This is a genomic window from Pseudomonas sp. B6002 (assembly GCF_013385985.1).
Taxonomy (GTDB): domain Bacteria; phylum Pseudomonadota; class Gammaproteobacteria; order Pseudomonadales; family Pseudomonadaceae; genus Aquipseudomonas.
Genome location: NZ_JACAOY010000010.1, coordinates 172,583 through 228,137 on the forward strand (window position 1 = coordinate 172,583; position 55,555 = coordinate 228,137).

The window sequence follows — 55,555 nt, forward strand, 5'->3', positions numbered from 1 at the left end:
AATGATGGCAAATTGACGCCATTCACAAAAATGCCAGATTTAGACAGCGCCGCTCGCCACGCTTACTATCGGCACAGACACTTGATAAGAGAGCACACCATGACAGTCGAATGGGTCTGCAAACACCACGATGACCTGGGCAAGGACCAGCTGTACGCCATCCTGCGCCTGCGTAACGAGGTTTTCGTCGTGGAGCAGAAATGCGTTTACCAGGACCTCGACGGGCAAGACCTCTCGGGCGACACCCACCACTTGATGGTGTGGCAGAACGACGAGCTGGTGGCCTACCTGCGCCTGCTGGACCCGGAGTCCCAAGGCGGTGACGTGGTGATAGGCCGGGTCATCGTGGCACCCGTGGCACGCGGTACGGGGCTGGGGCATCGGATGATGGAAGAGAGCCTCAAGCGCATTGAGGATATCTGGCCCGAAACGCCGATTTTTCTGTCAGCCCAGGCGCATTTGCAGGGGTATTACGGGCGGTACGGGTTTGTGGTGGCGGGTGAGGAATACCTTGAGGATGATATTCCACATATTGGTATGCGGCGCGACTGAGGGCCTCATCGCAGGCAAGCCAGCTCCCACACTTTGACCGTGCAAACCCGATCCAATGTAGGAGCTGGCTTGCCAGCGATGGCGCCAGTACGGTCAACACCGAGCCTCAGGGATACCCCAACACCTGCTTCACCGAAGCCAGATTCCCCTCAATCCACCCCCGATCAATCGCCCCCCAGCTGCGAATCCGATAGTGCCCCGCATGGTTGCGGGCGCCGTCTTCCTGCTCGAACTCACACACAATATCCAGGTCGGCCAACGCCGCAATGGTGTCCTGCGCCGTGCGCCGGGGCATGCGGGTCACGTCGGTCAGCGCGGGCACGCTGCTGGCCAGCCCGCTGTCAATCAGGTAGGCCACGTACAGGCGGCGGTAGAAGCTGCTCTTGGTCTTGCTCACATCCATGGTGGTCGCCTTGTGCGGTCAGGGTTTGCCCTGTAGGTCGCGATACGTGAGGTACACCCGCAGGTCGAATTCCACCTGATGGTAGCCCGGCATCATGTAGTCGCAGAGTTTGTAGAACGCCTTGTTGTGGTCCGATTCCTTGAAGTGCGCCAGTTCGTGCACCACGATCATGCGCAGGAATTCCGGTGCCGCCTCCTTGAACAGCGAGGCGATGCGAATCTCTTTCTTGGCTTTGAGATTGCCGCCCTGCACCCGTGAAATCGTGGTGTGCAGGCCGAGGGCGCGGTGGGTCAGGTCCAGGCGGTTGTCGAACAGCACTTTGTCGATGGCCGGCGCGTTGCGCAGGTGTTCCTGCTTCAAGGCCAGCGCATAGGCGTACAGGGCCTTGTCACTCTGCACGGCGTGGCGCTCGGGGTAGCGCTTTTCCAGGTAGTCGCCCAACTGGTCCTTGGCGATCAGCTGGCGAACCTGCTCCTGGAGCGCGGCGGGATAGGCCTGGAGGTATTTCAGGACGGTCATGGGGTCTGCAACAGGGTTGGAATGGCGCCAGTGTAGCGAATTCAGCGCAAGCGCGGGGACGACCAGCCCGCCACTTCCTCTGCCATCAGCGGCTGCGCCGCCAGCGGCCCCTGGATAAATGGGCAACCGTTGGCCTTGAGCCACTGGGATTGCTCCAGCGTCTCGACGCCCTCGGCCACCACCAGCACATCAAAATGCCCACACAACTCAATAATGCTGCGCGCCAACGCCGCATCCCGCGCCGAGGCCGGCAAGCGCGCCACCAGTCGCGGGTCCAGCTTGAGGGTATCGAACTCCAGGTCGCGCAAATGGGCCAGGGAGCAGTGGCCGCAACCGAAGTCATCCAAAGCGATCCGCACGCCGATCTGGCGCAGCAGCCGCAGCTGTTTGGTCGACTCTTCGAGGTTGCTCATCAGGCTGTCTTCACTGATTTCCACCTCCAGCTGCCGCCCCTGCAGCCCATGTCGTTCGAGCACCTGCTGCAGTTGGTTGGCCAGGTTGGGCATGTTGAACTGGCTGCTGCTCAGGCTCACGCTCAGCACCAGCTCGCTGTCAAAGCTGGCTTGCCAGGCCTGGCGCTGGGCCGCGACCTGCTGGTAGATCCACGCACTGAGCTGGCTGATCAGGCGTGCCTCTTCCAGCAGCGGTAGAAACAGCCCGGGCGGTACATCGCCGACGCTGGGGTGCTGCCAGCGCAACAGCGCTTCGACGCCGCGCAAACGCCCATCCTCCAGGGACACTTGGGGCTGATAAACCAGGGTGAAGTCCTTGTTCTGGATGGCCGTGCGCACACTGTCTTCAAGCATCAGGCGCGAACGGGCGCGGCCGTTCATTTCCTGATCGTAATAGCGATATTGCTGGCGCCCCGCCCGCTTGGCTTCGTACATGGCAATGTCAGCGGCCCGCAGCAGGCCGTTCAAGTCCGAGCCGCAATCCGGGAACGTGGCGATGCCAATACTGACCCCAAGCATCACGTCCAGCCCCTCAACCTGCTGGCACACCGACACCCGTTCGATCAGTTTTTCCGCAATCTTGGCCGCCTGCTCAGGGAACTCAAGCTCCAGCAACGCGGTGAATTCGTCGCCGCCCATGCGCCCCAGCACATCATAAGAGCGCAGGCAGCTTTGCAACTGCTCCGACACCCAGCGCAGCACCCGGTCACCGGCGTCATGGCCCAGCGAATCATTGACCCGCTTGAAACCATCGAGGTCCAGGTACAGCAAGACCAGGGACTGTTCGCTCCGCTCGCTGCGTAACAAGGTGTTTTCCACCGCCTGGTAGAACCCTCGACGGTTCAACAGCCCGGTCAGCGGGTCGGTGACCGCCTGGAACTCCAGTTGCTGGTGCAGGTGACGCACCTCAGACATGTCCAGCACCGTCACCACCATCGCCTTGCGCTCGACGGGCAGCGACGCACAGGACATGGCCACCGGCACCTGCTGGCCGCGATCGGTACGCAAGATGGCGTCGTGCAAACGCCAGGTCTCGCCCTTGCGGTACCCGGCCATCATCTGCGACTCCAGCCATACGGGCACATGGGGTTTTTGCAGGAAGCCCAGGAACTCCCGACCTTGCAGCTCCTGGAGCGTCGCGTTGAGCAGGCGCGAGATCGCCGGGTTGGCGTACTCGATCACGCCCTCTTCACTCACCACCAGGATGCCTTCGGCGGCGTTGTCCAACACCGAGGCATTAAAGGCGCGGGCGGATTCCAGGTCATGGCTCAGGCGTTGCAGCGCGCGGCGGTTGCGCTGGTGCTCCAGCAAAGCCTGGACCTTGGGCTTGAGAATATTGGGATCGAAGGGTTTGAGCAGGTAGTCGATGGCGCCACTGGCATAGCCTTCCAGTACCGCAGACGGTGATTGCGCATGGGCACTGAGGAAAATGATTGGCGTCATGCGCGTGCGCTGGCTGCCGCGCATCAACCGTGCGACTTCAAAGCCGTCCATGCCGGGCATCATCACATCCAGCAGTACCAAGTCGACTTCGTGCGCCAGTAGCAACTCCAACGCCTCCACCCCGGAGCTGGCGGTGACGACCTGCCAGTCTTCCCGGTGCAAAAGCGCGCGCATGCTGATCAGGTTTTCCGGGTAGTCATCGACCACCAGAAGAACCGAACCGCCATCGCCGTGGTGTGGGGCGCCATCCATGCTACGTCTCTTCCTTGGGGAGCTTCCGGTCATTTCTGAGAGAAAAACCGGACAAACGCTGAGGCCTCACTCTAGCCCCGGTTCCAAAAAATCAGAAGTGACACGGGAGCCCTCATTGACCCAAAGCTCAGGAAGCCGACTAACGGTCAGCCCCTACACGCCCCGAATCATGGGAAACATGGCTTTTTGACATTCCTCTGACGCCAATAATTTGCCAATCGCCGTTTAACAAGTGAGTGAGCAGCGCCTATAAAGAACCTGTGAGCCCCCTGGGACAACGCTTTCACCCTCTGTAAAAGGCCAACGCCATGATCGACCTCTCTACCTGGAACCTGAGCATTCCGGTCGGCTCGCCACCGGCGACCATCGACACCCCGAAACTGCTCAGCGGCTTCAAAGACCAGTATTTCCAGGCCGAAGGCAGCAACGTGCAATTCTGGACCCCGGTGACCGGCAGCCGCACCGAGAACGCCATCTACCCCCGCAGTGAACTGCGCGAGACCTACGCCGATGGGCGCCTGCGCAACTGGACCTACCCGGATGCCGACAACTTCCTGCGCGCCACCTTGGCGGTCAATCAAGTGCCCTCCACCGGCAAGGTCGTCATTGGCCAGATCCATGCCTATGACAGCCAGAAGCCGCTGATCAAATTGGAGTACCAGTTCAAGGAAAAGACCCAGACCGGCAACATCGTCGCCAAAGTGCGCATGCGCCCGGATGAGGACGAAGGGCGGGTGATCATCGTGGCGTCGAATGTGCCGCTGGAGAAAAGCTTCACTTACGTGATCAACCTGAACAAAGCCGGACTGCTCAGTGTGTATGCCGCCGACGGGGAGTGGAATGAGCGTATTGGTGCAGCCTGGGGCGCCAAGCAGTTGTATTTCAAGGCAGGGGTGTATGTGCAGGACAACAGCGGGAACAGCAAGGAGGGGGCAAGGGTGACGTTTGCTAAGTTGGATATTGATCACGAGTGAGCACGGGCTTATTTCATTTAGGGCGCGTCCAATGGCGCAGATGGATCATTCGCTTTTTTGAAACACCCCCGATACCCGTTGGAGCCCGGCTTGCCGGCGATGACTGTATGTCAGTCGCCGAAAATTTTGACTGGGCCATCGCCATCGCTATCGCCGTGCGGGAAGGCCTACACAAACGTTGCGGAGAGCCAGGTGGCGGGGGAACCCACTTCCACCCCACCGCACACCCCGGCATTGAAACGCCATCGGCGCGCCTGTCGTGTTGATCGACAGCGACACCCCACTACTGGAGATCCACACCTCCCTGCGCGAAAACCATCAACCTGATGGCCTCCTCCAGCCTGCTGGAGTTTGCCGGGTGCGATCTGAACAATATGGCCAACACGGCGCGCATTCTGGTTTAGGAGGTAATTGATGTATTCCACGTCGTTGAGCGGCACAGCTTCAATACCCTCAGCGCAAGCAGAATAAAAGCCTGCCTCGCTGCAGACTTCTTTAGACACAGGTACGTGGGGCCAAACCGAATAGACGCTATCGAAAAAAACGCTAAAAAACTGTGAATGTTGACAGTTACACAACGGGCAATTAGTCGTGACCATGAGGACGCCAACTCGTGAAAAAGGCGAAGGGCGATTTAGCGCAATCGACTTGATTGACCCATTGACTACAGACTCTACGGAAATCACCATGCCTATTCCCTTTATTGCACCCCGCCCTTCTGTGAGTGGTGCCTCACCTACCGCGCCCCCATACCTATACGTGACCCCAAAGGCAGCTGCTTCGCGGTGCTGATTACGGTCCCTACAGGAAGCGTGAGCAGCTTCCAGGCGGGCGACATTATGGAGGGGGTCGTTGCAACAAACTGGAAATGGCCCAAACGGTCTGTATCCACGGCAAAATATTCGACGTCAAGGTTTCAGTCAAAACTTTGTCAATTCACTCATTAACGGTCAGGCCTTAATAGGTCATGAATTTTGTGGCACCGTCATAAAAAACACAAACTTTGTGATGAAAATTACAATCACTGACCCCAGCGGAATAGTGCTTAAATTACTAACCACTAATTTAACAGTTAGATTTTTCTGAGCACATTAATTATTAAGGCATTCACCCTCCAAACGTAGTTGAACTGCCAATGAACTTTGACGCCGGGAAACTTATCACTCGCTACCCATTATAAAATTTAACTATCCCCGCAGAACCTTTCTCAAGAAATCGCGCGTGCCTCCCTCCTCACGGGGTTTGCGGAACATACGCCGCTGGCCGAGGCGACATCAAAGTTAAAACGGCAGTGAGCGTTAAGTAAACCAACGATTTCAGGAACCGCTCGGGTGTAGCTGCCAGGAAAGAAACATCCAAACGACACAGATATTTTATCTCGAGTTGGATAAACCTTGACCGAAACAAACGTTAGAGTGTTTTAGCCTATCTCGAATAATGTCTATAGCGAAAAACCATAAAAAACTGTCAACTTTGACAGTGCCAAGCGTAAAAAAAAGACGGACCATTAAGACTCTTACATTCCTTGAGGCGTTCAAAATGGCTACCTTCAACAATATATTCTGGAACCCACCTACAGTAGTGACAGTTCCCGATTGCTGCTCAGTAACAACACCACCTCCTCCACCTGCCCCAAACCTGACCATTGGCACTCGCCCGGCCATTAACATGAATGTATTCCCGCGGGTTGGAGACTACGTAGTTGCCCAAGCGTTGGGCACTGGAGGCGTAGCAACAGAAATTTCGGGGTTTGTGGATAACTATTCAGCCGATGGGCAAACGACAGTTATCGCTGATGGTGAAACAGGCACTAAAACCAATGTAAGCACTCGATTCGTGACCTTTTGGGGACCCGTGCAGACCGTTAATCAATACCCCGGTCAGAACATCGGCTTCCAAAACAACTTCAACGGTCCAGTCTACGGCGTCAACCAGTACTCACAAGGGGGATATTACAGACGCCAATTTATGGCATCAACACGCGCCTTAAAAGGCTCAGTACTGACTGAATGACATAAATGCGCCGCCGTGCCGCGAGAAGCTTTAACACACTATGAAAGGAGCAACACCATGTCCATCATCGTTGAATACGTGGTACAGATATTAGAAGTAGACGTCGGAAAAGACTTTGATTTCTTGAGTGCGGGGACCATTTACAAAAATGCCACTCTCGTCGCATCAAATTATGATGCTTCCATGGAGGACATTATAATGACTATTAGCTCAGTTAATGGCATTGAAGCGATTGCTTATAAAGACACCGTACCACTCATCCCGATGGTTGCCGCTCAGGCAATTTCGGTTCCGTCGCCAACACAGCAAATAAGCACCGAAAAAATTTCTTATATGATCGGCTCCAGAAAAGCAGTCCAATAACATCTAAATCATCGTTAGTTCTTGCCGTCAGGCGTGGTCATAATACATGACCACCCTGACTTTAAAAACTCGCGAATAAATAGAGCGCATTCGACATGAATATAATTAACCTATTTCAACAATATATCGTGATTTCGCCCGAGGATATATTTTCGTTTGATGCCGACGACCAATTTTACCAACATGCGCAGCTTGTGTCAGTGCATCAAGGGGCAGCCTTAATAAAAACGCAGCATGGCGATCAAGAAGCAATATCCGTGAATAGCATGAGGTTGGTAATACGGCTTATCCCAGAATCATCTTCCCTGCTACGCAACTCACCGCCTGTAAAAAAAAAGCCTCACACAGCAACGTCTTTAGGCTTCCCCCTTGACGGTTTAGGTATTCGCTCTTACTCCTCTCAAGGAGCTAGTTATGCAGAGCCACTATTTCAGGGTGTGGTACCGGTCTCGAATTATACGGAACCACAATATCAAGGCGTCGTGCCTAATGTTCAATACCCAGCGTCAGCCCCCCCTGGGACTAGCTCGCCGGTGAGCTCGGTCATCGTAGCAACTATCAATGTCCCAGTTTATGTGGAAATAGTAACTCATCAGGATGGCAGTCAAAATATTAACATATACGATCAAGCCAGCTACCCATCCATTGGCTCAGTGCCCTCATCCCCGACTCAAGGGGTAGACATGGCCTTTTTTCTTGCCGAAGAAGAAAGGCGTGAAAAGGAAAGATTGGCTTTCATCATGGATTACTCCTGACTTATAAGACTTATACTAAGGTGGCTATTATGCCGTTACCCATTATCATGTCTGGCCCTGATTTTCCCGGTGTGACTAAACCGAAAAGTGGCCCTTACAAAATCCCGCTCACCCCATCCAATCAGATAATGAATATTGTAGTAACACCCGCTGTCTATAGTGCCTTCGCACCAGCCGATCAATGGCGAGTATCCGCTCAGCGTAATGGCAGTAACCCTGCAGGCGCTTACCCGATCAATATCATTTCACTGGAAAGTATTGCACAGCAAAAAATGGATACTGCAATAAATACCCCACCCCATTATTTTATCTTAAATGTCAGTATGTTAAAAACGCTCACAAAAAACCTAACCTATACCTTAAGAATCACACTCACAGACAACAACGGCGTGATAAAGGCATTGGCGCCAAACACATCAATCATGATTATTTGAAATACTACGGTGTTTATCTAAATCAGATACATATAGGAAACTCAGGAAGCTTTTACCATGCCAACCATACCGCTGATAATGTCAAGACCCACATTCTTGAATAAGCCTAGCCCCATCTCTGGACCGCTTCGCGTGCAGCCAAATACCGCATGCGAAGTGGTAAAAGCGCCGGCAAATCCAGCGTTACTTGCGGGTCTAACCGTTGGGGATAGGATAACCATCACTCTACAAAGAAATGGCATCAGCTCAAGCGGGCCGAACCCTGTGAACACCCTCTTTACTGAGGTGTTATCGGCGCAACGAATCCAACTCGCAACTACACAGAAATTTATAGGAATGGAAATCTGCTCATTCAGATCTCTTCTGGCCAATACCGTCTACACACTCAGAATAAATATCACTGACGCGGGAGGTCTCATCAAAGCGATATCAGCCAACCTGACGCTCACCTTGTGATGCGCATGGGCTCAAACATCGGCTGAATCTCACATCAAAGCTTATAAGCATTGAGTTTAAATATTCATCAGGGAGACTGTGATGCCACTGCCACTGATTGGACCAAAGCCTTACTTTTACAATGTCAACAATCCAGCCCCTGCACCTTATGCAGTATCGATCCCCCAAAACAGCATCATTCTTGTTTGGCCCTTGACCACGGCAATTATCCAAATATTGCTGGCAGGTAATGTGGCCACGGTCACACTACAAAAATCGGGCAATGGCCCGGCAGGGCCTTATCCACGACAGCAGGCGCACCGACGGGTATTAGATCAGGTCAGTATTAATCATCTACAAAGTACAAAAGCGTTAATGCTTGAAATGCGTGACCTAGGCCCCTTCAGATTAGGAACCAATCACGTACTACGGATCGAAATAACTGATTCAGCTAACCAAGTTTTTGCTCTATCAACCAATCTCACGGTCGTATTTAACTAAACTGCTGCAGCTTACGCTGCAGCGACCTACCGGCCTCTCACCGAGAACAATCCAATGCCAGCCCCCTACCTTACCTCTCAGGCAACATTTACACCTACGCCACCTGCTTCGACAGGGCCTAAATTGATACAGTTGAACACTCCCGGCAGTTGTTTCATGGGGCAAGTCCCCGTTCCGGCAGGCAGTACAAGCAGCCTAACTGCAGGCAACATTAAAGTTGCACAACTCCGGCAAGCGGGGACCACTAATTGGATCGACCTCGCGACATTGCCCATTTACGTTAATGGGGAAACCTCACACACCGCTACGTCTCCAAATATAATTCAAGTAGAAATGTGCTCCTCCGAAGTAGACATTAATTTCAAAAAAAACATCACTTACACTTTCAGAATTCTCGTCAGAGACCCGACGGGACAATCGATCATTGTCTTGGGCACTAACACTAATATTCGTCGCGTCTAATATGATCTCACACAGAAGTGAGGCTCTACCGGCAGAATAGGGGGGGGGGGGGCGCGCCCCCCCCAACACATTACGTTGCAAACTCCGACGCTGTTGTCGTCCATTATTTATCGCGGTGAGCGACGAGTATTTTTCTCTTGAACCAAGGATTTGCGCGATTAAATCACAACTACTCCTATTCACGTACTCAACTGGCTTCTACCTAGATCAAAAACGCATAATCCTTATTATAAATAAATAGAAAACTGTAATTTCTGACAGTTACACAGCATCCGGGCAAGTCTATATTGTCACTTAGACACCTCACTTAATAGAAATCCAATTAAAGGGAAGGAGTTCAAAATGTACAAAACTCACATCACACACAACTCGCCGGCCTGATAACGATTTCGCTCATATTAATCACGCCTCAAGTATTTGCCACGTGCAATGCAAACTCTGTAAGTTATGCCGTTGCAAACAATCTGTCGCCGACAAACTCGCCTGCGTTTCAGTCAACACTTAATAACTACATGAGTCAGGCAGGCGCCGGTCAAGTGCGCGCCATTTCAGAGTCTGGCATGACAACTCAAGAGTATTTGCAAGATGCCTTGTGGGTAAACTATAACAGCACTACGAGCAAAATTACTGGATTTGGTTGCGGGCATTAAGTTAAACATCACGACAGAGCTGAAGCTGTTTTAGTTTTTAATCCAGTTGTTTAATGCCCACAAAAAAGCCCGCATCTCTGCGGGCTTCTTTTTAAACGCAGAGGCTTAATTCACCTTAGCGTTCAACTCACCTTTGAGGTAACGCTGATACATCGCTTCCAACGAGATCGGCTTGATCTTCGACGCATTGCCCGCAGTTCCAAACGCTTCATAACGTGCGATACACACGTCACGCATCGCCGTCACAGTCGCACCAAAGAACTTACGCGGATCGAACTCGCTCGGGTTGGTGGCCATCAGGCGACGCATGGCGCCGGTGGACGCCAGGCGCAGGTCGGTGTCGATGTTGACCTTGCGCACGCCGTACTTGATGCCTTCGACGATTTCTTCAACCGGTACGCCGTAGGTTTCTTTGATGTCGCCGCCGTACTGGTTGATGATCGCCAGCCACTCTTGCGGGACCGAGGAAGAACCGTGCATCACCAAGTGGGTGTTGGGGATGCGTTTGTGGATTTCCTTGATGCGGTCGATGGCCAGCACGTCGCCGGTAGGCGGCTTGGTGAACTTGTAGGCGCCGTGGCTGGTGCCGATGGCGATGGCCAGGGCGTCGACTTGGGTCTTTTTCACGAAGTCAGCGGCTTCTTCCGGGTCGGTCAGCATTTGGCTGTGATCCAGCACGCCTTCGGCGCCGATGCCGTCTTCTTCACCGGCCATGCCGGTTTCCAGGGAACCCAGGCAGCCCAGCTCGCCTTCAACCGACACGCCGCAGGCGTGGGCCATGGCGACAGTTTGTTGGGTCACGCGTACGTTGTACTCGTAGTCGGTTGGGGTCTTGCCGTCTTCGCCGAGGGAGCCGTCCATCATGACCGAGCTGAAGCCCAGTTGGATGGAGCGCTGGCACACGTCAGGGCTGGTGCCGTGGTCCTGGTGCATGCACACCGGGATGTGCGGGAATTCTTCGATGGCCGCGAGGATCAGGTGACGCAGGAACGGCGCGCCGGCGTATTTGCGGGCACCGGCCGAAGCCTGGACGATCACAGGGGAGTCGGTCTTGTCAGCGGCTTCCATGATGGCGCGCATCTGCTCAAGGTTGTTGACGTTAAAGGCTGGGACGCCGTAGCCGAACTCGGCTGCGTGGTCCAGCATTTGACGCATGCTGATAAGTGCCATTGTGTTGTCTCTCCCGGTCGAGGGTCGTTAATCGTGCAAGCCTGCCGTAGCGGTGGCTGCTATTCAAGTTATTGCAGGCCCGGCATTCAATACCGGGCCTACTGAATCGTTAAACCTTTCTGTAGGAGCCGGCTTGCCGGCGATGGTGGTCTTGAAAACGCCGGCGACCTCAAGGGCCTCATCGCCGGCAAGCCGGCTCCTACAGGGGTAAAGCGTTATTGGGCTTTGCAACCACGGCCGATCAAATCGTCGGTGGCTACCCAGTAAACCAGGCCTTCCTCACCTTTTGTGTGAAACGCCAGTTGGTCGTTGGCGTACAGCACGCCCGAAGCGGCGACGTCCTGTTTAAGGCGATAAACCTGGTCGGAACCGCCGAGGCGTACGTCCACCTCGGATTTAGCCTGATTAGCAAAGCGCCAGTTGACCTCAGCCTTGCTGTCGCAGGTCCAGGTGGTCCACTTGTCGGCAGGCTCGGCCTTGCTGTTGAACATGTTCATGCTGCTGCAGCCAGCCAACAGGGCCAGGGCTGCCAGGGCGAAAACGCCTTTCATTGCCAATCCTCGTAGGGCGGCCCACAGCCGCCAGTTGATCAGACCCGTCAAGGGCAACCCTGTTCCTGACCGTTGGGCGCGGCGTCGTATTTCTCCAAGCGCTCGTTGCCGATGCGCTTGTTGATCACCGGCATGGTCTCCGCCTGCCAGTCCGCCTGGTAGCAGCTCTTTTTCGGCTGCCCCGGCGCAGGGTTACCCGCCTCCGGGGCCGCGCTTGGCGTGCTGCCGCAGCCGGCCAACAGGCCCGCTGCGATCACCAGTGCCAACGACTTGATCATGGGAATACTCCTTTTCCGGATCACGAGCCTTAGCCTTTGGCTCGAGTTTCCAGTACTTCAACGGCCGGCAGTACTTTGCCTTCGACGAACTCGAGGAATGCGCCGCCACCGGTAGAAATGTAGGAGATCTGGTCAGCAACGCCATATTTATCGATGGCCGCCAGGGTGTCGCCACCGCCCGCGATGGAGAATGCCGAGCTTTCAGCGATGGCCTTGGCCAGCACTTTGGTGCCGTTGCCGAACTGGTCGAATTCGAACACGCCCACTGGGCCGTTCCACAGGATGGTCTGGGAGGCTTTCAGCAGTTCGGCGAAATTGGCAGCGGTTTGCGGGCCGATGTCCAGGATCATGTCGTCGGCGGCCACGTCAGCGATCAGCTTGACGGTGGCTTCAGCGCTTTCGGCGAATTCCTTGGCGACGACCACGTCCACCGGCAACGGCACGCTGACTTTAGCGGCAATGGCGCGGGCAGTGTCCAGCAGGTCCGGCTCGTACAGGGATTTGCCCACCGGGTGGCCGGCTGCGGCCAGGAAGGTGTTGGCGATGCCGCCGCCGACGATCAACTGGTTGCAGATCTGGCTCAGGCTGTTGAGCACGTCCAGCTTGGTGGACACCTTGGAGCCAGCCACGATGGCGGCCATCGGCTGGGCCGGAGCGCCCAGGGCTTTGCCCAGTGCATCCAGTTCAGCGGCCAGCAATGGGCCGGCAGCTGCAACCTTGGCGAACTTGGCTACGCCGTGGGTCGAACCTTCAGCGCGGTGGGCAGTACCAAAGGCGTCCATCACGAACACGTCGCACAGCGCAGCGTATTGCTGGGCCAGTTCGTCGCTGTTCTTTTTCTCGCCCTTGTTGAAGCGCACGTTCTCGAACAGCACGATGTCGCCGGCTTTGACGTCGACGCCACCCAGGTAGTCAGCCACCAGCGGCACGTCGCGGCCCAGGGCTTTGCTGAGGTAATCGGCTACGGGCTTAAGGCTGTTTTCAGCGGAGAACTCACCTTCGGTCGGACGACCCAGGTGGGAGCAGACCATGACGGCCGCACCTTTTTCCAGGGCCAGCTTGATGGTCGGCAGCGAGGCCAGGATTCGCGCATCGCTGGCGACAACACCGTCCTTGACGGGGACGTTGAGGTCTTCGCGAATCAGTACGCGCTTACCTTGCAGATCGAGGTCGGTCATCTTCAACACGGTCATGGGTCGCAGTTCCTGAATTACTGTTGAGGTTGTTTAGAGGCGATGTGCAGATAATGTTCCGCAACATCCAGCATGCGGTTGGCAAAACCCCATTCGTTGTCGAACCAGGCCAGGATGTTCACCAGCCTCGGGCCGGAAACGCGGGTCTGGCTGGCATCGACAATCGCCGAATGCGGGTCATGGTTGAAATCACAACTGGCGTGGGGCAACTCGGTATAGGCCAATAAGCCTTTGAGCGGGCCGCTGGTGGCGGCGTCGCGCAGGATCCGGTTGACCTCCGTCGCATCAGTATCGCTGACGGTTTGCATGGTGATGTCCAGGCAGGACACATTCACCGTCGGCACCCGTACGGCTTTGGCCTGGATTCGCCCGGCAAGTTCCGGTAACAATCTTTCGATACCGCGAGCCAGGCCGGTGGACACCGGAATCACGGACTGGAACGCCGAACGCGTACGGCGCAGGTCTTCATGGTGATAGGCATCGATCACCGGCTGGTCGTTCATCGCCGAGTGAATCGTGGTGATCGACACGTAATCCAGGCCGATCGCCTGATCCAGCAGACGCAACAGCGGCACGCTGCAGTTGGTGGTGCAGGAGGCGTTGGACACCAGCAGCTCATCACCGGTCATGCAATCCTGGTTGATGCCATAGACGATGGTGGCGTCGACATCCGCCTCGCTGGCCATCGGCTGGGAAAACAGCACACGCGGCGCGCCGGCGTCGAGAAAACGCTGGCCATCGGCACGGGTGTGATAGACACCGGAACATTCCAGCACCAGGTCGACGCCCAGTGCTTTCCAGTCGATGCCTTCGGGGGTGGCACTGCGCAACACCTGCACGCAGTTGCCATTAATATGCAGACAATCGTCCTCGACCCGCACTTCGCCTGGGAACCGGCCATGGGTGGAGTCAAAGCGTGTCAGGTATTCGATGCTGGCCATGTCGGCCAGATCGTTGATCGCCACAATTTCAAACCCGGCCGCCGCCCCTCGCTCGAACAGAGCACGCAAGACGCAACGACCAATGCGGCCGTAGCCGTTGAGTGCAACTTTGTAGGGACGCGGTTGAGGCATGGGGTTCTCGATCAAGGTTAGTTCGGTGTTGAATGTTCGGACGCCATCGCGGGCAAGCCCGCTCCCACATTAGACCGCGATCCAAATGTGGGAGCGGGCTTGCCCGCGATAGCGCCAGTACAGACAACGCAGACTGACTTAGTCTTCCAGCAGCTCTTCAGCCTGACCCAGGATGTTTTCCAGGGTGAAGCCGAACTCTTCGAACAATGCTGGCGCCGGCGCCGACTCACCGTAGGTGGTCATGCCGATCACGCGGCCTTCCAGGCCCACGTACTTGTACCAGTAGTCGGCGTGAGCCGCTTCGATGGCGATACGCGCGCCGACTTGCAGTGGCAGTACCGATTGCTTGTAGCCGGCGTCCTGGGCTTCGAACACGCTGGTGCACGGCATCGAAACAACACGCACCTTGCGGCCTTGCTCGGTCAGCTTGTCGTAGGCCTGAACGGTCAGGCCCACTTCGGAACCGGTGGAGATCAGGATCAGCTCCGGCTCGCCCGCGCAGTCCTTGAGCACATAACCACCACGGCTGATATCGGCGATCTGCGCGTCGGTACGCACTTGGTGTTGCAGGTTCTGACGCGAGAAGATCAGCGCCGAAGGGCCGTCCTTGCGCTCGATGGCGTGCTTCCAGGCCACCGCGGATTCCACCGCGTCGGCTGGGCGCCAGGTGTCCAGGTTCGGCGTGGTGCGCAGGCTGGTCAGTTGCTCGACCGGCTGGTGCGTCGGGCCGTCTTCGCCCAGGCCGATGGAGTCGTGGGTGTACACATGGATTACACGCTTCTTCATCAGCGCCGCCATACGTACCGCGTTACGGGCGTATTCCATGAACATCAGGAAGGTCGCGCCGTAAGGCACCAGGCCACCGTGCAGGGAAACGCCGTTCATGATGGCGCTCATGCCGAACTCACGTACGCCGTAGTACATGTAGTTGCCGCTGGCGTCTTCAGCCGACACACCTTTGCAGCCTTTCCACAGGGTCAGGTTGGAACCGGCCAGGTCAGCCGAACCACCGAGGATCTCAGGCAGCAACGGGCCAAAGGCGTTCAGGGTGTTCTGGCTGGCTTTACGGCTGGCGATGGTCTCGCCCTTGGCTGCGACTTCGGCGATGTAGGCCGAGGCTTTTTCCGAGAAGTCGGCAGGCAGGTCACCGGCAAGACGGCGAACCAGCTCGTTGGCAAGTTCTGGGAATTCAGCGGAGTAGGCAGCGAAACGCTGGTCCCACTCGGCTTCGGTCGCCAGGCCTTTTTCCTTGGCGCTCCACTCGGCGTAGATATCAGCCGGGATTTCGAACGGGCCATGGTTCCACTTCAGGGCTTCACGGGTCAGGGCGATTTCCGCGTCACCCAATGGGGCGCCGTGGCAGTCTTCTTTACCTTGCTTGTTCGGCGAACCGAAACCGATGGTGGTCTTGCAGCAGATCAGGGTCGGCTGCTCGCTCTTGCGGGCGGTGTCGATGGCGGTCTTGATCTCTTCCGGATCGTGGCCGTCGACGTTGCGGATCACTTGCCAGTTGTAGGCTTCGAAACGCTTGGGGGTGTCATCGGTGAACCAGCCTTCGACTTCGCCGTCGATGGAGATGCCGTTGTCATCGTAGAAGGCAATCAGCTTGCCCAGGCCCAGGGTGCCGGCCAGGGACGCGACTTCGTGGGAAATACCTTCCATCATGCAGCCATCACCCAGGAATACGTAGGTGTGGTGGTCGACGATGTCGTGGCCAGGGCGGTTGAACTGCGCGCCCAGGACTTTTTCAGCCAGCGCGAAACCAACGGCGTTGGCCAGGCCTTGGCCCAGGGGACCGGTGGTGGTCTCGACGCCTGGGGTGTAGCCGAATTCCGGGTGGCCCGGGGTGCGGCTGTGCAGCTGACGGAAGCTCTTGAGGTCGTCGATGGTGACGTCGTAGCCGGTCAGGTGCAGCAGCGAGTAGATCAGCATCGAGCCGTGGCCGTTGGACAGCACGAAGCGGTCACGGTCGGCAAACGATGGGTTGCTCGGGTTGTGTTTCAGGTAGTCACGCCAAAGTACTTCGGCGATATCCGCCATGCCCATTGGGGCACCTGGATGGCCGCTGTTGGCTTTTTGCACGGCATCCATGCTGAGGGCACGAATAGCGTTGGCACGCTCACGACGGCTGGGCATCGCTGATCTCCTGGGGTTTGCTGAAAAGAAACGGAAAAAAGGACCGGCATTTTCCCTCAGCCACCGCCTGCGGGCAATGACAGATAGTCACTTGAGGGCGTTTTTCCTGTGCTTTGGGCGCCATTCGCTTGCAGAAAAGGGTCCCCGGTTCGTCTAAAGGCTATAGCGGCTGCTTATAACCGCCACTTATCGATCAATATCAAAACTTTTTGATATTGGCCTTGCAGGGATTTCCACCCGTCACTAGACTGCTGGCCTTATGAACCTACCTGTGCCCTCCCTGCGTCCCGACGATTGCGAAGAGCTGGCAGCCTTATGCAAGGCCGCTGGTGATCCGTTGCGCCTGAACGTATTGCGCGCACTGGCCAACGACTCGTTCGGCGTACTGGAACTGGCGCAGATCTTCGCCATCGGCCAGTCCGGCATGAGCCACCATTTGAAGGTACTGGCCCAGGCCGACCTGGTGGCCACCCGCCGCGAAGGCAATGCGATTTTCTACCGTCGTGCCCTGCCCCACACCGAACTGCTGGGCGGCAAGCTGCATGCCGCACTGCTCGAAGAAGTGGATAACTTGAGCCTGCCCACCGACGTACAGTCGCGCATCGGCCAGGTCCACGGGCAACGGGCTGCCGCCAGCCAGGACTTTTTCTCACGGGTCGCCGAGAAGTTTCGCGCCCAGCAGGACCTGATTGCCGGCCTGCCCCAGTACCGCGAAAGCGTACTGGCGCTGCTGGACAAGCTGAGCTTCAGTGATAAGGCGACGGCGCTGGAAGTCGGCCCCGGCGACGGCGGTTTCCTGCCCGAACTGGCGCGGCGCTTCCAACAGGTCACGGCACTCGACAACAGCCCGGCGATGCTCGAACTGGCGCGCCAGCTGTGCGAGCGCGAAGCACTGGGCAACGTCAGCCTGCAGTTGGCCGACGCGCTCAATGACACCAGCCTGCGGGCCGACTGCGTGGTGCTGAACATGGTCTTGCACCATTTCGCCGCCCCGGCCGACGCCCTCAAGCAAATGGCCGGGTTGCTGCACCCTGGCGGTAGCCTGCTGGTTACGGATTTATGCAGCCACAACCAGAATTGGGCCAAGGAGGCCTGCGGTGATCTCTGGTTGGGTTTTGAACAGGACGATCTGGCCCGTTGGGCCACCGCTGCGGGACTCGTTCCCGGGGAAAGCCTCTATGTAGGTTTACGTAATGGTTTCCAGATCCAGGTCCGCCACTTTCAGCGACCGGCTGGCGACACTCACCATCGGTAAATATCAGGAAAACATCGAGATGAGCGAATACTCCCTTTTCACCTCCGAGTCCGTGTCTGAAGGGCATCCGGACAAAATCGCCGACCAGATTTCTGACGCGGTGCTGGACGCCATCATTGCTGAAGACAAGTTCGCCCGTGTGGCGTGCGAGACTCTGGTGAAAACCGGTGTAGCGATCATCGCGGGTGAAGTCACCACGTCGGCCTGGGTTGACCTGGAGCAGATCGTTCGTGACGTGATCACCGACATCGGCTACACCAGCTCCGACGTCGGCTTCGACGGCGCGACCTGCGGCGTGATGAACATCATCGGCAAGCAGTCCCCCGACATCAACCAAGGTGTGGACCGTGCCAAGCCTGAAGATCAGGGCGCCGGCGACCAAGGCCTGATGTTCGGCTATGCCAGCAACGAAACCGACGTGCTGATGCCAGCACCGATCACCTTCTCGCACCAGCTTGTGCAACGGCAAGCCGAAGCCCGCAAAGCCGGCCTGCTGCCATGGTTGCGCCCGGACGCCAAGTCCCAGGTGACCTGCCGTTACGAAGGTGGCAAGGTTGTCGGTATCGACGCCGTCGTACTGTCGACCCAGCACAACCCGGACGTTTCCTACGCCGACCTGCGTGAAGGCGTGATGGAGCTGATCGTCAAGCACGTACTGCCTGCCGAGCTGCTGACCAAGGACACTCAGTTCCACATCAACCCGACCGGCCAGTTCATCATCGGTGGCCCGGTGGGCGACTGCGGCCTGACCGGTCGCAAGATCATCGTCGACAGCTACGGCGGCATGGCCCGTCACGGCGGTGGCGCATTCTCGGGTAAAGATCCATCCAAGGTTGACCGTTCCGCTGCCTACGCCGGTCGTTATGTGGCCAAGAACATCGTGGCGGCCGGCCTGGCCGAGCGTTGCGAGATCCAGGTTTCCTACGCCATCGGTGTGGCCCAGCCTACGTCGATCTCACTGAACACCTTCGGCACCGGCAAGATCAGCGACGACAAGATCGTGAAGCTAGTGCGTGAGATCTTCGACCTGCGCCCTTACGCCATCACCACCATGCTCGACCTGCTGCACCCGATGTATCAGGAAACCGCAGCCTACGGCCACTTCGGTCGTACCCCTGCGCAGAAGACTGTCGGCGACGACACCTTCACCACCTTCACGTGGGAAAAAACTGACCGCGCCAACGACCTGCGCACTGCTGCCGGTCTGTAATCGCTCGCGGTACACAGAGCCCTGCCGGGTTGACTCGGCGGGGCTTTTTTATGGCTGGCGTTTACGGGACGACCTTCACGTTTTTTGGATCCAATACTTGCAGGCCAAATAATGGCCCTCTAGAATCCGCGCCCTCTCGGGCCCTTCACCTTATTTGGATATTGCCCTGCGCCAGCCCGGGATAGACGCGCGCGCAGGCAATCGAACATTGAGGTTTTCATGCGTATTTCCACACTCGCCCCTGCCGCCCTTCTGCTCAGCCTGTTCGCCCTGCCGGCCCATGCTGCCGACCTGAGCGCCCTGGGTGGTGCCCTGACGTCCAAACTGGGCGTGAGCAATTCCGGCGATTGCCAGCAACAAGCCAACGACCTGCAAGCCAAGATCGATGCTGCCAAGGCCGCCAAGGACGATCTCAAAGAGAAAGCCTTCAAAGCCGCTCAAGACCAGATCAACAAAGGTTGCAACAAACTCGCTGAGACCCAGGCCAAAGCCGACGCCAAGCCGCAAACACAGGAAGCCAAGGCCGATAAAGCCGACCCGGTGAAAGCCTTGGGCGGTCTGTTCAAGTAAGTAGAAACACCCGGTAAAAAGCCCCGCGCTGTCGGGGCTTTTTTGTGGCCGTGAGGATCACTTAGGCTGTGCGTCCTTTTCGGGCAAGGATGCTCATGATGCGTTTTCTGATTGCTCTTTTATTGAGTGCGGTGCCGTTTCTGGCGTGGGCCGAAGCGTGCCCGGATGACGCCCGATCTCAACTCGACAGTCTGGCCAGACAGGTCAGTCAATGGGATGACAGCTACCACCGGCTTGGCCAGTCGCCTGTCAGCGATGAGTTGTACGATCAGGCCCGGGGTCGCCTGGCCCAATGGCGCCAGTGTTTTCCTCAAACCCAGCCTGACAACCCGCTGGCGAGTTCGCGAGGCACAGTGCGTCACCCAGTCGCTCACACGGGCCTGGAAAAACTGCTGGATGAGGCGGCGGTCGGCGACTGGCTCGGTACACGGCAAAACGTCTGGATCCAGCCCAAGATCGACGGTGTGGCGGTGACACTGGTGTATCGCCAGGGTCGCTTGAGCCAGCTCATCAGTCGCGGCGACGGGCTGCTCGGCCAGGACTGGTCAGCCGCCGCACGCAAGATCCCAGGCATCGTCCAGCAACTCCCGGAACCTGTTGACCTGGTGCTGCAAGGCGAACTCTATTGGCGCCTCACTGATCATGTGCAGTCGGCAAACGGAGGCCTCAGCGCCCGCAGCAAGGTTGCCGGGCTGATGAACCGGCGCCAACTGAACGATGCCGAAGCTGGTGGTATCGGCTTGTTCGTCTGGGCCTGGCCGGATGGCCCGCCCGATTTTACCGAACGCCTGGCGACCCTCGCACGCTGGGGTTTCCCAGACAGCCAGCGCTACAGCCAGCCCCTCCAGAACATCACCGACGCCGCACACTGGCGCAGCTATTGGTTCAACCACCCGTTGCCGTTCGCCAGCGATGGGGTGGTGCTGCATCAAGCCGTGCACGCACCCGCCGAACGTTGGCAGGCCAGCACGCCGTACTGGGCCGTTGCCTGGAAGTACCCGGTGGCCAAGGCCCTGGCACTGGTACGCAAGGTGCAATTCAAGATCGGGCGAACCGGGCGCATCACCCCCATCCTGGAGCTGGAACCCGTGCGGCTGGACGATCGACAGATCAGCCGAGTCAGCGTCGGCTCCCTCAAGCGCTGGCAGGCGCTGGATATACGCCCCGGCGACCATGTGTCCATCAGTCTGGCCGGCCAGGTGATTCCTCGGCTGGACCAGGTGATCCTGCGCAACGAGACCCGAGCGCCCATCGCTGTCCCCGACGCCCGCGACTTTCACCCCTTGAGCTGCTGGCAACTGGACCCGGGCTGCGAGGAGCAGTTGCTGGCACGCCTGACCTGGATGAGCAGCGACCAGGGCCTGGCTTTGCCCCATATGGGCCGTGAAACCTGGAACGTATTGCTCCAGGCCGGTCTAATCGCAGGCTTTCTCGATTGGTTAACCCTGGATGAGGCAGAGCTTGCTAACATTGATGGCTTCGGTGATCGCAGCCGTGCGCGCGTGCTCAACAGCATTCACAGCGCCCGGCAACGGCCCTTTGCACAATGGCTAAAAGCCCTGGGCGTACCGCCCTCGGCACGCAACAACCTGGACGGCGGCTGGCAAAACCTGGTCGCTCGAGACACCAAAGCCTGGCAGGCCGCAGATGGCATCGGCCCAGGGCGTGCAGCGCAACTCAGCGCTTTTTTTCACGACCCGCAGGTACAGGCCTTGGCCGAAACATTACACGTGGCTGGGATCGACGGGTTTTGAACCCGGCCCACCGCTCTTTAACCCAACGGCAGAATTCACCCTGCCACCCGTTTGCGACCTTGGAGCCCTACATGAAATTTCTCGCCCCGTTTGCCCTGTTGACCGTCGCAAGTTTCATGGCCACGCCGTTGCTGGCCGCAGAAGAAGCCCCTCAACTCACCGGCTGTGCCGCCAAGCGCCAAGCCATCAGCACCCAGATCGATCAAGCCAAGGCCCACGGCAACAGCGAACAGCAAGCCGGCCTGGAAAAAGCCCTGAGCGAAGTGACCGCCAATTGCACTGATGCTTCCTTGAAGAAGGAGCGTGAGAACAAGGTGCTCGACGCCAAGCACGAAGTCAGCCGCCGTCAGGCCGACCTCGACAAGGCGATGAAAAAGGGCGACGCCGACAAGATCAACAAGCGCAAGGACAAGCTCGCCCAGTCCCGCAAAGAACTGCAGGACGCAGTCGAAGAGCTCGACAAGTAAAACCGGTCAGTGGTCGCGGAACTGCTTGTGGCAGGCCGTGCAGGCGTCTTCGACTTTCTGCACGGCCGGCCCCAGGTTGCTGGCTTTGTAAGGCTGCACTTGGCTTGCGATTACCAACTCGCCGGTGGCCGCTTCAAGGTTGCGCGCCAGTTCCTGGAAGCGTGCCTGTTGCTGCCAGACGTTGTCTTTAGCACTGGTATGATCTTCCTCACGCACGCTCGGGAAATGCTTCCACGGCTCGTGGGACAACGCATCGAGCTTGACCGCGCCTTCAGCGAACTTCGCACCGTCGAACGGGATACGCCCACGCAACATGCCGCCCAGGTCTTCGCCGGTCTTGAGCATCTGCTTGAAGATCGCCTTGCGCTGGCCCAACGGCGAATTCGGGTCGACACCGCCACAGGCGGACAGCGTCAGGCAGGCCAGCAATACAACGGTCAGTCTTTTAAAAGTCATGATGGCTTCGAGGTCACGGGAAACGGCGGCCAGTATCCTCGCCCCGCCCGTAAACACCAATAGCCCTATTAATAATAAGGGTTGCCCGGATGCGCCAATGCACGGGCAATCGCTTCAGGAAGTGCTTGTATGAATGTCACCCGAAAAGCCTGGAGCCGCCGCCTGGCGTGGGCTCTGCCAATGATCGCGCTGCTGGCCGGCTGCGATGGCGGCAAGGATGCGGGCAAAGATGAAATCGTAAAACCCCATGCTGTCGCGACCTACGTGAGCGCGCCTTGGGAAGCCTTGCCCACGGTGTCCGACACAGACTTGCTGGCCGGCTTTGAATCCTGGCGCAGTGCCTGCCAACGCCTCAAGGCCGACCCGGTCTGGGGCGCGACCTGTGCCGCTGCAGCCAGCGTGCCGGGCAACGCCGCAGCGGTTCGCGGCTTTCTCAAGGAGCGCCTGGATGTCTTCGGCCTACGCTCGGCAGACAACACCCCGAACGGCTTGATCACCGGCTATTACGAACCGGTCTACCCCGGCAGCCTGACCAAGACCGCCACCGCCAACGTGCCGGTGTATGGCGTGCCGGATGACCTGATCATCGTCAACCTCGAAAGCATTTACCCGGAACTCAAGGGCAAGCGCCTGCGCGGCCGCCTGGAAGGTCGTGTGCTCAAGCCTTATGACGACGCCAGCACCATCAATGGCCAAGGCTCCAGTGCCAAGCCAATCGCCTGGCTGACAGACCCGATGGACCTGCAATTCCTGCAGATCCAGGGCTCAGGCCGCATCCAGCTGGCAGGCGGGCGGCAACTGCGCATCGGTTACGGCGACCAGAACGGCTACCCGTACCGACCTATCGGCCGCTGGCTGGTGGAACAAGGCGAGTTGAAAAGGGATGACGTGACCATGGGCGCCATCAGCGCATGGGCCAAGGCACATCCGCAACGTATTCCGGAACTGCTGGCGAGCAACCCCAGCTATGTGTTCTTCAGTGCCCGCCCCGACAGCAACGAAGGCCCGCGGGGTTCGCTGAACGTGCCGTTGACTGCCGGCTACAGCGTGGCGGTGGACCGCAAGGTGATTCCGCTGGGTAGCTTGTTGTGGCTGTCGACGACTAAACCGGATGGTTCGCCTATCGCAAGGCCCGTCGCGGCGCAGGACACGGGCGGCGCGATTACGGGTGAAGTGCGCGCGGATCTGTTCTGGGGGACTGGCGCTGCGGCGGGGGAGCTGGCCGGCAACATGAAGCAGCAGGGGCAGATCTGGATGCTATGGCCCAAAGGTGCTGCATTGCCGCAAGTACTCGATGCCCCTGCCGGGACCTGAAGAACATCACCGAACCCGTGTGGGAGCCGGGCTTGCCCGCGATGGCGGCCTGTCAGATACATCTTTGCTGGCTGACACTGCGCGATCGCAGGCAAGCCAGCTCCCACATCGGGCTGCGTCAATCTTTAGATCGAGACAAAGAAGAAACTCGCAATCAACGCCATGCCCACGAACCACACCAGCGAACGCAACATCGCCCAGTCCGCCAGGTAGCAAATGATGTACAGCAGCCGACTGGTGATAAACAGCACCGCCAGCACGTTGATCGTCACCAGCGACGCCGTGCCGGCCAGGTGCGCGATGATCACCGCCGCCGCAAACGCCGGGGTGACTTCAAAGCTGTTGAGCTGGGCGTTATGGGCGCGCTTGGCAAACCCGTCAAGGGTTTCCAGGAAGGCGCGAGGGTCGTGGTTCTGCCGAGGCCCGAACTTGCCGCCGCTGAACTTGGCCACGCCCGTGCACAGATAAGGCAGGAAAATTGCGATCAACACACACCAGAAAGCGACCGTCATCACTGATTCCTTTTGTCGTTTTAGTCAGGAGTTAGAGTTTTAGCACTAATAAAGCCACGCCGCACCCACCCGCTATGAGCGACGGCGTGCGCAAAGGTTCTATCCGGCTTTTGCCGCAGAGCCTGCAACCACCCACCGCAATTGCGGTCCATGCACCATTAACGATCGTCTACCCCCCACTTCCAAGGACCCCGGATGCTTGAACTTGTCGCCGCCTTTATCTGCCTCACCACCCTGCTCACCTATGTGAACTTCCGTTTTATCGGTCTGCCGCCCACCATTGGTGTGATGGTCACGGCCCTGCTGTTCTCCTTGATCCTGCAAGGTTTGAGCTTCCTCGGCTACCCCGGCCTGGAAGAGCGTATCCAGCAATTGATCGGCCAGATTGACTTCGGCGACCTGCTGATGAACTGGATGCTGTCCTTCCTGCTGTTTGCCGGTGCCCTGCACGTCAACCTGAATGACCTGCGCAGCTACCGCTGGCCCATCGGCCTGCTGGCAACCTTTGGCGTGTTGATCGCCACTGTGGTCATCGGCAGCCTGGCGTACTACATCTTTGCCCTGTTCGGCTGGCACGTGAGTTTCCTGTACTGCCTGTTGTTCGGCGCACTGATCTCCCCGACCGATCCGATTGCAGTACTCGGCGTGCTACGAACCGCCAATGCGTCCAAGCCGCTGAAAACCACCATCGTCGGCGAGTCACTGTTCAACGACGGCACGGCGGTGGTGGTGTTTACCGTACTGCTCGGCATCGCACAGCTGGGTGAGACGCCCACCGTGGGCGCCACCGCCATGCTGTTTGCCCACGAGGCGATTGGCGGCGTGGTGTTTGGCGGCCTGATCGGCTACCTGGTGTACCTGATGATCAAGAGCATCGAGCAGCACCAGATCGAAGTGATGCTGACCCTGGCGTTGGTGATCGGCGGCTCGGCGATGGCCACTGAACTGCACGTTTCGGCACCGATCGCGATGGTGGTGGCCGGCCTGATCATCGGCAATCTGGGCCGCAAGCTGGCGATGAACGACATGACCCGCCGCTACCTGGACGGTTTCTGGGAGCTGCTCGATGACATGCTCAACGCCTTGCTGTTCGCCCTGATCGGCATGGAGTTGTTGCTGTTGCCGTTCAACTGGCTGCATGTGTTCGCCGCCAGCCTGCTGGCAGTGGCGATCCTGCTCTCGCGCCTGTTGACCGTCGCCCCCGCCATCCTGTTGCTGCGCCGCTGGCGCACGGTGCCACGGGGCACCATCCGCATTCTCACCTGGGGCGGTTTGCGTGGCGGCGTCTCGGTCGCACTGGCGCTGGCCCTGCCGCTGGGCCCGGAGCGCGACCTGCTGCTGAGCATCACCTATATCGTGGTGCTGTCGTCGATCCTGTTGCAGGGTTTGAGCATTGGCAAGCTGGTTAAGCGCGTGACCCGGGACGAACCCCAGGCCACGCCTGACGCTCACTGATCCTTGCTGATCGGCTGCGGATGCCTCGGGTCCGCAGCCTTCTTGCCCGGCAGGCTGTTTTCACTGCGGATCTGCGCATGGCTGATCAGCGCAAAGATAAAGCTGCCGCCAATGATGTTGCCCGCCAGCGTCGGCCCGGCGAACACCAGCCAGAAGTCCTTCCACGGCAATTCGCCGGCAAATACCAGGTAGGACACCTCCGCCGAGCCCACGACGATATGGGTGAAGTCCCCCAGCGCCATCAAGTAGGTGATCAAGATGATGATCCACAGCTTGGCGCTTTCCATCGACGGGATCATCCACACCATGGTGGCAATCATCCAACCAGAGACAATGCCCTTGGCGAACATCTGCCCGGGGTCGTTCTCCATGACCTTGCGCCCGATGTCGAGGAAGGCCATGTCGGTCTTGGTGTCGAAGATCGGCAGATGCAGCATCACGTACGCCACCAGCAAGGTGCCGCACAGGTTACCCACCAGCACCACCGTCCACAGGCGCAGCAACCGGCCAGCATTGGCCAATGTCGGCTTGCTCATCACAGGAAGAACGGCGGTCAGGGTGTTTTCGGTGAACAGTTGCTGGCGCGCCAGGATCACCGCGAGGAACCCCGCGCAGTAACCGAAGCTGGCGATGACTTTGAATTCCTCACCGTCCGGCAACCGTGAGTTGAGCAGTCCCATGCCCATCAGGGACAAGCCCATGGTCAGGCCGGCCGCCAGCGCCGACCACCACAGCGCCGCGACATTGCGCTCCAGTTCCTGGTCGCCCTGGGTGCGGATGATTTCATGCAGGACCGCCGCGCGGGGTGGCTGGTTCTTGTCCACGTCCTGCTGCTCTTCCTGCGACAGGTTGGGGGTCTTGCCGTCTTCTTCAGTAGCCATGATCGTTCAGCGCTCGAGGGGTGCCTGTAGCTACGACACGCCGCGACGACAGCTGTTCAGTGGCCCGGTATACGCCAGGCCTTGGCCATTTCCACAGTGGTCGAGCTGAACGGCTTGCCCCAGGGTTTATTGCGCGCTTTGTAATGCTCAATGATGACATCCAGCACGCGGTTGAACTCGGCGGGGGTGGTGGCTTCGCCCAGGTCCCGCGCGGCGCGTTGCAGCAATTCAACGTTGGACGCCGGCTGGCCCGGGCGGTACAGCGACGGGTAGATGACCTCTCGCGTGAAGTTTTCAGCTTTCACCGCGATATCGCGCCGCTTCATTTCGGCGACAGCACTGGTCATCACCCTCGAGAGGGGCTCTCCGGTGGCTGACGCCGGTTTTTGAGCCACCTGCATCAGTTGCTGGAAGTTGTGCTGACCCGGCGCATTCAGACGCTTCCCCAGCCACTCAACATGCTCAGGCCGACGGGCAAGCGCATCCAGGTTACGTAATGCCGCCGCCAGTTTCGGCGTAATTTTCAGGGTATCGCTGGCCTGATTCGCTTCGGTAATCGCGACATCCAGTACCCGCAACGCCTGCAGCGCCCCCTTGTGAAACAGCAACACATCCGCACCCGCCGGGTCCTTCGCCAACTGATCGCTCACGCTGGCCAGCATTTCATCGTCCATCGCCAGCACTGCGCTCTCCAATGAAGCAAACGGATACTGCTCGCGGACCACCTCACGTTTATCCAAATGCGCGGCCACCGCCTGGTGAGCCTTCGCCTGCAGGTGCTGTTTCTGTTCGGGGGTCATGGTGAAGTTGACGGTGCCGTTGAGCAGGCCGCGAAAATCGCCTTTGTCCGTGTGCAGCGGCAATGTCACCGTCTGGTCGCTATAGGCCTTGAGCCGTTCTGTTTGATAAGCCCCGGCAGCGGCATGTGGGGTGCCGGTCACTTTATCGACGATGTGGCTGATAAACCCGCCGCTTTTTTTCGGCGCTGCCTCTTCGGACTCAAACTTGACGACCAGCGACTCAGGCTTGCTCAACGGGCCCAGCGACAGCGACGAGCCGACCACGCCGGGCGCGGGCGTATTGGCCAGCAAGCCACCGTCTTGGAACGCAGTAACTTCAGCCGTTTCCTGAAACCCATGGCCTTGTTCTTGAGGGCTCTTGAACACCACCGGCAGCGAGCCTGAAATGCGTGCGGCGCGGGCGATATCCATGTCCGGTGTGAGGTTGGCATTGAACACCACCAATTGCGGACGACCGTCGAACATGCCGGTGCCGGTGATATTGAGTTGCTTGATCGCCGGAATATGACGGCTTAACTCTTCAAGGTCGCGAATGGTCGGCGTGCCACCGGCGCTCAGCCTGTCGGCGATCTTCATGACTTCAGCGGGCCGAGCAGCCCTTGGCATTTCGGCAATATGCACCAGGATCGATTTGCGAGACTCGCTGCGCATCATCTCTTCCAGGGGGGAGGCCTCGGTTTGCAGGCGCGGCAGCAACGTCAGCAGCAATTGGGAGATGTTGCCGGCAGGCCCAGGCAAGCGACCGGCGAGCTTGCCGAGGTGGGTGCTGACGCCTTGCAACCAAGCGGTCACCGGATCGTTGCTATTGAGCAGGCTTGGCAGGTCGATGCTGTTCGACAGCTCGCCGAACGCCTTGGCGCCCATGCCGCTGGCCAGCAAGGTCGCGGAAATCGCGCCGGCGGATGAGCCGGAAATCACCTTCATGCCTTGCAGTTTCTTGCCATCCTCCAGCGCCTGCACCATCCCCGGAAACGCAATGCCCTTGGCGCCACCACCGCTGAGCACCAAGTGGCTGGGCGGCGACGGAGACACGCTCACCTGCACTCGCCCATCGCTATAACGATAGAGGCTCAACTTGCGCGGCCCTACATCTTTGACCAGAGGCGTCCTGACGTCCTGGTCGACGGTTTGAGGCAACGGCGGACGGATTTGGACAGGGGAGTTGGACACTTTCATACGCAGGCTCTCGCTACAGGTTGTGGTCCTGTGTGATGAGAGAGCCTGAGAAAGATCCAGGCGGAATGATTTGGTAAAGCAAATCAAACCGTCGTTGGGGTTATTCGTCCTGGAACTGGTCCTTCACGTACTTGATCTCGGTACGGCCATGCGGTGCTGGCAGGCCGTCTTCACCGAGGTTGACGAAAACCATTTTTTCCACGGTCAGGATGCTTTTGCGGGTGATCTTGTTGCGTACTTCGCAGGTCAGGGTGATGGACGTGCGGCCGAACTCGGTGGCCGTAATACCCAACTCGATGATGTCGCCCTGGCGCGAAGCGCTGACAAAGTTGATTTCGGAGATGTACTTGGTCACCACACGCTGGTTGCCCAACTGGACAATCGCGTAAATGGCCGCTTCTTCGTCGATCCAGCGCAGCAGGCTGCCACCGAACAGGGTGCCGTTGGGGTTGAGGTCTTCGGGTTTTACCCATTTGCGGGTGTGGAAGTTCATGGTCACTCCAAAGCGTCTTGCCAAATGATGGGCATCATCATGGCAGAGCCCGGGCCCAAGCTCTATGAGCCATTGCCTATCAACCCCATCAGCGATCTTCATATGCCCGACGGAAAGGCTTTTAGAACGCGTAACCAGACGGCTATAATCGCCCCCGCTTCAAAACGGTCATCTTCAGTTGATACCGTTCTCCCGCCACCTGTCCGAGGGGCGCTGCAGCAGGTTCAACCTGTCAGGCTCGGATGGGGCGTTGTCCGGCCTGGTTAGCCAGCTGGATACTAAACGCACAACGGCGCCCATTCGCACACTACGAATGGAGGCTCTTCATGAGCGCAGTAAACACGCCTGCAGATTTCAACGACTACAAGGTCGCCGACATGTCCCTCGCTGCCTGGGGCCGTCGCGAAACCTTCATCGCCGAATCCGAAATGCCAGCCCTGATGGGCCTGCGTCGCAAGTACGCCGCTGAGCAGCCGCTCAAAGGCGCCAAGATCCTCGGCTGCATCCACATGACCATCCAGACTGCCGTGCTGATCGAAACCCTGGTTGCCCTGGGTGCCGAAGTGCGTTGGTCGTCCTGCAACATCTTCTCGACTCAAGACCAGGCCGCTGCCGCCATTGCTGCTGCCGGTATCGCGGTATTCGCCTGGAAAGGCGAGACCGAAGAAGAGTACGAGTGGTGCCTGGAGCAAACCATCCTCAAAGATGGCAAGCCATGGGACGCCAACATGATCCTCGACGACGGCGGCGACCTGACCGAGCTGCTGCACAAGAAGTACCCACAGATTCTGGACCGCGTCCACGGTGTGACCGAAGAGACCACCACTGGCGTTCACCGCCTGCTGGACATGCTGGCCAAGGGCGAGCTGAAAATCCCGGCCATCAACGTCAACGACTCGGTGACCAAGAGCAAGAATGACAACAAGTACGGCTGCCGTCACAGCCTGAACGATGCCATCAAGCGTGGTACCGACCACCTGCTGTCGGGCAAGCAAGCCCTGGTGATCGGCTACGGTGACGTGGGCAAGGGTTCGTCCCAATCCCTGCGTCAGGAAGGCATGATCGTTAAAGTCTCCGAAGTTGACCCGATCTGCGCCATGCAAGCCTGCATGGACGGTTTCGAAGTGGTTTCGCCGTTCATCAACGGCCAGAACGACGGCACCGAAGCGAGCATCGACAAGGCCCTGCTGGGCAAGATCGACCTGATCGTGACCACTACCGGTAACGTGAATGTTTGCGACGCAAACATGCTCAAAGCCCTGAAGAAGCGCGCTGTTGTCTGCAACATCGGCCACTTCGACAACGAAATCGACACCGCTTTCATGCGCAAGAACTGGGCATGGGAAGAAGTGAAGCCACAGGTACACAAGGTTCACCGTACCGGTGCTGGCGATTTCGACCCACAGAACGACGACTACCTGATCCTGCTGGCTGAAGGCCGTCTGGTTAACCTGGGCAACGCTACTGGCCACCCAAGCCGCATCATGGACGGCTCGTTTGCCAACCAGGTGCTGGCGCAGATCTTCCTGTTCGGCCAGAAGTACGCCGACCTGTCGCCCGCCCAGAAAGCCGAGCGCCTGACCGTGGAAGTACTGCCGAAGAAACTCGACGAAGAAGTGGCCCTGGAAATGGTCCGTGGCTTCGGCGGCGTGGTAACCCAACTGACCAAGACCCAGGCCGACTACATCGGCGTGACCGTTGAAGGTCCGTTCAAGCCTCACGCTTACCGCTACTGATTTGCCTGCTGCCCGCCTCCTTCTGGGGGCGGGCTCTTGTAGGAGCTGGCTTGCCGGCGATGGCTTCAACTCGGTTTTGCTGCGCCACCGAGGTGCCTGCATCGCCGGCAAGCCAGCTCCTACAGGGATTGCGCACGTCTAACAGGCCTTTGAGTTTCCAAGGATACGACCATGTCCCAAGACCGTCGCTACAGCTTCGAGTTCTTCCCGACCAAGACCGATGCTGGGCATGAAAAACTGATGGCGACTGCCACTCAGTTGGCCAGCTACAACCCCGACTTCTTTTCCTGCACCTACGGCGCCGGCGGCTCGACCCGTGACCGTACGATCAACACCGTGCTGCAGCTGGAAAGCCAAGTCAAAGTTCCCGCCGCTCCGCACTTGTCGTGCGTGGGCGACAGCAAAGCTGACCTGCGCGGCCTGCTGACCCAATACAAGCAAGCCGGCATCAAGCGCATCGTCGCCTTGCGTGGCGACCTGCCGTCCGGCATGGGCATGGCCAGCGGCGAGCTGCGCTACGCCAATGACCTGGTGAGCTTCATCCGCGAAGAAAGCGGCGATCACTTCCACATCGAAGTGGCGGCCTACCCGGAGATGCACCCCCAGGCACGCAATTTCGAAGACGATCTTCACAACTTCGTGCGCAAGGCCAACGCCGGCGCCGACAGCGCCATCACCCAGTACTTCTTCAACGCCGACAGCTACTTCTACTTCGTCGAGCGTGTACGGGCCATGGGCGTCGACATCCCGATCGTGCCGGGCATCATGCCGATCACCAACTACAGCAAGCTGGCGCGCTTCTCCGACGCCTGCGGCGCTGAAATCCCGCGCTGGGTGCGCAAGCAACTGGAAGCCTACGGCGATGACGTCAAGAGCATCCAGGCGTTCGGCGAACAGGTCATCACCGAAATGTGTGAACGTTTGTTACAAGGTGGCGCGCCAGGGTTGCACTTCTATACCCTGAACCAGGCTGAACCCAGCCTTGCCATCTGGAACAACCTCAAGCTGCCACGCTAAGGGTTGTCTGGCTGTACCAAGGCCCTCGTTTCGACGAGGGCCTTTGTCGTTTTAAATGCCCACGGAACCCTGCAGTCCATGAACACAGCGCCTTCGACTTCCCGCCCGCAATTGGTCTACCTGGTCTTCGGTTCCGAGACCTACCACCAGGAAGCGGTCTTCAGCATCGCCAGCGCATTGGCCTTTCTGCAGGAAACCCCGGACGCGGCCCTTGATATCCAGGTATTCAGCGACAACCCCGAGCCCTATCGCCTGCTGCCCGTGCGCGTACGCCCACTGGACGAGGCCACGCGCAAACGTTGGAGCGAGCCCCACGGCTACCACTTCCGCACCAAGCACGTGGTGTTGCGCCAAGTGCTGGAGGAGTCGCCGGTCGCGCTGTTGATCGACACCGACACGTTCTTCCATCACTCGCCCATGGCGCTGTTCGAGCGCGTGCAGCCCGGCACCCTGTTGTGCAACGCCTTCTACACCAAGTACGGCGACAACCACGAAAGCATCCTCTACACCGCGCTGCACCAGCGTTTGCTGGACATGGGTGTGGCCGACGATGACATGATGACCCTCAACTCCGGCGTCATGGGCCTGACCCAACAGGACGCACACATCCTCGACCGCTCGATCGAGTTGATGGACGAGTTGTTCCCCCATGCCCAGGGCGCCTACACCCTGGAAGAATTCTGCCTGTCCGTCGCGGCCTACCGCACCGTCAACGTGCGCGAGTGCCCGGACCTGATCCACCACTACTGGAGCCGCAAGCAGCTGTTCCGGGCCAAGGTCAAGGCGTGGATCGCCAAGCACGCGGCAAACCCTACCAGCGAACTGGCGATGGCCGACACCCGCCAGGTGTCCTCGCACCTGCCGCGTCCGCCGCGCCTGCAGCGCCTGATGTACAAGCTGATCACGCTGCTTTTGCCCAAGCACCAGCAGCAGTTCATCCGTGAAATCCTCTACGGCTGCTACGAACACGAGAATGAATTCGACCAGGCGTGTGGCCCGGTTTGGTGGGACAAGGCGCGACAAAATCAGGAAGAGCGCCAGCAGCGGCCGATTGACGCACACCAACTGGAGCACTGGTTTGCCAACCCGGTGGTGCGCCTGATTCTGGGCGAGCGGCGCAATGCAATCCACGAGCATCTGATGGACGCACCGGCCAAATAAGGCCACCCGCCAATGCGTGTGCCAGAGCTTCTCTTTAGGGCAGGAGCGTCGTAACCTCAAGGCATGCCCGTTCTTCTCAAGCTGTTGACCGCTGCGCTTTTCACTTGCCTGAGCTTCGCCGCTTATGGCGAGAAATTGCGCATTGTCACCGAGCCCTGGGCGCCTTACGTCTACGACGACAACGGCACCATGCGCGGGCTGGACTACGAAACCACGGTGATCGTGTTCCAGCGCTTGGGGGTCGATGTGGAATGGCAGTTCCTGCCCTGGAAACGCTGCCTGGCGATGCTCGACCAAGGCCACGCCGATGGCGCGCTGGATATTTTCCACAGCCACGACCGGGACGCCCTGCTGCTTTACCCCAGCGAGCCATTGTCGGAAGTCGAGTTCGTGCTGTATTACGCCAATGAGCGTCCCCACCCCGCCGATACCCTCGAAGACCTGCGCGGCCTGACGGTCGGCACTTCACCGGGCTACCTCTATAGCGAGGCGTTCCGGGAGTCCACGCTGTTCAACCATGAGCCGGCCCCCAGCCACGAGGCCAACTTCGGCAAGCTGTCCCTGGGCCGCATTGACCTGGTGATCACCGACCGCCGCGTGGGCCAGCATGTGATCAAGGCCTTGGGCCTGGAGGGCACGGTCAGCCAGGCGCCCATGGTAGTCAGCCGCCAACAGCAGTTCCTGGCAGTGCGCCGTGGCGCGGGCATGGACCTTTTGGTGCAACGCTTTGCCGCTGAGCTCAAACGCTTCAAACAAGAGCCCGCCTACGCCGCCCTGAGCGAGAAATACGGCGGCAATCCTGCCCCAACGGCCTCGATACCCGCCCCCGAACACACCGTTGAGCAGCAGGAAAGCAGCGCGCCGTGATTGCTCTGTTATACTCCGGCCTTTCCGCCAGGCTTACGCCCGGCCGCTGAGGTCTTGAAAAAGGCACCCAACCCCGCTACTGCGCAGCTTTGCGGCCCGCGCGAGCCGGTGGAGTGCCCGCCAGACGCAGCAGGACCGGACGGGATAACGCTCCCCTAAGCGTCATTCACGCCCGGCAAGATTATCCCTCTGGGCCAAGCCCTAACTAAAACAGGATTACTCATGTCCTTTGCTTCCCTCGGTCTCTCCGAGGCTTTAGTCCGCGCCATCGAGGCAGCGGGCTATACCGAGCCTACTCCGGTGCAACAGCGGGCCATTCCCGCCGTGTTGCAAGGTCGCGACCTGATGGTTGCGGCTCAGACAGGTACTGGTAAAACCGGCGGCTTCGCCCTCCCGATTCTGGAGCGGTTGTTTCCCAATGGTCACCCGGACAAATCCCAGCGTCACGGCCCGCGCCAACCGCGCGTACTGGTCCTGACCCCTACCCGCGAACTCGCCGCCCAGGTGCACGACAGCTTCAAGCTGTATGCCCGCGACCTGAAGTTCGTCAGCGCCTGCATCTTCGGCGGCGTCGGCATGAACCCGCAGGTTCAGGCCATGTCCCGCGGTGTTGACGTGCTGGTGGCCTGCCCTGGCCGCCTGCTCGACCTGTGCGGCCAAGGCAGCGTCGACCTGTCCCACGTGGAAATCCTCGTGCTGGACGAAGCCGACCGCATGCTCGACATGGGCTTTGTCCATGACGTGAAAAAGGTTCTCGCGCGCCTGCCAGCCAAACGCCAGAACCTGCTGTTCTCGGCCACGTTCTCCCAGGACATCACTGCCCTGGCCGGGAAGCTGCTGCACAACCCGGAACGCATCGAAGTCACGCCGCCGAACACCACGGTCGAGCGCATCGAGCAACGCGTGTTCCGCCTGGCCGCCAGCCACAAGCGTGCGCTGCTGGCTCACCTGATCACTGCAGGCGCCTGGGAACAGGTGCTGGTGTTCACCCGCACCAAGCACGGCGCCAACCGCCTGGCCGAGTACCTGGACAAGCACGGCCTCACCGCCGTCGCCATCCACGGCAACAAGAGCCAGAACGCACGCACCAAGGCCCTGGCTGATTTCAAGGCCGGCACCGTGCGCATCCTGGTCGCCACCGATATCGCCGCCCGCGGCCTGGATATCGACCAATTGCCACACGTGGTCAACTTCGAGCTGCCAAACGTCGACGAAGACTACGTGCACCGTATCGGCCGTACCGGCCGTGCCGGTCGTTCGGGTGAAGCCATCTCCCTGGTTGCACCGGACGAAGAAAAACTGCTGAAAAGCATCGAGCGCATGACCAAGCAGAAAATCGCCGACGGCGACCTGATGGGCTTCGATGCCAGCGCCGTGGAGGCCGAAAAGCCAGAAGCGCGCGAACGTCCGGACGTGCGCAACCCGCGCAACCCACGCGGTCCGAAGGGCGATGGCCCGAACGGCGGCGGTGGTGGCGGTGGTCGTCGCGACAAGGGCAAAGACAAGGGCAAGGAGAAATCCGCCTCCAGCAGCCGTGGCGAACGCCCGGCCCGCGAGCAGAAGCCACGTGAAGGCACCCCGGCCCGCGAACAGCGCCAGCCGAGCCAGCCGCCACGCGCTGCAGCCGACCGCGCCCCGGACGAGTTCCTGGACGACGACGTGGATAACTTCGGTAACCGCGTCGATTACGTGCCCCAGGCCAAGCCGGCCCAAGGCCGTGGCCGCCGCCCAGGTGCCCCGGCACAAGGTGCGGGTGCAGGCACGCCACGTGGCGGTCAGCCACAAGGTGGCCGTCAGAACGGTCCGCGTAACAGCAGCGGCGGCACCACCGGTACCCCGCCAGGTAAACGCAACGGCCCACGCAACGGTGCACCACGTGACGGCCAGGCCCGTCGCGAAGACTCGCGCAACCGCCGCCCGTCCCGTGACGACCAATCGCGTTCGTCCGAGCCAGCCGTGCAGAACCCGCGCGGCGGCCCGGCACCGAAGATCATCCACAAGGAGTCGAAAGCAGACCGCTTCCCGACACCTGAGCAGTTGGATCAACTGCCGGGCCGTCCTCGTGGTGAAAAGCCAGCGCTGCTGACCCGCAACCGCTGATTTTCAAAGCCCCATAAAAAATGCCCCGCCTCGAAAGATACGGGGCATTTTTTTCGATTGAGCAAAATCAAATGGGCTTTTCTGTGGGAGCTGGCTTGCCTGCGATAGCGGTGCATCAGTGAGATATGCTTCAACTGACACACCGCTATCGCAGGCAAGCCAGCTCCCACATTGATTGCATTTCAGGCATAAAAAAACCGGATCGCGAGATCCGGTTTTTTTGTGCGGGCAGAAATTACTTCTGCTTCACACCTTCCAGCGAGATGTCCAGGTCTACAGTCTGCGAGGACGGGCCTGGGCCTTTGATGCCGAAGTCGTTCAGGTTCAGCGTGGTGGTGGCGTTGAAGCCAGCACGTTCACCGCCCCATGGGTCCTTGCCTTCACCGTTGAAGGTTGCCTTGAAGGTCACCGGCTTGGTCACGCCGTGGAACGTCAGGTCGCCGGTCACGTCAGCGGTTTTCTCGCCGGTGGATTTAACGGCGGTGGACACGAACTTGGCGTCGGCAAACTTGGCAACGTCCAGGAAGTCCTTGCTGGCAACGTGCTTGTCACGTTCTGCGTGGTTGGACCACAGGCTGGCAGTTTTCACGTCGACAGCGATTTTGCTGGCTTCAGGCTTGGCGGCATCCCAGCTGAAGGTGCCATCCCAGTCCTTGAAGGTACCGTGGATGAAGCTGTAGCCCAGGTGGCTGATTTTCCAGTCGATGAAGGCGTGCTGGCCTTCCTTGTCGATCTTGTAGTCAGCAGCCATTACCTGGCCTGCGGACAGCAGGGCAGTACCGATTGCCAGAGCAGCGAGGGTCTTTTTCAACATGCGTTCTATTCCTTGTGAGTCGAGGTTGAACATCAGGCTTTGCGCCCCAGCATTCGCGTGAGGGTCGCATCACGATCGATAAAGTGGTGTTTCAAGGCCGCCACGCCGTGCAAGCCGGCGAAGACCACCAATACCCAGGCGAGGTACAGATGCACCACGCCGGCGTTGTCTGCCTGGTCCGGTAGCCCGGAAACCACGGCAGGAATCTCAAACAGGCCAAACACCGGAATACCGACACCGTCTGCGGTGGAAATCAGGTATCCAGCAATCATCACGGCAAACAGCCCGAGATAAAGGAACGCGTGGCCAAATGCGGCACCGATACGGGTCAAGCGGCTGTAGCTGGCAAGCGGTGGTGGTGGCGGGCTGACCAGACGCCAGACGATACGCACCAGCATGATGGCAAACAGCGTGATGCCGATGCTCTTGTGCAGGTCCGGCGCGTCTTTACGCCAGGCGCTGTAGTAATCCAGACCGACCATCCACAAGCCCAGGGCGAACAGACCGAACACCACCAGGGCCACGCCCCAGTGCAACACCATGCTGACCCAACCGTAGCGGGCCGGAGAATTGCGTAACTGCATGTACTTAATCCCGTAAGAGCTGCGCCCAAGACTAGCGATTTACCTATCGAATTAAAGCGGAAATTTTCGCTTTGAAATATCGAGAAATACGATCTTGAGGGTATGAAGCGTAAATTAACAACGGATTAAGGACTATCCAGAAGAAACGTGACAGACCGTCCTGTGTTTACTGCCTATTCGCAGGTTATGGGTTGTGACACGGCCATCCATTGCATAGGCTTGCGCGATTGTTACGCCCGCGTGCCACGCGGGCCGCTTCGAGGAGACCCCGGATGGGCTTGAATAACCAGTGGATGCAACGCGACCTCGCCGTGCTGTGGCATCCCTGCACCCAGATGAAAGACCACCAGCAGCTGCCGTTGATCCCGATCAAGCGGGGTGAAGGCGTTTGGCTGGAAGACTTCGAAGGCAAGCGCTACCTCGACGCCGTCAGCTCCTGGTGGGTCAACGTATTCGGCCACGCCAACCCGCGCATCAACCAGCGCATCAAGGACCAGGTGGACCAACTGGAACACGTGATCCTCGCCGGTTTCAGCCACCAGCCGGTGATCGAGCTGTCCGAACGCCTGGTGCAGATGACGCCCGAAGGCCTGACGCGGTGCTTCTACGCCGATAACGGCTCGTCGTGCATCGAAGTCGCGCTGAAAATGAGCTTTCACTACTGGCTCAACCGTGGCCTGCCGAACAAGAAGCGCTTCGTCACCCTGACCAACAGCTACCACGGCGAAACCATCGCCGCGATGTCGGTGGGCGACGTGCCGCTGTTTACCGAGACCTACAAGGCGCTGTTGCTCGACACCATTAAAGTGCCGAGCCCGGATTGCTACCTGCGCCCCGAAGGCGTGAGCTGGGAAGACCACTCGCGCACGATGGCCCAGGTAATGGAGCAGACCCTCGCCGAGCACCACGATACCGTCGCTGCCGTGATCATCGAACCGCTGATCCAGGGCGCCGGCGGCATGCGCATGTACCACCCGGTGTACCTCAAGCTGCTGCGTGAAGCCTGCGACCGCTACGGCGTGCACCTGATCCACGACGAAATCGCCGTCGGTTTCGGCCGCACCGGCAGTATGTTTGCCTGTGAACAGGCCGGCATCCGCCCGGACTTCCTGTGCCTGTCCAAGGCCCTCACGGGCGGTTACCTGCCGTTGGCGGCCGTGGTCACCACCGAAGACGTCTACAGCGCCTTCTACGACGACTACCCAACCCTGCGCGCCTTCCTGCATTCCCACAGCTACACCGGCAACCCGCTGGCGTGCGCGGCGGCCCTGGCGACCCTGGATATTTTCGAAGAAGACAACGTCATCGAAAACAACAAGGCCCTGGCCCAACGCATGGCCACCGCCACCGCCCATCTAGTGGACCACCCCCACGTGTCGGAAGTGCGCCAGACCGGCATGGTGTTGGCCATTGAGATGGTCCAGGACAAAGCCACCAAGACCGCCTACCCGTGGCAGGAACGCCGCGGCCTGAAGGTGTTCGAGCACGCCCTGGAGCGCGGTGCATTGTTGCGGCCGTTGGGCAGCGTGGTGTATTTCCTGCCGCCTTACGTGATCACGCCCGAGCAGATCGACTTCTTGGCCGAGGTTGCCAGCGAAGGCATCGACATCGCCACCAACAGCAAGGTCAGCGTTGCCGTACCAAACAATTTCCACCCCGATTTCCGCGACCCGGGCTAACCCTGTAGGAGCCGGCTTGCCGGCGATGAGGCCCTTGAGAACAACGTTGATCTTGAGGACGCCATCGCCGGCAAGCCGGCTCCTACAGAGCTGTGTCATCGCTCCTATTTCCAGAGAACAGAAATGAGACTGTCCCGCTTTTTCACCGACACCCCGCTGAGCCTTGGCGAGCATGAATTGCCCGAAGCCCAGGCGCACTACATCAGCCGCGTGCTGCGCATGGGCGAAGGCGACGCCGTGCAATTGTTCGACGGTTCCGGCCAGGAGTTCCTGGGCAGCCTGCTGGAAGTCGGCAAGAAGCGCGTCACCGTGCAGCTCACAGAACGCTTCAACGGCCAGGCCGAGTCGCCCTTGCACATCCACCTCGGCCAGGGCCTGTCCCGGGGCGAGCGTATGGATTGGGCGATTCAGAAAGCCACCGAATTGGGTGTGAATGAAATCACGCCGATTTTCAGCGACCGCTGCGAAGTACGCCTCAAGGACGAACGCGCCGACAAACGCCTGCTGCACTGGCGCCAAGTGGCAATCAGCGCATGCGAGCAGTGTGGGCGTTCAACCGTGCCGGTGATTCACCCGCCACTGTTGCTGGCAGACTGGCTGAAGCAGACCGAGGCCGATTTGAAGCTGGTGCTGCACCCGGTGGCCGAGCCGATGGTCAGCCATGCCAAGCCAGCCAGCCTGGCCTTCCTGATTGGGCCTGAGGGCGGTTTGACCGATAACGAAGTCCAGAGCGCCCAAGCGGCCGGCTACCACGCCGCCCGCCTCGGCCCGCGTGTGCTGCGCACCGAGACCGCGCCGGTGGTGGCGCTGTCGGTAGCCCAACAACTGTGGGGCGATTTCTAACGCCCTTCCTTTGCAAACCCAATCCCCCCTGTGGGAGCTGGCTTGCCTGCGATGGCGGTCTTCCAGCCAACCCCACTGGCGCCTGACCCACCGCTATCGCAGGCAAGCCAGCTCCCACAGTGTTGATTGGGTTACCAGGCAACTATTCCACCGGGTCACTCACCGGCGTGGCAATGATCGCCTTCAACTCGCTGGTCATCGGGAACTCCAGGTTCAGCCCCTTGGGAGGAATCGGCTGTTCAAACCAGCGCTGGTAAATCCCGTTGATCGCCCCCGAACGGTAAAGGTCGCCCAGCGCCTCGTTGACCACCGCCAGGAACTGCGGGTCGTCCTTGCGCACCATGCAGCTGTAGATTTCCCGCGACTGTTCTTTACCCACCACCACCCAGTTGTGCGGGTCCCTGGCCTTGGCGCGCTCGCCGTAGAGCAAGGCATCGTCCATGTAGAACGCGGCCGCACGGCCCGTCTCAAGCATCTTGAACGCTTCACCGTGGTCCTTGGCGCTGATCACAAACATATTGGCCTTGTGCTCGGCGTTGTAGCTCTTGAGGAACCGCTCATTGGTGGTGCCCGCTGTGGTCACCACGTTCTTGCCGGTCAGGTCCGCAAAGCCCTGGATGCCGCTGTCCTTGGCCGTCAGCAACTGGCCTTTCACGTAGATAAACCCGTAGGAGAACGCCACCTGTTTCTGCCGCTCGGCCGTCACTCCGGTGGAGCCGCATTCCAGGTCCACAGTACCGTTCTGCACCAGCGGGATACGCGTTTGGGACGTCACCAGGTTGTATTTCACCGCGAGGTGGGTCACCCCGATTTTCTGCTGGACGCGCTCGACAATCTTGTTCGCCAGGTCCACCGAGTAGCCCATCGGCTTGCCGCTGTTATCCCCCACATAGGAAAACGGCACCGAGGCATCGCGATAACCCAAGGTGATGGATTGGGCACTGGCGATCTTGCCCAGCGTGCCTTCCAAAGGCGCTTGATTGGCCTGTGCCTGTGCGCCGAACAAGAGCCCCAGGGTGCAGCCGGTCAACAGGATTGTTTTCATTGTTATGCTCCGTTGGTCTTTAACGTTATTTACGGACAGCAATTACGCTGATTTCCACCAACACACTCGGCCGCGCCAGCTCCGCTTGCAGGGTGGTGCGCGTCGGCGCGCAGCCTGGCGACAACCACGCGGACCACACGTCGTTCATCGGCGCGAAACCGCTGCCAATGTCCTTCAGGTAAATCGTCGCGTTGAGCAGGTGATCCTTGTCGCTGCCGGCCTGGGCCAGCAGCCCGTCGATCCTGGTCAGCACTTCTCGGGTCTGGGTCGCCACGTCCTGACCATCGCCAGGCACCTGGCCCGAGAGAAACACCAGGTCCTTGAAGGTCACGGCGCCAGAAAGCCGGTCGTTGCTGCTGATGCGGTTGATGCTCATGGGTACACCTCAAGCGGCGCGGGGCGCGAGGCCCTGCAGGTCAATGGAAGGCGTGCGCTGGTCGATCAGTTCGGCCAACAATTGGCCGCTGCCGCTGGCCAAGGTAAAGCCAAGGGCGCCATGGCCCAGGTTGAGCCACAGGTTGCGATAGACACTGGCGCCGATCAGCGGCACGCCGGTGGGCGTGGCCGGGCGCATGCCGGCCCATTCCACCGCATGGGCGTAGTCGCCGGCATCAGGAAAAGTCTCCAGCGCCTGGCGTTTCATCAGTGCCAAGCGCTTGGGCTCCAGACGCACGTCGAAGCCGACGATATCTACCATGGCCGCCACCCGCAGTTGCTCGCCGATACGGGCGTAGACGATCTTGCGGTCGTAATCGGTGATGCTCACGTTCGGCGCCTGATGCTGTGCACCAATCGGCACGCTGAGGCTGTAGCCCTTTAGCGGATACAACGGCAGCGAAACACCCAACTCCGCGCTGCGATACCCCGCCGCCAGCACCAGGTTCTGCACCGGCATCACCTCGTCGCCCATCTCGACCGCCTGTACGGCACCGTGAGCATGGCGCAGGCCAGTGACCTTGCGCCCCAGCAGGAAACGGCAGCGCCCGGACGCTTCAAGCCGCGCCGCCAAGCGTTGGCAGAAGGCATGACAATCGGCCACTTCTTCATTTGGCGTATAGATCCCGCCGACAAAACCACCGTCCGCCAGCGCCGGTTCCAGCCGAGCGCAGTCATCAGCCGACAACACCTGCTGCTGCAGGATATCGGTGACTTTGCTGCGGGCATGCTCGAAGCTGCTGGCGTTGCGGAAGGTCACCAGCTTGCCGTTGCGGCGCCAGTGGAAGCCGTCCAGATGATCGTCCTCGCGCCATTGCTGCAACGTGGCCTGGCTCAAGGACGCCAAGCGCAACAGGTGCGCGGCATTGCGTGTGTTGACCGAGCCACGGCAGGCACCGAGAAACGCGGCCATCCAGCGCCATTGCTGCGGGTCCAGACGCGGGCGCAGCTTGAGCGGCGAGTCCCCGCGCAGCAGCCAGCCGATGGCTTGCAATGGCACGCCGGCATCCGCCAGCGGCGCGACATAGCGGTACGACAACTGCCCGCCGTTGGCGAAACTGGTTTCGCTGCCCAGCGTGTCGCGGGCTTCGATCAGCGTGACCTCGTGACCGGCGCGAACCAACGCATAGGCGCTGGCCAGGCCGATAACCCCACCGCCGATGATGCAAACCTGCTTGGCCATCCCAGCCCCCAGCTTTTGAATGAAGAGGCCTCAAGCGTAGGGGCAGGTGACAGGCCATCGACAATGAATAAAGATGGGTCACCTATAAACAAAGGTTATGGACTCGCCATGCGCTTGCGTCATATCGAAATCTTCCAGGCCATCCGCCAAACCGGTTCCGTCAGTGCCGCCGCGCAGTTGCTGCACGTGTCGCAGCCGGCGGTGACCAAAGTGTTGCAACACGCCGAATTGCAGCTGGGCTTTCCCCTGTTCCTGCGGGTGCGCGGCAAATTGCAGCCCACCCCGGAAGCCCTGGCGCTGGAAAGCGAAGTGGAGAAAGTCACCGAGAGCCTCCAAGGTGTGCGGCGCCTGGCCAAGAGTTTGCGGCGCGAACCCGGGCACAGCGTGCGCATTGGCGCAATCCCGGCACTGGCCTTGTCGCTGCTGCCACCGGCGATCCTGGAATGGAAACGCGACTACCCGGACATCGCCTGCGAGCTGTCCAGCGACCACAGCCGTGAGCTGGTGCAGAAGCTGTTGATGCGCGAGATCGACCTGGCACTGACCCTCAACTTCTCCGGGCATCCGGGGCTGACCACGCAGGTGTTGGCCAACGGTGTGCTGGTGGCGTTGGCGTCGAAAGGCTATTGGTCTGACGCAGAATCGAGCACACCGTTGCCCTTGGCGGATCTGGCCGGTGCGCCGTTGATTGGCCTTTCCAGCGCCGATCCCCTGGCCGCCAAGCTCGACAGCTACCTGGAAAACGTCGACCCCGCGCCTCGGGTGACGATCTCGGTGCAAACCTATTCCCTGGCACGCGCCATGGTCGAGTCCGGCGCCGGGCTCACTGTCATCGACCCCTTCACGGCGCTCGGCGCCTCCACGGCCACCACCTGCATCCGCACACTCACCCCGCCGCTGCCGATCACCCTGTACGCCCTGACCCGCGCCGACGAACCGCCGCCGCATATGTTGGCCAAGTTGCTCAAGATCTTCGGCACGCGCGCCCAGGACCTGCTGAAACGCCTATCCCTGTAGGAGCCCGGCTTGCCGGCGATGGCGGCCTCGAGATCACTGCACCTCTCAAGGGCCTCATCGCCGGCAAGCCGGCTCCTACAGGTGTTCGTTACAGCACGTAATGCATGATCGCCACAAAGTGCAGCAGGCTGCCGCCAATGACAAACAGGTGCCAGATGCCGTGGGAGTGCCGCAGGCGATCTTCCAGGGCAAAGAAGATGATGCCCACGGTGTACAGCACCCCACCGGCCGCCAGCCAGGTAAACCCCGCCGTGCCCAGCGCGGCGATCAGTGGCTTGACCGCCACCAGCACGATCCAGCCCATCACCGCGTAGATCACGATGGACAAGATCCGCGCTTCGGAACGCGGCTTGATCTCCTGCAGGATACCAATCACCGCCAGCCCCCAGACGATGCCGAACAGCGTCCAGCCCCATGGGCCGCGCAGGGTCACCAGGCAAAACGGCGTGTAGCTGCCGGCGATCAGCAGGTAGATCGAAAAGTGATCGACCTTCTGCATGATCTCTTTTCGCCGTCCGCGCACGCTGTGGTACACGGTGGACGCGCTGTACAGCACCAGCAGCGTAAAGCCATAGATCGCCACGCTGACGATCTTCCAGGGGCTGCCATCCAGGCTCGCCACCACCAGCATCCACACTGCGCCGGCAAAGGCTGCGACTGCCCCGAGCAAATGGCTCCAGGCGTTGAATCGTTCCCCGTGATACATGTGTCACTCACCTCGAATAACCGTTATCACCTCGAGCATTCTGACGCCAGACACTCACTTTCAGGTAACACCCTTTCTTCATTTGCCCAACGACCACTGCCCATCGGATGATTCGCACAATCCTTGTAGGAGCCGGCTTGCCGGCGATGAGGCCCTTGAGCGTGGTGGTGGCCTGACTGCCGCCATCGCCGGCAAGCCGGCTCCTACAAGGGTGTTTCCGCCCTTTAGAGTGGTGTTATCCATGCCCGAGCTTGAACCCGACGCGCCGCCCCCCAGCCTATGGCAGCTTTTTTACAACTTCGCCATGGTCGGCCTGTTCGGCTTTGGCGGCGTGATGCCCTGGGCACGGCAGATGATGGTCGACCGCAGGCGCTGGGTCAGCGAGCAGGGTTTCAACGAACTGCTCACCACCGGCCAATTCTTCCCCGGCCCCAATATTGCCAACGTCGGCATCATCTTCGGCCGTCGCCTGCACGGCTTGCCGGGTGCGGTTGTGACCGTCTGCGGGCTGTACCTGTTCCCCTCGCTGATCACCGTGCTGGCCGGGTTCGCCTATGCCAAGTGGTGGAGCCATGAGGTGGTGCAGCAGATCTTCGGCGCAGTGATGCCGATTGCCACCGGGCTGATGCTGGGTACAACACTGCGCTTGCTCAAGGCCATGCCACGCAACCTGGCCAATTACAGCGCCTTCGTGCTGACCTTCGTGTTGATGGCGGTGCTGGTGCTGCCACTGTGGCTGGTGCTGCTGATCAGCATCCCCAGCTCCCTGGCCTTGAGTTTCATCGACACGAAAAAGGTGGCCGGCTGATGCAGACCGTCCTCCTGCACCTGATGATCCAATGCGCGCTGTGGTCGCTGATGGCAATTGGCGGCAACACCGTGGCCATCGGTGACATCCACCGCTACACCGTGGTGGACATGCACTGGATCACCGACGCGCAATTCGTCGCGTTCTTCGCCCTGTCCCAGGCGCTGCCGGGGCCCAACGGCATGTTCCTGGTGTTCATCGGCCAACAGGCGGCAGGCCTGCCGGGTGCGCTGGTGGCCTTGCTGGCCAAGCTCGTGCCTTGCTCGGTATTGGCCTACGTCGGCGCCGGCTGGCTGGAAAAACACACCCAGACGCCCTGGGTGCAACGGGTCAAGCGCAGCCTGCTGCCGATCTCCATCGGCCTGATCCTCGCCTCCACCTACATCCTGATGAACAGCCTGGAAAACAACACCACCAGCCTGGTCCTGACCCTGGCCAGCGCTGCCGTGGTCTATTACACGCGGCTCAACGCGATCTGGCTGATCATATTCGGTGTGGTGCTGGGCCTGGGCAGTGCATGGCTGGGAGTGAATTGGTTTTAGGGGCACAATCGACGGCATTCGAACAAGAGTGACCGCCATGCTGATCGACGAAGAGTTCACCCTCAAGAAGCTGGAAATCTTCCTGGCGTTCATGCGCACCGGCAACCTGGCCCGTGCCGCCGCCGAGCTGCAAACCAGCAACGTCAGCGTGCACCGCGCGATCCACTCCCTGGAAAACGCCCTGCGATGCCCGCTGTTCAAGCACGAAGGGCGCAACCTCACGCCGTTGGAGAGCGCCTACGTGTTGGAGGAACGCGCACAGAAACTGGTGGCCGACGTGGTCGACAGCGTGCGCCTCACCCGCGAAGCGGCGGGTTATTCGGCGGAGCGCTTCAAGCTGGGTTCACTGTATTCGCTCACGGTGAAGACCGTGCCGCAACTGATCATGGGCCTGAAGATCCGCCGCAGCGAACTCAACATCGACCTGATCCTGGGCTCCAACTTCGACCTGCTCTACAAGCTCAAGAACATGGAAGTGGACGCCATCCTCATCTCCCTGGATGAGCATGCCAACGACCCCGATTGCGAGCAGATCGCGCTGTTTTCCGATGATATCTTCCTGGCTACCCCGGCCGACTCACCCTTCGACCGCGAACAGCAGATCGACCTGGCGGATGTACGCGACGCCACCTTCATCACCCTCACCCAAGGCTTCGCCACCCACCAGGATGGCAACCGCGTGTTCCAGCAGGCGGGGTTCGAGCCGAAGGTGGCGATGCAGGTCAATGACATCTTCACCCTGCTGAGCATGGTCAGCTCGGGCGTGGGTTATGCGCTGCTGCCCGGGCGGATTGCAGCGGTGTATGAGAACCGGGTGAAGCTGATCCCGCTGCAACCCCGGTACCGGTTGCAGCAGCAGATTGGGGTGGTGTTCCTCAAAGCCAAGGAAAGGGACCCAAACCTGTTGGCGTTGTTGGCAGAGTGCCGCATGTATGCCAATCGCCAATCTTGACCATCCCTTGTAGGAGCCCGGCTTGCCGGCGATGGCGCCATCAAAATCGCTATCGCAGGCAAGCCAGCTCCCACATTTAACTGTGTTCACAAATCAAAATGTGGGAGCGGGCTTGCCCGCGAAGACGCCAGGCCAGACAACGCAGGGCCGGGGGTTAGCCGACGAGGCCGCGTACGATGAAATACAACACCGAAGGCCCGAGCAAACACCCAAGCCCGGTATGGAACGTCGCTGTCAACGCGCCGTAGGGCACCAACCGCCGATCCGTCGCCGCCAGCCCCGCGGTCACACCGCTGACCGTGCCGGCCAACCCGCCAAATACCATCGCCGAGCGCGGGTTGTCCAAGCCCATCCAGCGCGCCGCCACCGGCGTGCCGACCATCACCAAAATGGCCTTGATCAAGCCCGTGGCAATCGACAGCGCCATCACGTCCGAGGTCGCGCCAATGGCCGCCCCGGTCACCGGACCGACGATGTACGTCACCGCGCCGGCACCGATCGTCGTCATGCTGATCGCATCACGATAACCAAATGCCCACGCCATGCTGGCGCCCACAATGAACGGCAACACCGTGCCCAACAGCAGCGCAATCACACCAATCAACCCGGCCTTGCGCGCCTCGGTGGCCTGCACTTCAAACGCGGTGGCAACGATGGCGAAGTCACGCAGCATTGCACCGCCCATCAGGCCGATGCCGGAGAACAGCGCCATGTCGGCCAGGCCCTTTTGCCCACCGGTCACCGTGCCACCGACCCACGCCAGAACCAGGCCGATGACGATGGCAATCGCCGAACCATGAATGCGCCCAAACGTGAGGCGCTTGGACAGCACCACGGAAATCCACATCACCACGCCGACGAAGGCAAAGGCGGTGATCAGGCCGTTATGCTCCAACCCTTTTTCGATGAGATCCCACATATCAGCGACCTCCCGCAGCAGCGATCAGCGGCTCTTCGGCGGGCAAGGATTCGCCCTTGTGGGTGCGGCTGATGAGCGCGATGGTGCAACCGCAGACCACCACGGAACCGATCGCCGCCAGGACCGCGACAGGACCGCCATGCAAGGCCGTGACCACGTTCTGTTGCGCCGCCATCGCCACCACGACCGGGATGTACATCGCGCCCCAGAAGCCCACGCCCATCTCGCAGTCCTTGGTCATGCCGCCGCGTTTTTGCATCCACAGGCGGGCGCAGATCAGCAGGATCATTGCGATGCCCACCCCGCCCACGTTGGATTTGACGCCCAGCAACACGCCGAGCATGTCGCCCATGATCACGCCCGCGAGCGTGCAGATCGCCAGCAATGCCACACCGTAGATAATCATCGTTGTTGTCCTCAAAGTGCTCGATCGAAATTGTTGTTGTTGTGCTTCGAAAGCCTTGGGTGGTGCTTTATCGGTGGCGGCGCTCCTCCTCTTGCAGCAGGGCCTGCAAGGTGTCCAGGCGTGCGCCCTCGCAGGCGATCACCGTGCCTTGCTCGAACACGCGGCGTGACAAGCCGGTGAGCACGGCGCCCGGGGGCAGTTCGATCTGCAGGCGCACGCCACGTTCGTAGGCGCTTTGCACGGTGCCACACCAGTCGACGACGCGGCACATGTTGAACGCCAGGTCGTCGCGCAGTTGTTCGGGGTTGTACACAGGCCGCGCACGGGTGCTGCTCAGGTAGGTGATGCGCGGCGGCTTGAGCGCAACAAACGCCTGGACCAACACCTGGGCCGGTTGCTCCAGCAATGCACAGTGCGACGGCACACTCACGTTCAGGCGCTTGGCCACGCCGTTGCCTTTGATGCGTTGGGCCACACGCTTCATGGCGGCGTCGCTGCCGGCGATCACGGTCTGGTTGTCAGCGTTGATGTTGGCCAGGTACACCGGGGTGTCAGGGCTATTCACTTCAGCCAGCAGCGTTTCGACGGTGGATAACGACGGGCCGATGATGGCCGTCATCCCGTAGCCGTGTGGATAAGCGTTTTGCATCAGCTCGCCGCGTAGGCTGACCAGCTTCACCGCGTCGGCAAAGTCCAGGGCACCGGCGATCACGGCGGCCGGGTATGCGCCGATGGAGAGGCCCGCGACGTAATCCGGGGTGTGTTGCAACAGCCGGGCGTGGGCCACGCCGGCGATCAGCAGGCACAGCTGGACGGCGCGGGTATTGGCCAAGGCTTGCGCTGAATCCAGGGTGCGAACGTCCTCACCCAACGCCTGGCTGGCTTCATCCAGCACATCGGCGGGCAGCGCCTGGAGCATGCCCGGCCGCTGGGCGCCTTGCCCGGGGAACACCAGAAGACTGCTCATGCCACGGCCTGCCAAGGGTCGAGCACCAGATGGGCGCCACTGGCGGTTTTCAACAGCACCCGCCGTGAGGAGCCGGCCCATTCGCGCAAGGCCACTGCGCCGAAGGGCGTTTGCAATTGCAGGTCCACGGCGCACACCGCCTGGTCCAAGGTTGCCAGCAGGTCGCGCGCCTCGCTGCGGTCCAGCGGCTGGGGCGTGCGCAGCATCAGATCCAGGTCGCTCTGGGCATGCAGCGCTTCAATGCCCGTAGCCAATTCAAATCCGGCGCTGCCGGTGACACCCCAATTTAAGGTCGCCAGCACCGGCCGCAATTGATCCAGAGCCTGCAATGCGGGCAAGTCCCGTCGAGAGACAACGTCACGCAATGCTTCCGGTGCTACCCGCCGTTGCACGGCAGCCAGCGGCATCAGCGCCGCAAACCGTTGCTCACGCGAACGGCCGCGCACGCCCACCGGGACATAACCTGCGGCAACCGTGGCGCGGCGCACCACCACCGTGCCCACCGCCTGCGCCGCCCACGCCGGGGCGTCAACGGGCAGGTGCGCCGGGGTCATGCCCCAGAGCAAGTCGTGAGCGTTCACCATTGCTCCCGCAGCAAGTGGCGCACGTGGCCGGAGGCGGCGCGATGGGGAGCACCCAGGCGGCTGCTCAAATCGGTGCTGTCGATGTCCTTGATTGCACTCACCAGGCAATCGCCCACCCGCGCCACATCCTGTGGCGTCGGCTGTTCAATCTGCTCAACCGACAAGGTCTCCCACAGCAAACCCAGGCTGGCATAGCTGTCGATGTCATACGCCATGGGCGGCACGCTGGCGGCCAACGCTTCCAGCTCTTCGATACTGCGCAAAGTCACCCGCGCCGCCGAGGCCTTGCCCATGGCGTGCACCATCACGCCCGGGTCGCGCAGGGCGATCAGGCGGTTGGCCTGGTAGCCGTGGGCGAGGAACGCGCCCGACATCGCCTTGCCCACCAGCAGCGCAATCACCGGGTGCCCGGCCAGCCGAGCGCGGGCATAGCTGTCAGCGGCGGCGGCCAGGGCCTGGTGGATACCGAGGGCTTCTTCGCGACGGCCGTAGGCTTGGCTCGGCACGTCGACGATGGCGATCAGCGGGCGCTTGTCGCCACGGGCGATGGCTTCATCCACCGCCTTGGCCAGGCCCCAGCCTTCGAGCAAACCGACCTCGCCATTGCGTGCGCGGGGAAAGCGGTTGTGCGGGTCGGTGACCACGGCGATAAAGCGCACAGGTTGCCCGCCCAACAGGCCGTCAGCCACTTTCAGCGAAGCCGGCAAACCCTCGACAGGCGTTGCCCCCGCGCTCAATGCGTTGAACCACTGCAAACCTCTCATGAGCGATCTCCTTGATACAGCGCACGCACCGTCGCCGCGTCGATTTGTGGCGTGGCGTCCAGTTCGGCCAGGCGCGCCAGGTAGTGCTCGGCCTGGCGACTGCGTGGTTGAGCGGGCAGGCCCTGCTCCAGCAAGGCGTTGACGGTCTGCTGAATCTCGGCCACATCGTCGGCCACGTAACAGTCAGCCAACCCGCTGTTGAAGCGTTGCTCGCCACCGGTAAGGCTCCAGATGAATGGCCGGTCGCGGGAGTCGTATTCGTCCAGGCCGGCTTCCTGCTCAATCACCTGCGGGCCGTTCAGGCCCACCCGTGCTTCGCGGGTGACCACCAGGTAACTGCACAGCCCGGCCGCAATGGACATGCCGCCAAAGCAACCGACGCTGCCCGCCACCACACCGATCACCGGCTGGTACTGGCGCAGATCGACAATCGCCGCGTGGATGTCGGCAATCGCCGCCAGCCCCAGGTTGGCTTCCTGCAGGCGCACGCCACCGGTTTCCAGCAACAGCACGGCACGCGTGGGAATGCCCTTGCGGTTGTCTTCGGCCGCCAGCTCAAGCACACCGGCGATTTTTGCCCCGCCGACTTCGCCGAGGCTGCCGCCCTGGAAGTTACCTTCGATGGCCGCGATCACCACCGGTTTACCGGCGACGCTGCCCTTGGCGATCACCACGCCGTCATCGGCTTGCGGCACCACACCCTGGCGGCTGAGCCATGGCGACATGACGCGCTGGAACGGGTCGATCAGTTCGCGGTAGGTGCCGGCGTCCAGCAAGGCTTTTGCCCGCTGGCGGGCACCGAGTTCGACGAAGCTGTGTTTAGCGAGCCAGTCAGTCATGGCCGACCTCCTCAAGCCCTTGCTCCAGGCGCAGGCGCACCACGCCGGGTGTCGCGCCGAAGTCGTGGATATCGATCTTCAAGGCCGGTGGCGTCTGCTCCAGGAAGATGCGCTCGAACAGGTGCTGCCAGCGCTGCTCGGCGCCGTTGACCGAGGTCTGCACCTGGATGGTCAGGGTGCCCGACGTGCCCGGTTCCAGCAGCACTTCCAGGTCGCCGGAGCCGACACACCCCACCAGCGCACGGCCTTTGGGCGGCTGCCCGGCGGGGAATTCAAAGGATAAGGTTTCCATCACAACGCTCCGTCGAGGCGGTCGATAAACAGGCAGGCGGCCAACAGGTCGGCGGCGCCGCCCGGGGAGGCATTCAGGGCCAGCAGGTGTTGGTCCAGCGCGTGCAGGTGGCGGCGGCCGGCCAGGGTCGCGCTACCGCCCGCGTCCAGCACGGCTTGGGCGCCGTGTTGCATGGCGCTGATGCCTTCAGGGCCTGCGCGGTAGAGCACGCAGGTGTCGGCCAGTTCGGTCATGATCGCGAGCAAGGCATCGAGCCGGGCGTTCTGCTCGCCGGCCTCTTGCAGACGGCTTTTGCGCAGTTGCGGCAAGCCGCGCTGCATCACCGAGGGGAAGCCCAGTTGCGCTTCTTCACGGGCGCCGCGTGCGCCGTAGCGTTGCGCGACCTGGGCACCGTGGCTCATCGGCTGTGGGGCATAGCGGTCGTTGAGCAGGGCCAGCCGGGCGGCGGTCAGCGTGACGGCACGGGGCGCCAGCGCTGCCGCAGCGGTGAGCAAACCGAGTGCCCAGATCGCGCCGCGATGGGTATTCACGCCGTCGGTGGTGGCGAGCATGGCTTGCTCGCCTTCGCGGCCGATCCGCCCCAAGGCTTCACGCAGGGGCAAGCCGACTTCGCCGAACTCGATGGCCGCTTCGGCCATTTCCTTGAACATCGGCCACAGCGACAACGCGGAGGCGTGCATCAGGCCCAGGTGCAAATCGCTGTGGGCGCCGTTGCCGCGACGGTCGACCAGGGCCGGCTTGGGCGACAGGTCCGCCTCATCAATCAAGGCGTCGACCGCCATGTCCGCCAGGCGATCAGCAAGGGTCAATTCATGCAGTTTGAGGGCGCGCATTTACCAGCTCCTGAACTTGGCGGGCGGGTTGTACAGGCCGCCGGACCAATCCACCAGGTCGGCCACGCTCTTGGCGGCCAGCAGCTCGCGGGTGGCGTCGGTGCGGCGGATGCCCAAGTCTTCGGGCAAGGCGATCAGGCCTTCGCGGCGCATGCGTGCGGTGTCCTTGGGGTTGTGGCGCAGGCCGATGGCGGTGACACCGGCGACGGCGGCGATCATCGCCTGACGCTCCTCCAGGGAGCGCGCCTTGTACAGGTAGGCGATGCCTTCTTCGGTGAGCAGGTGGGTGACGTCGTCGCCGTAGATCATGATCGGCGCCAGGGGCATGCCGCTTTTGCGCGCGACTTCCACCGCGTCGAGGGTGTCGACGAAGGTGGGTTTGCCGCCTTCCTGGAAGGTCTCGACCATTTGCACGACGAGCTTTTTGCCGCGCTCCAACAGCGCTTCGGGCGCGTCGTCGTGGCGCATGTCCAGCCACGCCGGGGTGCCATGACGACGACCACGTGGGTCGTGGCCCATGTTCGGCGCACCGCCGAAACCGGCGAGCCGGCCACGGGTCACGGTGGAGGAATGGCCGTCGCCGTCGACTTGCAGGGTGGCGCCGATAAACAGGTCCACCGCGTATTGACCGGCCAGTTGGCAGAACATCCGGTTGGAACGCATCGAACCATCGCGGCCGGTGAAGAACACATCCGGCCGTGCGGCGATGTAGTTCTCCATGCCCAATTCGGTGCCGAAACAATGCACGCTTTCCACCCAGCCGCTTTCGATGGCGGGAATCAGCGTGGGGTGTGGGTTGAGGGTCCAGTTGCGGCAGATCTTGCCCTTGAGGCCCAGGGATTCGCCGTAGGTGGGCAGGATCAACTCAATGGCCGCGGTGTTGAACCCGATGCCATGGTTGAGGGACTGCACATTGTGTTTTTCGTAGATGCCACGGATCGCCATCATCGCCATCAGCACGTGCACCGGTTTGATGTGGCGCGGGTCGCGGGTGAACAGCGGCTCGATGTAGAACGGCTTGTCGGCCACCACTACGAAGTCCACCCAACTGGCCGGGATGTCGACGCGGGGCAAATCGGTGACGTCGTCCACCAACTGGTTGACCTGCACGATCACGATGCCATCACTGAAGGCCGCGGGCTCGATCAACGCGGGGGTGTCTTCGGTGCTGGCGCCGGTGTAGATGTTGCCGGCGCGGTCGGCCATGAAACCGGCAGACAGGACGACGTTGGGGATCAGGTCCACCACCAGCCGTGCGTAGAGTTCGATGTAGGTGTGGATCGCGCCGATTTCCAGCAGGCCGTCTTCGAGCAACTGGCTGATGCGCAGGGACTGGGTGCCGGCGAAGGAGAAATCGAGCTTGCGGGCGATGCCCTTTTCAAACAGGTCCAGGTGCTCGGAACGGCCGACACTGGGCATGATCATGTGCAAATCGTGGAGCTTGGCGGGGTCGGCCCTGGCCAGGGAACGGGAGAGGAAGTCGGCTTGTTTCTGGTTATTGCCTTCCAGCACCACGCGGTCGCCGGGGAGGATCAGGGCTTCCAGCGCCTCGACGATCCTGTCGCTGGGCAACACAGCCCCGTCTGCATACTGTTTGACCAGCCCGAGCCGCCGCTGCTTCTCGTCGCGCCGCCGCGTCCAGCGCGAGTCGGGGGTGATGGTTGTTGTCATGGTCGCTCCACGGGGTTTGCTGTCGTGGGCTGTACCTTAGGAGTGAATCGGGGGAGGTATCAATCAAGCCCGGCGGTGGATCGTTACGGATGGAGTAACAAAACCTCAACAGACACGGACTTCGCCCGAATGAATATTAAAACTGTGGGAGCTGGCTTGCCTGCGATCGCGGTGGGTCAGCTGTAGATAGGTCAACTGACAGTCCGCCATCGCAGGCAAGCCAGCTCCCACATTTGTTCAGTGGCGCTTGTTAAATAGCGGTCCCCAAAAGGAAACGATCAGTCCCTGCTTGGGACCGTTTTAAGCAGCTGGCGCCGGGCTGACTTGCTCCAACGCCCGATCCACCAATAGCAGCCCCAGCTCCGCCATTTACTGGATGCCGAGCATGATCGCGCGCTGGGAGGTGTCCAGGTCGAAGGCCAGGTTGCAGGTGAGTGCGTTGAGGGACGAAAGGGTTTCGCTGGCGTTGACCAGCAGGGTTTCGGTGTTTTGGTGGGGGTTGACGGTGAAGAGGTTGGATGAAGGGTTCGACATGCTGTGCGATTTCTAAATGGATAATCAAGGAACGCCTGTTGATCTAGGCGTTGTTTGCGCCTAAACAGATTTCGTCGGACTTGCACGTCCGTGTCACCGTTTTTTGCGATGACGGGACGAAGACTAGGCACGCCGCCTGCACGCGACAAGTTCATGTACAGCCCAAAATCCTGCAGGAAAAATCCGAAGCCCGCCGGTCTACAACTTCATGTCTATGCTCACTCCCCCCAAACCTTCGAGCGGATAGCTGCGGTACTCATAAACCTCACCACGAACAATGAGGTGGATGACGCCATCCACCCGAGTCACTTGGACATCTGGCTCTTTGGTTTTCAAAAAGGGGTGTGCCGACATCAGCGCTGTCAGTATCTCCTGGTCACTGCCTAAGTCCTTATAAACGTAGTACCTGTAGGAAAATCCCACTGTCGCGCCGCCCTGTCCGTCACGCGCTCCATAAATTGAGTTGCCGTTGCCCAAAGAGTGTTTCAAAACCACTTCGTCCAAATCCGGTGTGCCGGATGACATGATCCAATTGCCCCCGATATAAATCAGGCAGACTACCAGCAGGCAGTTGCGCAGGACCGGCAAGAGGCCTTTAGTAGCCCTGAGAAATTGCATACTCAATCCCCCTCCTTATCCAATATTGATCGCGAGGATCATCGCCAAAAGGTTCTCCTCCCCACCATGACCCATATTCCGGCTTGGTGGTTTCTGCGAATGTTTGAGCGGCACCTGCTGCCCGCAACAGGACATGCTCGGGAATGCCCAGCACCGTACCTGTGGCACCATAATTGAAGTTTCCGAACGCCTCATACTTCAGGCTTTTCTGTTTGTAATCCCAAGGGCCACGCCCTCGGACCTGTGAGTAGAACCACGAATACATGAACGCCGAACCGGGCTTCAAATGCAGCCTGCGGTTGTTGGCGATAGCGATATTGTCTTGCAGCGAAACGCCTGGGGGCGCGGGTGGAACGGCCATTTGCGAGTCCTTGCTGATGGAGTTGAGCAAGAAACGCTAGCACTCAACAATCGGCAAAAATCCCCGCGAGAGACTTAAAGAGATTTCAGACCCACTTTCAGTCCGGGCCCTACACCGAGGGGTGGAGGTCGCACAGCACTTTGTAGGAGCCGGCTTGCCGGCGATGGCGGTAGGCCAGCTGTTGATGCAGTGACTGACAAGCCGCTATCGCAGGCAAGCCAGCTCCCACATTGGATCTTCAGAGGGCGTAGGTTCAGGCCAGGCCGGATTCCACCAACAGGGCTTCAAGCCCCATCAAATCCGGCACCTTCGCCACATGCTCACCC

The 55,555-nt window shown here is 60.2% G+C and carries 57 protein-coding genes, 1 pseudogene and 1 riboswitch (1 of these 59 only partly in view); of the genes and pseudogenes, 25 read left to right on the top strand and 33 right to left on the bottom strand.

The genetic code is table 11. The features are described 5' to 3' along the window. Positions 1–99: 99 nt before the first annotated feature. The gene (locus HX792_RS14285; protein WP_176996705.1) at positions 100–552 is read left to right on the top strand and encodes a GNAT family N-acetyltransferase; all 453 of its coding nucleotides are present in this window, start codon (positions 100–102) and stop codon (positions 550–552) included. Between the two features lie 106 nt (positions 553–658). Here HX792_RS14285 and HX792_RS14290 read toward each other — a convergent pair whose 3' ends face one another. From HX792_RS14290 to HX792_RS14300, 3 genes are read right to left on the bottom strand one after another with little or no spacing between them, the layout of a single operon-like run. Beyond that, a complete protein-coding gene (locus tag HX792_RS14290) occupies positions 659–955 on the bottom strand; it encodes a helix-turn-helix domain-containing protein (protein WP_176996706.1) in 297 nt (98 codons plus the stop codon). An 18-nt stretch (positions 956–973) separates the two neighbouring features. Continuing rightward, positions 974–1,474, bottom strand: a complete 501-nt coding sequence (locus HX792_RS14295) for a M48 family metallopeptidase (RefSeq protein WP_176996707.1) — start codon at positions 1,472–1,474, stop codon at positions 974–976. 41 nt (positions 1,475–1,515) lie between these two features. Next, positions 1,516–3,621 (bottom strand): bifunctional diguanylate cyclase/phosphodiesterase, encoded by a 2,106-nt coding sequence (locus HX792_RS14300; protein ID WP_176996708.1) that lies wholly within the window; start codon positions 3,619–3,621, stop codon positions 1,516–1,518. A 308-nt stretch (positions 3,622–3,929) separates the two neighbouring features. On the opposite strand from HX792_RS14300, the gene HX792_RS14305 reads away from it, so the two are divergent. From HX792_RS14305 to HX792_RS14330, 6 genes are all read left to right on the top strand, one after another. Continuing rightward, entirely contained in the window at positions 3,930–4,595 is a 666-nt protein-coding gene (locus HX792_RS14305; protein ID WP_176996709.1) for a polysaccharide lyase family 7 protein, read from the top strand. Between the two features lie 1,539 nt (positions 4,596–6,134). Beyond that, on the top strand, positions 6,135–6,608 hold the full coding sequence (locus tag HX792_RS14310) for a hypothetical protein (protein WP_176996710.1): 474 nt from the start codon (positions 6,135–6,137) through the stop codon (positions 6,606–6,608). Positions 6,609–6,665: 57 nt separating this feature from the next. Further along, positions 6,666–6,971, top strand: a complete 306-nt coding sequence (locus HX792_RS14315) for a hypothetical protein (RefSeq protein ID WP_176996711.1) — start codon at positions 6,666–6,668, stop codon at positions 6,969–6,971. 95 nt (positions 6,972–7,066) lie between these two features. Next, positions 7,067–7,726: a hypothetical protein gene (locus HX792_RS14320; protein WP_176996712.1), complete on the top strand. Its 660-nt coding sequence runs from the start codon at positions 7,067–7,069 to the stop codon at positions 7,724–7,726. Between the two features lie 29 nt (positions 7,727–7,755). After that, positions 7,756–8,160, top strand: a complete 405-nt coding sequence (locus HX792_RS14325) for a hypothetical protein (RefSeq protein WP_176996713.1) — start codon at positions 7,756–7,758, stop codon at positions 8,158–8,160. Between the two features lie 537 nt (positions 8,161–8,697). Then, positions 8,698–9,096: a hypothetical protein gene (locus HX792_RS14330; protein ID WP_176996714.1), complete on the top strand. Its 399-nt coding sequence runs from the start codon at positions 8,698–8,700 to the stop codon at positions 9,094–9,096. Positions 9,097–10,313: 1,217 nt separating this feature from the next. Here the strand turns inward: HX792_RS14330 and fba are convergent. The 6 genes from fba to tkt all read right to left on the bottom strand — a co-directional run bounded on the left by fba (position 10,314) and on the right by tkt (position 16,609). Next, positions 10,314–11,378 (bottom strand): class II fructose-bisphosphate aldolase, encoded by a 1,065-nt coding sequence (gene fba, locus HX792_RS14335; protein WP_003177554.1) that lies wholly within the window; start codon positions 11,376–11,378, stop codon positions 10,314–10,316. A 215-nt stretch (positions 11,379–11,593) separates the two neighbouring features. Continuing rightward, positions 11,594–11,929, bottom strand: coding sequence for an MliC family protein (locus HX792_RS14340; protein ID WP_122488822.1), 336 nt, complete (start codon positions 11,927–11,929; stop codon positions 11,594–11,596). 47 nt (positions 11,930–11,976) lie between these two features. Continuing rightward, positions 11,977–12,207, bottom strand: a complete 231-nt coding sequence (locus HX792_RS14345) for a hypothetical protein (protein ID WP_176996715.1) — start codon at positions 12,205–12,207, stop codon at positions 11,977–11,979. 29 nt (positions 12,208–12,236) lie between these two features. Next, positions 12,237–13,400, bottom strand: a complete 1,164-nt coding sequence (locus HX792_RS14350; protein ID WP_010207155.1) for a phosphoglycerate kinase — start codon at positions 13,398–13,400, stop codon at positions 12,237–12,239. 17 nt (positions 13,401–13,417) lie between these two features. Next, the gene (gene epd, locus HX792_RS14355) at positions 13,418–14,473 is read right to left on the bottom strand and encodes an erythrose-4-phosphate dehydrogenase (RefSeq protein ID WP_176996716.1); all 1,056 of its coding nucleotides are present in this window, start codon (positions 14,471–14,473) and stop codon (positions 13,418–13,420) included. Between the two features lie 138 nt (positions 14,474–14,611). Beyond that, positions 14,612–16,609: a transketolase gene (tkt, locus tag HX792_RS14360; protein ID WP_176996717.1), complete on the bottom strand. Its 1,998-nt coding sequence runs from the start codon at positions 16,607–16,609 to the stop codon at positions 14,612–14,614. Between the two features lie 259 nt (positions 16,610–16,868). On the opposite strand from tkt, the gene HX792_RS14365 reads away from it, so the two are divergent. From HX792_RS14365 to HX792_RS14385, 5 genes are all read left to right on the top strand, one after another. Then, positions 16,869–17,864, top strand: a complete 996-nt coding sequence (locus HX792_RS14365) for a metalloregulator ArsR/SmtB family transcription factor (protein WP_176996718.1) — start codon at positions 16,869–16,871, stop codon at positions 17,862–17,864. 19 nt (positions 17,865–17,883) lie between these two features. Then, positions 17,884–19,074: a methionine adenosyltransferase gene (metK, locus tag HX792_RS14370; protein ID WP_176996719.1), complete on the top strand. Its 1,191-nt coding sequence runs from the start codon at positions 17,884–17,886 to the stop codon at positions 19,072–19,074. 219 nt (positions 19,075–19,293) lie between these two features. After that, positions 19,294–19,644 (top strand): hypothetical protein, encoded by a 351-nt coding sequence (locus tag HX792_RS14375; protein ID WP_176996720.1) that lies wholly within the window; start codon positions 19,294–19,296, stop codon positions 19,642–19,644. A 95-nt stretch (positions 19,645–19,739) separates the two neighbouring features. Continuing rightward, on the top strand, positions 19,740–21,398 hold the full coding sequence (gene ligB / locus HX792_RS14380; protein ID WP_176996721.1) for an NAD-dependent DNA ligase LigB: 1,659 nt from the start codon (positions 19,740–19,742) through the stop codon (positions 21,396–21,398). A 71-nt stretch (positions 21,399–21,469) separates the two neighbouring features. Then, positions 21,470–21,865, top strand: coding sequence for a DUF1090 domain-containing protein (locus tag HX792_RS14385; RefSeq protein WP_176996722.1), 396 nt, complete (start codon positions 21,470–21,472; stop codon positions 21,863–21,865). A 6-nt stretch (positions 21,866–21,871) separates the two neighbouring features. Here the strand turns inward: HX792_RS14385 and HX792_RS14390 are convergent, their stop codons facing one another. Beyond that, complete coding sequence (locus HX792_RS14390) at positions 21,872–22,321, bottom strand: cytochrome c (protein ID WP_176996723.1); 450 nt, start codon at positions 22,319–22,321, stop codon at positions 21,872–21,874. Between the two features lie 129 nt (positions 22,322–22,450). On the opposite strand from HX792_RS14390, the gene HX792_RS14395 reads away from it, so the two are divergent. After that, positions 22,451–23,635: a murein transglycosylase A gene (locus HX792_RS14395; RefSeq protein ID WP_176996724.1), complete on the top strand. Its 1,185-nt coding sequence runs from the start codon at positions 22,451–22,453 to the stop codon at positions 23,633–23,635. A gap of 125 nt (positions 23,636–23,760) precedes the next feature. Here the strand turns inward: HX792_RS14395 and HX792_RS14400 are convergent, their stop codons facing one another. Beyond that, a complete protein-coding gene (locus HX792_RS14400; RefSeq protein WP_176996725.1) occupies positions 23,761–24,147 on the bottom strand; it encodes an MAPEG family protein in 387 nt (128 codons plus the stop codon). A 195-nt stretch (positions 24,148–24,342) separates the two neighbouring features. On the opposite strand from HX792_RS14400, the gene HX792_RS14405 reads away from it, so the two are divergent. Continuing rightward, positions 24,343–25,602, top strand: coding sequence for a sodium:proton antiporter (locus tag HX792_RS14405; RefSeq protein WP_176996726.1), 1,260 nt, complete (start codon positions 24,343–24,345; stop codon positions 25,600–25,602). On the opposite strand, the gene HX792_RS14410 is transcribed toward HX792_RS14405, so the two are convergent. The 3 genes from HX792_RS14410 to HX792_RS14420 form a co-directional block, all read right to left on the bottom strand. Continuing rightward, a complete protein-coding gene (locus HX792_RS14410; RefSeq protein ID WP_176996727.1) occupies positions 25,596–26,483 on the bottom strand; it encodes a formate/nitrite transporter family protein in 888 nt (295 codons plus the stop codon). The genes HX792_RS14405 and HX792_RS14410 overlap by 7 nt on opposite strands. Positions 26,484–26,539: 56 nt before the next feature. Beyond that, positions 26,540–28,459: a patatin-like phospholipase family protein gene (locus HX792_RS14415; RefSeq protein ID WP_176996728.1), complete on the bottom strand. Its 1,920-nt coding sequence runs from the start codon at positions 28,457–28,459 to the stop codon at positions 26,540–26,542. A gap of 100 nt (positions 28,460–28,559) precedes the next feature. Continuing rightward, positions 28,560–28,952, bottom strand: a complete 393-nt coding sequence (locus HX792_RS14420) for an acyl-CoA thioesterase (RefSeq protein ID WP_016977737.1) — start codon at positions 28,950–28,952, stop codon at positions 28,560–28,562. A 199-nt stretch (positions 28,953–29,151) separates the two neighbouring features. Continuing rightward, positions 29,152–29,257, top strand: a riboswitch (S-adenosyl-L-homocysteine riboswitch). Positions 29,258–29,278: 21 nt separating this feature from the next. On the opposite strand from HX792_RS14420, the gene ahcY reads away from it, so the two are divergent. The 5 genes from ahcY (at position 29,279) to HX792_RS14445 (ending at position 35,833) form a co-directional block, all read left to right on the top strand. After that, the gene (gene ahcY, locus HX792_RS14425) at positions 29,279–30,688 is read left to right on the top strand and encodes an adenosylhomocysteinase (RefSeq protein ID WP_010207176.1); all 1,410 of its coding nucleotides are present in this window, start codon (positions 29,279–29,281) and stop codon (positions 30,686–30,688) included. Positions 30,689–30,859: 171 nt separating this feature from the next. Then, complete coding sequence (gene metF / locus HX792_RS14430; protein WP_176996729.1) at positions 30,860–31,705, top strand: methylenetetrahydrofolate reductase [NAD(P)H]; 846 nt, start codon at positions 30,860–30,862, stop codon at positions 31,703–31,705. A gap of 78 nt (positions 31,706–31,783) precedes the next feature. Next, positions 31,784–32,866: a hypothetical protein gene (locus HX792_RS14435; RefSeq protein ID WP_176996730.1), complete on the top strand. Its 1,083-nt coding sequence runs from the start codon at positions 31,784–31,786 to the stop codon at positions 32,864–32,866. Between the two features lie 63 nt (positions 32,867–32,929). Continuing rightward, on the top strand, positions 32,930–33,733 hold the full coding sequence (locus HX792_RS14440; RefSeq protein WP_176996731.1) for an ABC transporter substrate-binding protein: 804 nt from the start codon (positions 32,930–32,932) through the stop codon (positions 33,731–33,733). A gap of 222 nt (positions 33,734–33,955) precedes the next feature. Continuing rightward, positions 33,956–35,833 (top strand): DEAD/DEAH box helicase, encoded by a 1,878-nt coding sequence (locus tag HX792_RS14445; RefSeq protein WP_176996732.1) that lies wholly within the window; start codon positions 33,956–33,958, stop codon positions 35,831–35,833. 235 nt (positions 35,834–36,068) lie between these two features. Here the strand turns inward: HX792_RS14445 and HX792_RS14450 are convergent, their stop codons facing one another. Beyond that, entirely contained in the window at positions 36,069–36,647 is a 579-nt protein-coding gene (locus tag HX792_RS14450) for a YceI family protein (RefSeq protein WP_176996733.1), read from the bottom strand. A gap of 32 nt (positions 36,648–36,679) precedes the next feature. Beyond that, on the bottom strand, positions 36,680–37,231 hold the full coding sequence (locus tag HX792_RS14455) for a cytochrome b (protein WP_176996734.1): 552 nt from the start codon (positions 37,229–37,231) through the stop codon (positions 36,680–36,682). A 272-nt stretch (positions 37,232–37,503) separates the two neighbouring features. Between HX792_RS14455 and HX792_RS14460 the strand changes: the two genes are divergently transcribed. Next, positions 37,504–38,910, top strand: coding sequence for an adenosylmethionine--8-amino-7-oxononanoate transaminase (locus tag HX792_RS14460; protein WP_176996735.1), 1,407 nt, complete (start codon positions 37,504–37,506; stop codon positions 38,908–38,910). 123 nt (positions 38,911–39,033) lie between these two features. Continuing rightward, on the top strand, positions 39,034–39,753 hold the full coding sequence (locus HX792_RS14465; RefSeq protein ID WP_176996736.1) for a 16S rRNA (uracil(1498)-N(3))-methyltransferase: 720 nt from the start codon (positions 39,034–39,036) through the stop codon (positions 39,751–39,753). A gap of 142 nt (positions 39,754–39,895) precedes the next feature. Here the strand turns inward: HX792_RS14465 and HX792_RS14470 are convergent, their stop codons facing one another. From HX792_RS14470 to HX792_RS14480, 3 genes are read right to left on the bottom strand one after another with little or no spacing between them, the layout of a single operon-like run. Then, entirely contained in the window at positions 39,896–40,798 is a 903-nt protein-coding gene (locus HX792_RS14470) for a transporter substrate-binding domain-containing protein (protein WP_176996737.1), read from the bottom strand. A 25-nt stretch (positions 40,799–40,823) separates the two neighbouring features. After that, positions 40,824–41,174 (bottom strand): RidA family protein, encoded by a 351-nt coding sequence (locus HX792_RS14475; RefSeq protein WP_176996738.1) that lies wholly within the window; start codon positions 41,172–41,174, stop codon positions 40,824–40,826. Between the two features lie 9 nt (positions 41,175–41,183). After that, positions 41,184–42,416 carry a D-amino acid dehydrogenase gene (locus HX792_RS14480; protein ID WP_176996739.1) on the bottom strand — a complete coding sequence of 411 codons (1,233 nt, stop codon included), beginning with the start codon at positions 42,414–42,416 and terminating at the stop codon, positions 41,184–41,186. A gap of 108 nt (positions 42,417–42,524) precedes the next feature. Here HX792_RS14480 and HX792_RS14485 point away from each other — a divergent pair, with 108 nt between their 5' ends. Beyond that, complete coding sequence (locus HX792_RS14485; RefSeq protein ID WP_176996740.1) at positions 42,525–43,433, top strand: LysR family transcriptional regulator; 909 nt, start codon at positions 42,525–42,527, stop codon at positions 43,431–43,433. An 88-nt stretch (positions 43,434–43,521) separates the two neighbouring features. Here the strand turns inward: HX792_RS14485 and HX792_RS14490 are convergent, their stop codons facing one another. Continuing rightward, positions 43,522–44,139 carry a hemolysin III family protein gene (locus HX792_RS14490; RefSeq protein ID WP_176996741.1) on the bottom strand — a complete coding sequence of 206 codons (618 nt, stop codon included), beginning with the start codon at positions 44,137–44,139 and terminating at the stop codon, positions 43,522–43,524. Positions 44,140–44,380: 241 nt separating this feature from the next. On the opposite strand from HX792_RS14490, the gene HX792_RS14495 reads away from it, so the two are divergent. Genes HX792_RS14495 through HX792_RS14505 form a run of 3 tightly spaced genes read left to right on the top strand, consistent with a single transcriptional unit; the run spans position 44,381 to position 46,441 of the window. Then, entirely contained in the window at positions 44,381–44,947 is a 567-nt protein-coding gene (locus HX792_RS14495; protein ID WP_176996742.1) for a chromate transporter, read from the top strand. After that, positions 44,947–45,489, top strand: coding sequence for a chromate transporter (locus HX792_RS14500; protein WP_176996743.1), 543 nt, complete (start codon positions 44,947–44,949; stop codon positions 45,487–45,489). The genes HX792_RS14495 and HX792_RS14500 overlap by 1 nt, the downstream gene beginning before the upstream one ends. A 37-nt stretch (positions 45,490–45,526) precedes the next feature. After that, on the top strand, positions 45,527–46,441 hold the full coding sequence (locus tag HX792_RS14505; RefSeq protein ID WP_176996744.1) for a LysR substrate-binding domain-containing protein: 915 nt from the start codon (positions 45,527–45,529) through the stop codon (positions 46,439–46,441). A 154-nt stretch (positions 46,442–46,595) separates the two neighbouring features. Here the strand turns inward: HX792_RS14505 and madM are convergent, their stop codons facing one another. The 13 genes and pseudogenes from madM to HX792_RS14570 all read right to left on the bottom strand — a co-directional run. Further along, positions 46,596–47,360 (bottom strand): malonate transporter subunit MadM, encoded by a 765-nt coding sequence (madM, locus tag HX792_RS14510; RefSeq protein WP_176996745.1) that lies wholly within the window; start codon positions 47,358–47,360, stop codon positions 46,596–46,598. Between the two features lies 1 nt (position 47,361). After that, a complete protein-coding gene (gene madL / locus HX792_RS14515) occupies positions 47,362–47,766 on the bottom strand; it encodes a malonate transporter subunit MadL (RefSeq protein ID WP_176996746.1) in 405 nt (134 codons plus the stop codon). 67 nt (positions 47,767–47,833) lie between these two features. After that, the gene (gene mdcH, locus HX792_RS14520; RefSeq protein WP_176996747.1) at positions 47,834–48,733 is read right to left on the bottom strand and encodes a malonate decarboxylase subunit epsilon; all 900 of its coding nucleotides are present in this window, start codon (positions 48,731–48,733) and stop codon (positions 47,834–47,836) included. Continuing rightward, positions 48,730–49,317 (bottom strand): malonate decarboxylase holo-ACP synthase, encoded by a 588-nt coding sequence (locus HX792_RS14525; RefSeq protein WP_176996748.1) that lies wholly within the window; start codon positions 49,315–49,317, stop codon positions 48,730–48,732. The genes mdcH and HX792_RS14525 overlap by 4 nt, the downstream gene beginning before the upstream one ends. Next, positions 49,311–50,081, bottom strand: a complete 771-nt coding sequence (gene mdcE, locus HX792_RS14530; protein WP_176996749.1) for a biotin-independent malonate decarboxylase subunit gamma — start codon at positions 50,079–50,081, stop codon at positions 49,311–49,313. The genes HX792_RS14525 and mdcE overlap by 7 nt, the downstream gene beginning before the upstream one ends. After that, complete coding sequence (locus tag HX792_RS14535; protein WP_176996750.1) at positions 50,078–50,920, bottom strand: biotin-independent malonate decarboxylase subunit beta; 843 nt, start codon at positions 50,918–50,920, stop codon at positions 50,078–50,080. The genes mdcE and HX792_RS14535 overlap by 4 nt, the downstream gene beginning before the upstream one ends. Beyond that, positions 50,913–51,212: a malonate decarboxylase subunit delta gene (locus HX792_RS14540; RefSeq protein WP_176996751.1), complete on the bottom strand. Its 300-nt coding sequence runs from the start codon at positions 51,210–51,212 to the stop codon at positions 50,913–50,915. The genes HX792_RS14535 and HX792_RS14540 overlap by 8 nt, the downstream gene beginning before the upstream one ends. Beyond that, positions 51,212–52,045 (bottom strand): triphosphoribosyl-dephospho-CoA synthase, encoded by an 834-nt coding sequence (locus HX792_RS14545; protein WP_176996752.1) that lies wholly within the window; start codon positions 52,043–52,045, stop codon positions 51,212–51,214. The genes HX792_RS14540 and HX792_RS14545 overlap by 1 nt, the downstream gene beginning before the upstream one ends. Further along, positions 52,046–53,716 (bottom strand): malonate decarboxylase subunit alpha, encoded by a 1,671-nt coding sequence (gene mdcA, locus HX792_RS14550; protein WP_176996753.1) that lies wholly within the window; start codon positions 53,714–53,716, stop codon positions 52,046–52,048. 300 nt (positions 53,717–54,016) lie between these two features. Then, positions 54,017–54,250, bottom strand: a pseudogene (locus HX792_RS14555) (DUF6124 family protein). A 198-nt stretch (positions 54,251–54,448) separates the two neighbouring features. Then, positions 54,449–54,868 (bottom strand): hypothetical protein, encoded by a 420-nt coding sequence (locus HX792_RS14560; protein WP_176996899.1) that lies wholly within the window; start codon positions 54,866–54,868, stop codon positions 54,449–54,451. Further along, positions 54,846–55,229 carry a polymorphic toxin type 44 domain-containing protein gene (locus HX792_RS14565; protein ID WP_176996754.1) on the bottom strand — a complete coding sequence of 128 codons (384 nt, stop codon included), beginning with the start codon at positions 55,227–55,229 and terminating at the stop codon, positions 54,846–54,848. Before HX792_RS14565 ends, HX792_RS14560 begins: the two co-directional genes overlap by 23 nt. Positions 55,230–55,482: 253 nt before the next feature. Beyond that, positions 55,483–55,555, bottom strand: the end of a protein-coding gene (locus HX792_RS14570) for a chemotaxis protein CheW (protein WP_176996755.1). The gene runs 383 nt beyond the window's last position; only the last 73 of its 456 coding nucleotides appear in the window; its start codon lies off the right edge, out of view — the gene reads right to left on this strand; its stop codon occupies positions 55,483–55,485.

Excerpts from the sequence above, each read along its gene's own strand:
- metF (WP_176996729.1), top strand. The coding sequence starts at position 30,860 with ATGTCCCAAGACCGTCGCTACAGCTTCGAGTTCTTCCCGACCAAGACC.
- HX792_RS14495 (WP_176996742.1), top strand. The coding sequence starts at position 44,381 with ATGCCCGAGCTTGAACCCGACGCGCCGCCCCCCAGCCTATGGCAGCTT.
- HX792_RS14490 (WP_176996741.1), bottom strand. The coding sequence starts at position 44,139 with ATGTATCACGGGGAACGATTCAACGCCTGGAGCCATTTGCTCGGGGCA.
- ahcY (WP_010207176.1), top strand. The coding sequence starts at position 29,279 with ATGAGCGCAGTAAACACGCCTGCAGATTTCAACGACTACAAGGTCGCC.
- HX792_RS14300 (WP_176996708.1), bottom strand. The coding sequence starts at position 3,621 with ATGGATGGCGCCCCACACCACGGCGATGGCGGTTCGGTTCTTCTGGTG.
- HX792_RS14345 (WP_176996715.1), bottom strand. The coding sequence starts at position 12,207 with ATGATCAAGTCGTTGGCACTGGTGATCGCAGCGGGCCTGTTGGCCGGC.
- HX792_RS14525 (WP_176996748.1), bottom strand. The coding sequence starts at position 49,317 with ATGGTGAACGCTCACGACTTGCTCTGGGGCATGACCCCGGCGCACCTG.
- HX792_RS14405 (WP_176996726.1), top strand. The coding sequence starts at position 24,343 with ATGCTTGAACTTGTCGCCGCCTTTATCTGCCTCACCACCCTGCTCACC.
- tkt (WP_176996717.1), bottom strand. The coding sequence starts at position 16,609 with ATGCCCAGCCGTCGTGAGCGTGCCAACGCTATTCGTGCCCTCAGCATG.
- HX792_RS14435 (WP_176996730.1), top strand. The coding sequence starts at position 31,784 with ATGAACACAGCGCCTTCGACTTCCCGCCCGCAATTGGTCTACCTGGTC.
- epd (WP_176996716.1), bottom strand. The coding sequence starts at position 14,473 with ATGCCTCAACCGCGTCCCTACAAAGTTGCACTCAACGGCTACGGCCGC.
- HX792_RS14565 (WP_176996754.1), bottom strand. The coding sequence starts at position 55,229 with ATGGCCGTTCCACCCGCGCCCCCAGGCGTTTCGCTGCAAGACAATATC.
- mdcA (WP_176996753.1), bottom strand. The coding sequence starts at position 53,716 with ATGACAACAACCATCACCCCCGACTCGCGCTGGACGCGGCGGCGCGAC.
- HX792_RS14475 (WP_176996738.1), bottom strand. The coding sequence starts at position 41,174 with ATGAGCATCAACCGCATCAGCAGCAACGACCGGCTTTCTGGCGCCGTG.
- HX792_RS14350 (WP_010207155.1), bottom strand. The coding sequence starts at position 13,400 with ATGACCGTGTTGAAGATGACCGACCTCGATCTGCAAGGTAAGCGCGTA.
- mdcH (WP_176996747.1), bottom strand. The coding sequence starts at position 48,733 with ATGAGCAGTCTTCTGGTGTTCCCCGGGCAAGGCGCCCAGCGGCCGGGC.
- HX792_RS14390 (WP_176996723.1), bottom strand. The coding sequence starts at position 22,321 with ATGACTTTTAAAAGACTGACCGTTGTATTGCTGGCCTGCCTGACGCTG.
- HX792_RS14290 (WP_176996706.1), bottom strand. The coding sequence starts at position 955 with ATGGATGTGAGCAAGACCAAGAGCAGCTTCTACCGCCGCCTGTACGTG.
- HX792_RS14310 (WP_176996710.1), top strand. The coding sequence starts at position 6,135 with ATGGCTACCTTCAACAATATATTCTGGAACCCACCTACAGTAGTGACA.
- HX792_RS14505 (WP_176996744.1), top strand. The coding sequence starts at position 45,527 with ATGCTGATCGACGAAGAGTTCACCCTCAAGAAGCTGGAAATCTTCCTG.
- HX792_RS14365 (WP_176996718.1), top strand. The coding sequence starts at position 16,869 with ATGAACCTACCTGTGCCCTCCCTGCGTCCCGACGATTGCGAAGAGCTG.
- HX792_RS14465 (WP_176996736.1), top strand. The coding sequence starts at position 39,034 with ATGAGACTGTCCCGCTTTTTCACCGACACCCCGCTGAGCCTTGGCGAG.
- HX792_RS14535 (WP_176996750.1), bottom strand. The coding sequence starts at position 50,920 with ATGACTGACTGGCTCGCTAAACACAGCTTCGTCGAACTCGGTGCCCGC.
- HX792_RS14385 (WP_176996722.1), top strand. The coding sequence starts at position 21,470 with ATGAAATTTCTCGCCCCGTTTGCCCTGTTGACCGTCGCAAGTTTCATG.
- HX792_RS14455 (WP_176996734.1), bottom strand. The coding sequence starts at position 37,231 with ATGCAGTTACGCAATTCTCCGGCCCGCTACGGTTGGGTCAGCATGGTG.
- mdcE (WP_176996749.1), bottom strand. The coding sequence starts at position 50,081 with ATGAGAGGTTTGCAGTGGTTCAACGCATTGAGCGCGGGGGCAACGCCT.
- HX792_RS14485 (WP_176996740.1), top strand. The coding sequence starts at position 42,525 with ATGCGCTTGCGTCATATCGAAATCTTCCAGGCCATCCGCCAAACCGGT.
- HX792_RS14480 (WP_176996739.1), bottom strand. The coding sequence starts at position 42,416 with ATGGCCAAGCAGGTTTGCATCATCGGCGGTGGGGTTATCGGCCTGGCC.
- ligB (WP_176996721.1), top strand. The coding sequence starts at position 19,740 with ATGATGCGTTTTCTGATTGCTCTTTTATTGAGTGCGGTGCCGTTTCTG.
- HX792_RS14330 (WP_176996714.1), top strand. The coding sequence starts at position 8,698 with ATGCCACTGCCACTGATTGGACCAAAGCCTTACTTTTACAATGTCAAC.
- HX792_RS14450 (WP_176996733.1), bottom strand. The coding sequence starts at position 36,647 with ATGTTGAAAAAGACCCTCGCTGCTCTGGCAATCGGTACTGCCCTGCTG.
- HX792_RS14410 (WP_176996727.1), bottom strand. The coding sequence starts at position 26,483 with ATGGCTACTGAAGAAGACGGCAAGACCCCCAACCTGTCGCAGGAAGAG.
- HX792_RS14340 (WP_122488822.1), bottom strand. The coding sequence starts at position 11,929 with ATGAAAGGCGTTTTCGCCCTGGCAGCCCTGGCCCTGTTGGCTGGCTGC.
- fba (WP_003177554.1), bottom strand. The coding sequence starts at position 11,378 with ATGGCACTTATCAGCATGCGTCAAATGCTGGACCACGCAGCCGAGTTC.
- madM (WP_176996745.1), bottom strand. The coding sequence starts at position 47,360 with ATGTGGGATCTCATCGAAAAAGGGTTGGAGCATAACGGCCTGATCACC.
- HX792_RS14375 (WP_176996720.1), top strand. The coding sequence starts at position 19,294 with ATGCGTATTTCCACACTCGCCCCTGCCGCCCTTCTGCTCAGCCTGTTC.
- HX792_RS14285 (WP_176996705.1), top strand. The coding sequence starts at position 100 with ATGACAGTCGAATGGGTCTGCAAACACCACGATGACCTGGGCAAGGAC.
- HX792_RS14305 (WP_176996709.1), top strand. The coding sequence starts at position 3,930 with ATGATCGACCTCTCTACCTGGAACCTGAGCATTCCGGTCGGCTCGCCA.
- HX792_RS14500 (WP_176996743.1), top strand. The coding sequence starts at position 44,947 with ATGCAGACCGTCCTCCTGCACCTGATGATCCAATGCGCGCTGTGGTCG.
- HX792_RS14315 (WP_176996711.1), top strand. The coding sequence starts at position 6,666 with ATGTCCATCATCGTTGAATACGTGGTACAGATATTAGAAGTAGACGTC.
- HX792_RS14545 (WP_176996752.1), bottom strand. The coding sequence starts at position 52,045 with ATGCGCGCCCTCAAACTGCATGAATTGACCCTTGCTGATCGCCTGGCG.
- HX792_RS14460 (WP_176996735.1), top strand. The coding sequence starts at position 37,504 with ATGGGCTTGAATAACCAGTGGATGCAACGCGACCTCGCCGTGCTGTGG.
- HX792_RS14445 (WP_176996732.1), top strand. The coding sequence starts at position 33,956 with ATGTCCTTTGCTTCCCTCGGTCTCTCCGAGGCTTTAGTCCGCGCCATC.
- HX792_RS14470 (WP_176996737.1), bottom strand. The coding sequence starts at position 40,798 with ATGAAAACAATCCTGTTGACCGGCTGCACCCTGGGGCTCTTGTTCGGC.
- metK (WP_176996719.1), top strand. The coding sequence starts at position 17,884 with ATGAGCGAATACTCCCTTTTCACCTCCGAGTCCGTGTCTGAAGGGCAT.
- HX792_RS14420 (WP_016977737.1), bottom strand. The coding sequence starts at position 28,952 with ATGAACTTCCACACCCGCAAATGGGTAAAACCCGAAGACCTCAACCCC.
- HX792_RS14560 (WP_176996899.1), bottom strand. The coding sequence starts at position 54,868 with ATGCAATTTCTCAGGGCTACTAAAGGCCTCTTGCCGGTCCTGCGCAAC.
- HX792_RS14415 (WP_176996728.1), bottom strand. The coding sequence starts at position 28,459 with ATGAAAGTGTCCAACTCCCCTGTCCAAATCCGTCCGCCGTTGCCTCAA.
- HX792_RS14295 (WP_176996707.1), bottom strand. The coding sequence starts at position 1,474 with ATGACCGTCCTGAAATACCTCCAGGCCTATCCCGCCGCGCTCCAGGAG.
- madL (WP_176996746.1), bottom strand. The coding sequence starts at position 47,766 with ATGATTATCTACGGTGTGGCATTGCTGGCGATCTGCACGCTCGCGGGC.
- HX792_RS14540 (WP_176996751.1), bottom strand. The coding sequence starts at position 51,212 with ATGGAAACCTTATCCTTTGAATTCCCCGCCGGGCAGCCGCCCAAAGGC.
- HX792_RS14395 (WP_176996724.1), top strand. The coding sequence starts at position 22,451 with ATGAATGTCACCCGAAAAGCCTGGAGCCGCCGCCTGGCGTGGGCTCTG.
- HX792_RS14320 (WP_176996712.1), top strand. The coding sequence starts at position 7,067 with ATGAATATAATTAACCTATTTCAACAATATATCGTGATTTCGCCCGAG.
- HX792_RS14325 (WP_176996713.1), top strand. The coding sequence starts at position 7,756 with ATGCCGTTACCCATTATCATGTCTGGCCCTGATTTTCCCGGTGTGACT.
- HX792_RS14440 (WP_176996731.1), top strand. The coding sequence starts at position 32,930 with ATGCCCGTTCTTCTCAAGCTGTTGACCGCTGCGCTTTTCACTTGCCTG.
- HX792_RS14400 (WP_176996725.1), bottom strand. The coding sequence starts at position 24,147 with ATGACGGTCGCTTTCTGGTGTGTGTTGATCGCAATTTTCCTGCCTTAT.